Source organism: Natronococcus sp., from assembly GCF_047921035.1.
In the GTDB taxonomy this organism is placed as follows: Archaea; Halobacteriota; Halobacteria; order Halobacteriales; family Natrialbaceae; genus Natronococcus.
Map to the genome: position 1 here is coordinate 1 of NZ_JBLRWX010000019.1, position 41,995 is coordinate 41,995.

Here is a 41,995-nt window from a genome sequence, read left to right on the forward strand (position 1 = left end):
GAATTCATAATCCGAGAACTTACTGCAAGCATAGCGCTCACAGCGAACCGAATTCGTTGCTTCTATCTCTAAAATAGAACTTATTAGATGTCGTGATAGAACACATCTGGTTGTACGGGAAGTGTCATTCGTAGCCAAGGATAATCTACCTCTGAGATTCGAAGAAACGGAACCAAATAGCGCTATATCCTTGTTTTTCTTAGATCTCGCAGTGCACTATCACCCTACATAGCCTTTCCAGAACGTATCGCCATCTCCAAAGATCGTTGAAATCTGCTAGCGATAGTGGGTAATTATATTGAAATCTATCCTATTGATTGAATATTTGTATTTTTCTGGAAAGTCGTGCTATTTGACCATCTAGTGCGAGAATTTGGAATACAGTAAAGCACTTCGCCAACCTAGCTTAGATTGGGGAGATTCCTGATGGAACCCCCCAGGTGAATCATGGCAACGACAACCGCTTCCCAGACCGACGCTGCGTTCGTGGATCATCTCAACGTACCGGCGTTAGCGTTCGCAGGAGCGATCATGGCGGCAGCAGTCATGCTATTGCTCGGATTACTCGCTAACGTCGGTCTATACGAAGGAGCGGCCGCAATGATGATGGAATGGCATATGTTCTTCTCGCTCACGCTCGGTGGGATCATCACCGGGATGGTGGAGGCGGCGATCATAACGTTCGTCGTCCTGTACGTCTTTTCGTGGATGTACAACACTATCGCCGCGAAATCCACCGTCAGCGAATGAGTAACAGATACTCACTATATTTTAGAGTTATTTCCTAATCATGTCTGCTCGCACTACGTTTCCTGCCGCGTAGGATTTGGGGGCTAGCTAACATACTTGGACAGCGTATCTCAGAGTATGGCAACCGATGATTCACTGGTTCGGACGGTCCTGATCGTCATCACTGCGATCCTGCTTCTGCCCTTCCTCACGATGGTAGTGATGATGCCGATTATGGGCGTATGGGGGTGGGGACACATGTGGGACGGTAGTATGTGGAACGGCACGGGAGCTACGTGGATGTGGCTCCTCATGTCAGTGGTGCCTTTGCTCGTGATTCTCGGGATCGGGTACCTCCTGTACAGTTCGATTCGCCAGTCCAGTACTCAACAAAGTGATACCGCACTCGAAGAGTTGAGGACGGCCTATGCCCGTGGCGACATTTCGGATGAAGAGTTCGAGGAACGCCGCGAGCGACTCCAAAGCAAGGTGTAGTCTCTAAGCAAACAATCAGTTCAGAAGCTCATTGATTCTTGAGAGTAGATCCAGTTTCTCAGAATCGAAGTCAGTAAATCATGCACGTGTCACCGTCCCGAATTCGGCTGGCTCAGAACCCCGCACATTTTGGATGGTCCCGTCAGGCCGAAGAGGCTCGATATAGAATAAGTACCTATTTTGGCCATTAGAGGCGATCCTACGCCATTTTTCTCAAGCCATGGGCCCTGACGGATTCGAACCATCGACCACTCGGTTATGAGCCGAGCGCTCTAACCAGACTGAGCTAAGGGCCCTCGAGTCGAACGAACCCGGTCGCAATAGTTAACGCTTGCTGTCTGTTTTGCCCGCGAAAAAGCGGCGGTTCGACTACGCGGTCAGCGCCTCGAGTTCGTCCTCGCTCAGCTCGGCTTCGAGCTCTTCGTCGCTGTGGGACTCGAGGACGTCCGCCCGCTCCTCGGCGTCGAGCTCGTCGACGGATTCGAAGTGGTGGCACATAGCACTCGGGGCTGGGATCGCAGAGCCAATAAAGGCTGGTTCAGGCGTTCCGACGGCTGCTAGCCGCGGGTTTCGAAATAACAATTGCCGGTTCTCGAGGCGCTACTCGTCGTAGTCCGCGAGCGTCTGCTCGGTCGTGCCCGCGCGGTGGCGCGTCGCCAGCCCTGCGAGGTGGGGCGTTTCGGGGACGATCAGCTCCTCGCAGGCCGTACTACAGGCACCCGTGCTCCCGGGGAGACAGAAGATCGGCGTGTCGACGGCGATCCCCGCGGTCGCCCGCGAAGCCATCGCTCGAGTGCCGACCTCGTCCCAGGACAGCGACCGAAAGAGTTCGCCGAAGCCCGGCAGTTCGCGCTCGAACAGCGAAGCAGTCGCCTCGGGAGAGACATCGTCCGCCGTGACGCCGGTGCCGCCGGTCGTGCAGACAACGTCGATATCCTGCCGGGCGACGAGTCCCCGAACCGCGGTGCGGATCGCGGAGTAGTCGTCCCGAACCAGCACGCGCTCTCGGACCTCGTGGCCCTCGGCCTCGAAACACTCCTGAATCGTGTCACCGCCCGGGTCGTCGGGGTCGGCGTCGGCCTCGGCGGCGCGGGAGCTCGAGACCGTGACGATCCCGACGTACAGCGGGTCGATGACGTCGTGGCCGTGGTCGTCGGTGCTCCGTCGGTCTGCTCGGTCGGTCGTCATACGCCTACCTCCATACCGGAGGGCGATAACTCCTGTCCCCGAAGCGGCGAGCTCATCGGGACGATCCCCCCGGGCCGTTGGCACTCGAGACCGTCACCGTCTCACCCATCGCGGTGGGGGCGGGGTTCTCGTAGCCGGTCCAGTCGCCGTCCATCTCGGCGTCGGTCAGCAGGCAGTCGTCGAGCCGGGACTCGAGTGCGTCCCAGTTGACGCTGCGGCCGATGAGCGCCAGTCGGATCTCCCGGTCGCCGTGCTCGTCGTCCCACGCGAGGTCGGGCTGGCCCTGGCGGTACGTCTCCTGACGTTGCTCGGAGAAGCTGGCGATCCAGCGGCCGGTGACCTCGAGCGTGGTTTCGGAGCCGGCAGTGCTCATCGTGATCGCCTGGTCTTCGCGGCCGGCGATCCACGTGAGTCCCTTCGCGCGAACGAGCCCGTCGGGGAGTGACCGCAGTAGCTCGGCGAATCGCTCGGGGTGGAACGGCCGACGGCGGTGGTAGCCCTCGACCTCGATCCCGTACCGTTCTGGGGGGTGGGCGTGGTCGTGGATGTCCCCGTCGCCGTGATCGTGTTCGCCTTCGGTGTCGTGATCGTGAGCGTGCTCCTCGTCGTAATCGTCGTGATCGTGCTCGCTCGCGGCGGCGTCGGCCTCGATCTGGCGCTTCCAGCCCGCCGAATCCCGGACCGTCTCGAGTTCGAAGCGCTCGCTTCCGAGCAATACGTCGGGCTCGAGGTCGCCGTACTCGGTCGTCATGATCTCGGCACGCGGCTGGAGCGCCTCGAGCAGGGCGAGGACCCGCTCGCGTTCTTCGTCGTCGACGAGGTCGCACTTGTTGACCACGAGCAGGTCGCAAAACTCCACCTGCTCGAGGACCAGATCCGAAAGAGGACGCGTTCCCTCCTCGCCGACTCCCTGCTGGACCGGCACGTCATCACCGTCGGCGAACCGATCGTGGAACCGCCTGGCGTCGACGACGGTGACGACGGCCTCGAGGTCGTAGGGACCGCCCGCTGGACCGCGAACGAACTGTCGGGCGATCGGTTCGGGTTCGCCGACGCCCGACGCCTCGACCACGAGGTGGTCGAACTCGTGTTCCTTCCAGAGTCGAATCACGGCCCTCGAGAGCTCGCCCCCGAGGCTACAGCAGATACAGCCGTTCTCGAGGGCGACGACCTCGTCGCCGGTCTCGAGGTCGGTGCGCGCTTCCACGAGATCGGCGTCGACGTTGACCTCGCCGACGTCGTTGACCAGGACGGCGATCTCGCTGTCCGCGGTCTCGAGCAGCCTCGAGAGCAGCGTCGTCTTCCCGGCGCCGAGCTCGCCACAGAGGATGGTAACCGGAACGGCCATTACTCGTTGGCGAGCGCGAGCTCACGTCGTTCTTCCGGTTCGAACGGATCGGCGTAGGTCGACCAGTCGTCGTCCATCTCCGAATCGGTGAGCACGCAGTCGTCGAGTCGCTCGATCAGCGTCTCGTCGTCGAACTCTCGACCGATGAAACGGAGGTTCCGGCCTTGTCGACACCCATCGCGACGTCCTCTCGGCCGGCGCTCCAGAAAAAGCCCTTCGCGCGGATCAGCTCGTCAGGTAGCTCCGAGAGCAGCTGGGCGATGCGCTCGGGATGGAACGGCCGATCGCGCTCGTAGACGAACGAAGTGACGCCGTGTTCCTCCTGGGGGTCGTGGTGGTGGTCGTGCTGGAGCTCGCGTTTCCAGTCCGCCGAGTTCGAGGCGACCCGAAAATCGAATCGACCCGTTCCGAGGAGTTCGTCGGGATCGACCTCGCCGAACTCCGTGCGAATGCGCTTTGCGCGCGGCTGGAGCCGCTCGAGGACGGTCTCGATCTCCTCGAGCGCGTCGTCAGGGACGAGATCGCACTTGTTGAGCAGGAGGACGTCGCAGAACTCGATCTGATCCAGTAGGACGCTCTCGGGAACCCGTCCCGACTCGCCGGCGGGCGTCTCGGTCGCCAGCGCCGCTCCGGAATCGAACGACTCCCAGAAACTGTGGGCGTTCGCGACCGTCACCATCGTGTCGAGTTCGTACGTGTCGGTCGGGTCGAACTCGGCCTCCTCGAACCCCATGGCAAACGTCTGAGCGACCGGGATCGGCTCCGAGATCCCCGAGGATTCGACCAGCAGGTAGTCGAACTCCCGCTCGTCGGCCAACCTGCCGACCTCGTCGAGCATGTCCCCGCGGAGCCGACAGCAGATACAGCCGTTGGACATCTCGATGACCTCCTCCTCGCCGCCCAGGTCCGACTGCTGGGTAACGTGCTCGGCGTCGACGTTGACGTCGCCCATATCGTTGACGACGACGGCGACGTCGAGGCCGTGATCCGCGGTTAGTACGTGGTTGAGTACGGTCGTCTTGCCGGCTCCGAGGCTGCCGCTCAGCACGGTCACCGGGATGCGTTCTTTGCTCATAGACGGATTGTGAATACGGACTGAGGTCTTGTTAATGTTAGTTATTATATTTCGGTGCGGTGTAGAATAACAAATTCTATTAATTTGGTTATCTACTTTAGTATATACCAGTCGTCAGTCTCTCGATGCCCGAGGAACTGCTCGAGCGACTCGACGCCCACGCGTCGGCCCACGAGTACTCGGGTCGAAGCGAGGTCGTCCGGGAGAGCACGCGGTCGTTACTCGAGGAGTTCAAAGACGACCGATTCGAGGAGGTACCCCTCGTGGGAACCGTCACCGTGCGTTACGATTTCGGAACGCCGAGTATCGAGCGCCGCGTCGCGGAACTTCGCCACGAGTTCGACGACGCGGTTGTGGCGAACGACCACAGCCACGTCGCCGACTACTGTCTCGATCTGTTCGTGCTCGAGGCCGAAATCGACGCGATTTCCTCGTTCGTCGAGAAACTGCGGGCGATCGAAGACGTCGAACGCGTCGACTACTCGCTCGTCCCGCTGAACGGACACGATCGTTCGGCCGACGGGTGAGGTCGGACGGGAAGAGCGCGGATTCGGCGAACGCGAGCGGTCAACGTGGTTCGGTCGCCGACGAAGAGGTGTTTCGGCTTCGGTTTCTTTTCCCGCTGGCGCGTGGGTTCATGTAGGAAACCGAGGAACCGAACCTATGTCACCGTCCAACCCCCCATCCGCCGACGCCGATCCCGAGCCTCCCGGCCCCTCCTCCGCGATCGGGACCTACAACACCCGGGACGACGAGACCGTCATCTACGACGAGAACCGCTCCGAGGCGTGGATCAGTTCGACGTACGCCCTTTCGCTCGGCGAACTCGAATGAGGACGCGTATTCGGCGCTGTAGTGGCGTCTCCGCCCGTCGATCGGTACCGTGGGCCGATGCGGACTCAGAGCCGGACTTCGTTCATGGCGAACGCGACCGCCCCGCTCTCGGCGTAGTACGTACAGCTTCGACAGTACCCCTCGAGGAGGAGCCTGGCGCTCGGCTCGTCGTCGTACCGAACCTTGAGCCGACTCTCGAGACGTTCCCGACAACGAGGGCAGCGCCCGCCGAGGTTCCTCGATCCCGTCGGCGGCTCGCTCGCACCCTCGGTTCGACCCCGGGAGAGCGACGGATCCGTCGCGTCGGTCGCGGATCGACGGGATCGAGCCGACGTATCGAGGTTCGGCCCTCCGGTACGGCTCTCGTCCGGTCGACCGTCAGCACTCACGCCGACCCACCTCCCGGGATCGGAGTCGACGAGAACGGGAGTCGGCACTCGAGCAGTCCGGTCGGCGCCGCCCTTCGGCCGTGCTCTCGTCCACACCCGCGGTCGCGTCGTCGAGTCGAATCATCTACTTCTCCTACTCGCTCCGGCCGCTTTAGCCCGCTACCAACGCCGTTGGACCCGACGGGCCGACGGACGTCGGTCGTCGTCGATCGGAGTCCGTCCGGTACCGAGACGGTACCGTCTCCGTCAGCGCCTCACACGTCGAGCGTCACCCGCTTGGTCTCGGTCGTGGTCTGCTCGAAGTAGTCGGTGATCGTGATCGTGACCTCGTGCTCCCGGCCCGCACCGTCGTCGGCCCCGGTGAGGCGGTGGTCTCCGGCGTCCTCTTCCCCCCTGGCCATCGAACTCGCGTCGTCGAGCACCTCGTCGTCGTCCGCGAGGCGCAACTCGAGCTCGAGATCCCAGAGCTCGCCGCCCTCGTCCGAAACGGCCCACTCGACGTCGGCGGCGGGCGTCCCGAGGAAGTCGGTCGCCTCGACCTCGAAGGAGTCGATCGAGGGCGCCGGGGACCGCTCGTCGAGGGTCACCTGCTCGCTCGCGTCGACCGCGTTGTCCTCGCCGTCGGTCGCCCTGATTGTGATCTCGTACTCCTCGCCGGCCCCCTCGATTCGATCGGTGTTTCTGAGCGTATGCGTGCCGCTCTCCTCTCCGCCCTCGAGTTCGGAGGTCGCGCTGTGGAGCACCTCCTCGTCGTCGGCGTAGCGCAGCTCGGAGGTGATCTCCGCCAGGTCGTCGTCCCGGTCGGTAACCGTCCACTGAACCGACGCGTCGACCGAGTTCTGCGAGCTGTTGTCCGACACCTCGAACGCCTCGAGTTCGGGGACGCCGGGCTCGGGATCGGTCTCGACGGAGACGATGTCGCCCGTCGCAGTGTCGTCGTCGTCCGACGCGACGGCGCGAACGTCGTAGGCGGTCTCGGGCTCGAGCCCCGACAGCTCCTCCTCGAACTCGCCGATGCCCGCTCGGTCGGTGCGGTCGGTGTCCGTCCAGGAATCGTCGTCGCCGTCGGCCGCCCGCCACTGGAACCCCGCCTCAAGGGCGTCGGCGTCGGCGACCCCCTCGAGGGAGCCGACACAGTGTACCGAGCCGTGGTCGACGGCGCTCGCGTCGTCGGTGTCGACCGTCAGCGAGTCGATACCGGTCGTGAACGTCACGCTCTCGCCGGTCTCGCTTCCGGATCCCGACTCGACGACGGCCCGGAACTCGTACTCGGTTTCGGACTCGAGCCCGTCGACGGTCGCCTCGAACGTCTCGTCCTCGGCGACGGTCTGCGAATCGGTCTCGGACCAGTCGTCCCCGTCGGCCGGTCGCCACTCGAAGAAGCCGTCGCCCGTCTCGTCGTCCTCGAGCGAGCGGACCGCTCCCGTGAGCGTCGCCCTCGACGCCCGTACCGCCGTCGCCCCTTCCGTGGCCGCGGTCTCGATCGCCTCGAGAGCGCTCGTGGCATCGACCAGTCCGTACCCCTGTTCGGTCTCGTCGACGCCCAGGTCCTCGGCGGTCTCCCGGAGGATCCCGCGGACGCCGCCCGGATCGTCCGGGTCGTCGGTGTTCTCGGCGTGGGGAACGCCGGCTTCGAGCAGCCGCGCCGCGAGCCCCGCGACGTGCGGGACGGCCATCGACGTCCCGTCCATCGTCTCGTAGTCGTCGCCCGGAGTCGTCGACACGATATCGACGCCGGGGGCGACCAGCTCGATCCCGTCCCCGCGGGCGGAGAAGTCCGCGATCTCGTCCCGGGAGTCGGTCGCGCCGACGGCGATGCAGGCGTCGTACGCGGCGGGGTAGTCGACGGTACCCTCGTCGGGGCCGGCGTTGCCGGCGGCCGCGAAGACGAGGGTCCCGTTCTCGTAGGCGTAGGTGATCGCGTCCTCGAGGATCGGTCCCGGCTCGGGCCCGCCTAAACTCAGTGTGAGGACCTCGAGGCCCTCGTCGGCACACCACTCGATGCCCGCGGCGATCTCGGAGTCGCGCCCGCCGCCGTCGCCGTCGAGTACCTTGACGGCGCACAGCTCGGCGTCGGGCGTGACCCCGACGACGCCGACGTCGTTGTCGGCGGCCGCCGCCGTCCCGGCGATGTGGGTGCCGTGGGCGCCGTCGTCCTCCCAGTCGTCGTCGCAGCCGTCCTCGCAGTCGACGAACGAGGCGCCGTCGTCGACCTCGAGGCTCTCGTGGCCCGGGTCGATCCCGGTGTCCAGAACGGCGATACTCGCTTCGCGCCTCGAGTCGGTCTTCGCCGGCAGGGAGTCGACCCCGAGCCGTTCGATCCCCCAGGGGACGACCTGCTCCTCGCCCGGATCGGGCTCGAGCGCGGCGTTCGCTCGCCCGCTCGAGACGGCGGCGGGACCGATCGCGCGTCGTCGGTAGTCGGGAACGACGTACCGCACGTCGCTTCGCGTCTCGTACTCGGCGGCCACGTCGTCGGTACACGTACAGACCGTCGCGCCGCCGACCGAGCCGAACGAGAGCGTTCGGTGGACCGCGACGGCGTCGCTCGAGATCGATCTGGTCGAGGCGTCCGGCGACGTTCCGACGACGTACCGGTGGCAGTCGTCGTCGGCATCGTCTCCCGCGACCGCTCCGATACCGGAGCCGGCGACCAGGGTGCTTACCAGCGTTCTGAGAACGTCTCGACGCGAGAAGTTGGTGTGGATCATCGTTCAGTGTGCAGTGGAGTGGAAACGGAGCCGGTCCCGAGACGCCCCGGGACCGCGACGATACAGACGGCCGCGGTCAGGACCGCGTCGCTCGAGGCCGTCGGCGCCGATGCGGTCGCGGCGAGAGGGGCTCGAGCGCCGGAGGCGGCCATCGATCGGCGGTCGCGAGGCCGACGCGTCGCTCGGTTCGGTAGTCTCATGGACGCTGGTCTCCATCGATCGTTCCCGACGAGCGGACCGTCGGTCGATTCGACGGATCCGCTCGTACGGGCCGATCGTCGTCGTTTCTTCGCCATCCGACCCGATTCGTCGCTATTCGGTGCATTTGGAGCGACCTACAAAGCGGTGGTAGCTGTTTGGATAGCCCCGGCTCGAGGGCGCAGCTATCCCTATCGACCCAGGTCCGAGTAGTCGAGAGTTACCGGTAGACTCCGGCTTCCGAACGATCTCGAGGCACTCGCCCGCCTTCGCTGTAGATCACGTGTCGCGGAGAGACTGGCGCGCGATTGATCGAGCGGTGGACAGTTCGATCTCGTCGAATACGTCGTCGGCCTCGAGTGTCTCGAGAACGGCATCGACCGGTTCGGTGAACGCAAACACGAGGTGAACCCCGCTTTTGAAGCCGTCGCTCGTTCGCTCGCTCTCGAGGACGCCGTACGTTCCCGCTTTGTTGATGTGGCTGTTGACGGTTTCTTGGCGGTTTGGTGGCCGAGCTTCCAGACGGCGCGGTCCAGCGAGTGTGACTCCATCGTTTTGAAGTTGACTGCGACGAAGTCGAACTCGATACTATTCTGCACGGCGCGGTCTTTGACCTTCTCGGCGACCGCTTTCACGGTGAGGCTCTTTCCGGTGCCGCTCGGACCGTAGAGCAAGAGATCCGGGGGACGTTCGCCGTCGAGCGTGTCACGAAACGCCCGGGCCTCGGCCGCCAGTTGTTCGTCTCGGCCGTAGATCCGGTTGTGATCGACGATCGTATTCGAGTCGACGAGTTGTTTATTCTCGAAAACCGTCTTCTGCTCCCCGTCGAAGATGTCGTCGACGATAGAGGGCTCGGAAGCGGAGTCTGATCCATAACTCACTCGCGGGTGGCCGACGACGAGTCGTCGCCCCGAACGGGTTTCTCGACCTCGAGGATCTCGAGTTCGAAGTCGGGAAACGTCTCCTCGGTGCGCAACGACCAGCTACCGCGGACGTCGACGCCGTTCCGACCCGCCTCGGAGACGAGTCGCTGGGCCGACGCGGCGAACGTCGAGCGCGAGCGCACCGCCGCCTCGTTTCGGACGGGGGTCGAGAACGCGTCCACGGAACAGAGGAAGACGACGCCGGGTACGGGCTCCGAGAGCGGACGGGCTTCCTCGAGACGGGGCGCATCCCCGCCGAGTGTCGATGGACGGGCGGGTTCGACGAGAGCCGGGAGCCCGTCCCCACGGTCCGACCCGGCGGTTCGTCGCTCAGTGAACTCCCGGATCGCCGCGGCGATCGCAGTCGGGAGTTCGTCCGCTCCGGCGGCCGGATTCGCGTCGGTGTGTCGGTCTGTCGTCATCGTTGGGCTCTACTCGATAGTAGCGCCGCGGGCGGGAAAACGGGGTAACTGAATGAGTAGCCTCCAGCCTGCGGCGCCATCGACCAGTAGTACGGCACGTACGTCGGTAGTGCGTCGGCGGGTAACGCGTCGGCGACGGTAGCTGCCGTCGCCACTACCGAGTATCCTGTCCGGCTCGACCAACGCGGGTTCGACGGGATCGGCGACCGGTCCTCGACGTCGGGCGGTGGCGGCCGGGCTAGCCACGTCGGTCCCGCCGTTCAACGATCGAAGGCCCTCCTTTCTCGAGCCTGCCGGTGAAATCCACGTCTAGTACAGACTCCGTTCCGACGGAGTTCGGACGGTTCCGGCTCGAGCCAGCGCCCGCGGATCGTCGCTCGCCCGCGGGGAGCGGCGATCCCGTTCTCGCGAAACGGCCGATCGCTGCGAGAGTCCTCGAGCGAGGACCGCCCGCACGACGAAAACGAACAATGGTACCGCACACGAGCCCGCAGTCGAGTCGCCCCGTTCGACTGCTCTACGTCGATCCGGACCGCGAGGCGGCCGCGACGACGGCGAGCGCGCTCGAGGCGAGCGGGCCGATAGACGTGACGACGGCGACGAAGGCGAGCGACGCCCTCGAGCGGCTCGACGACGGCGGGTTCGACTGTCTCGTGACCGACACCGACCTCCCCGGACGGGACGGCGTCGAACTGCTCGAGGCCGTCCGCGAGCGTCGGCCCGACCTCCCCGTCGTCTTGCTCGTCCGCACGCCAGGCGACGCGACCGTCGACCGGGCACGGGCAGCGGGCGCGACCGACGTCCTTCGAAAGGAGGACGCGACGCGAGGGCGGTGGCTCGCGTCGCGTATCGCGTCGCTGGTCGACGAGCGGGATCTCGGGATCACACCGGGTGACGACGGCGACGACGAGGGACCACTCCCGGCGGCAGGCGGGAGCTGCCTGTTCGACGACCGACTGCGCGTGATCGAGGTCAGCGAGCTGTTCGCGGACCTGTACGGCCACGATCCGGACGCGCTGCTCGGGGAATCATGGTCCGACTTGTTTCCGGCCGACCGGGGCCCGCAGACGGCCGAGACCGTCCGTGAGGCTATCGATCGTCGCGGATCGACGGTCGACGACGCGCTCGGCGTACGGACGGACGGCCGCGCGATACCCGTGCAGCGATCGGTGACCGCGACCGAGCCGGGAACCTACCTGTGTAGTGTGCTGGATCTCAGCGGAACCGACAGGGGAGGCGTTCCGATCGAGCGGGAGGCGCGCCGACAGCGTGCGCTCGCGGAGCTCTCGAGGACACTCCGCGAGGAGTCCGATTCGAACGCGTTCTTCGAGCGCGTCCCGACCGCGGTCGCGGACGCGCTCGGCGCCGACTGCTGTGGCCTGTTCGAATCGCGTCCCGACACCGTTGTCCTCCGAGCCGGCGTAGGCTGGCGGGACGGTGTCGACCGACTCCTCGATCGGTCGACGATCGCATCGCACCCGAGCCGAACGCGTCGATCCGGCGACGCCGTCACCGTTCTCGATCGGGGTATCGACGACCGTTCCGCCCGGTCACCGTTGTTGAGCGAACACGCGATCGAGGACGGTCTCGAGGCACCCGTCGGAACGACCGCCGCCAACCGACCGTGGGGGTTCCTCGGGGTCTACACGGCGGTGCATCGGGACTTCTCAGCCGCCGAGATGGCATTCGTCCGGGGCGTGACGTCGCTGCTCGGCGCCCGCCTCGAGCGCGATCGGGCGGACGCGGCGCGGACGACCGTCGTCGCGCTCCCGACCGAGGTTCGTCGCGGCGAGTCGCCTCGGGACGTTACCCGCCGAACCGTCGATGCGCTCGTCGGAATTCCCGGTGTCTCGGCCGCGACGGGCTACCTGTACGACGAGCGCGAGGACGCACTCGAGCGCTCCGGACGCGCCGGAACGTTCGACGAGGGCGACGGTCAGCCGGCGGCGACACTCGAGGGGGGACCGGCCTGGGAGGCGTTCGTCGACCGCGAGCGGGCGTTCGTCCGCGAGGTCACGCCGGAGCCCAGCGGGGCGGTATCGGAGCCTGCGCTCGCTCGCGGCGTCGTTCTCCCGCTGGGAGCACACGGGATCCTCGTCGCGGCGATCGACGGCACCGGCGACGTTCTCGAGGCGCTCGCGATCGCCGCGTCGATCGCCCGGACGGCGCTAGAACGACGCGAGATCGACAGACGACTGGCGACCCGCGACGACGCGATCGACGCACAGGCGGGACGCCTCGAGCGACTCGGAGCCAGCACCGCCCTCGAGCGTCGGATCGACGGCGCGGTCGCCACTGCCGCCTCGCGGGCGGACCTCGAAGCGGCGGTGTGCGATCGACTGGTCGATCACGAACGGATCGCGTTCGCCTGGATCGGCGCGTACGACGCCGCCGGCGAGACGATCGAACCCCGGTCGTGGGCCGGCGTCGAGCGGAGCTACCTCAACAGCGTCTCGATCGACGTGACCGCCCCGCTCGACGAACAGGAGCCGATGGCCGCCACGGTCCGAACGGGAACGCCGCAGCGACGCGAGCGGCTCCTGGCCGGCGACCGTCCGGAGCGGTGGCGGCGCGAGGCGACCAGACGAGGGTACCGGTCGGCTCTGAGCGTCCCGATCGGCTACGCGGAGCTCCGGTACGGCGGGCTGGCGGTCTACGGCGCCCGTCACGGCGCGTTCGGGACCGAGGAGCGACGCGCCCTCGAGGCGATCGGAAAACGGATCGGCCACGCGATTCACGCCCTCGAGGTCGCTCGCTCGCTGCTGGAGACGACCGACGTCGTCGAGCTGGAGTTCCGGTTTCAGGACGCCGATCTTTCGTTCGTCCGGCTGGCCGCCGAAGCCGACGGTCGGGTCGAACTCGAGAGCGTCGTCGGTCGGGGCGACGGCTTGATTCGCGGACTGTTCACGGTCGAGGGAACGTCCGTCGAGCGCGTCCTCGAACTCGCGAGCCGGGCGCCGGAGGTGACCGAGACGTCGCTCGTCACCGAGCGAGACGACGCGCGGCTATTCGCGTGTACGTTCACCCGGGACAGCATCGTCTCGCAGCTGCTCGAGTACGGCGCCGCCGTCCGGTCGATGGAGGGCGATCCCGACGGCATCAGCGTCGTCGCCGAACTGCCGGGCGACGCTGACGTCCGACGGGTCGTCGACGCGATTTCGGCTTCGTTTCCCGGTGCGAAGCTTCTCCGTCGCCGTCACGCGGATCGGCGCCCCCGAACGCGGTTCGAGTTCCTGGCGGAGGTCGAGCGCCGGCTCACCGACCGACAGTGGGAGGTGTTGCGAACCGCGTACGCGAGCGGCTACTACGAGACGCCCCGCGAGAGCAGCGGAGCGGAGGTCGCCGCCGTACTGGGCATCGCTCAGCCGACGTTCAATCACCACCTCCACGCCGCGCAGCGAAAGCTCCTGACGGTGCTGTTCGCCGACGACTGACCGGCTCTCCGAGGGCTCACTGATGGCGACGACGGATGGGAGACGGCGACCGACGACGGTACCGAAGGGCGTCGGTTGGGGAACGTCCGACTACATAGGCCGCTCGTTCTTTGCCGTTCGGGGCGTTCGAGTAGTCGGCGATCGAACGAGCGGACACTCCCGACCGTCCCGCTCCGAGCCACCGACCGAGGCGGCCCGTCGGCCCACCGATCGAACCGAGAGAGAGAGCAATGACATCACACATCAAACTGTACGGATCGAAGAGCGACCGATTCGAGGAAATCAAACACCGAATGGAGGAACAGCTCGGCTACGAGCCGTCGAACCCGGAGGTCGTCGGGCTGATGATGGCGACCTACGAGACAGACGGCGCGGACGAACTGCAAGTGAGCAGGCACAGTCCCCGGATGTAGCGAGCCGGATTTTTCGGTCGCGGTTCGATCGCGGAGTTCCAGCTATCGGAGCCGCCAGAACGCCTTCTCACCCTCCCACTCCGGCGGCTCGAGCAGCCAGTAGAGCTCCGCCCGATCGCGCTCGAGGTGGTAGGCCATCGCTCCGTCGTACTGCTCGCCGTCGGCTCCGAACGCCTCCGAAGTCTCGGCGCCGACCGCCGGCGACGAGACCGCCCGTCCGCGCGGGAGTTCGTAGGCGAACTCGCCGCGTTGGACCTCCTCGTCCGCGCTCGCTTGTCGTCGCTTCCGTCGGCACCCGAATCCGTCTCCGTGCAGGTCCCCGTACAGCCCGCGAACGCGAGGAGGCTTCCTCCGGCGAGGCCGACGAACGTCCGTCGTTTCCGCGGCGGTACAGCAACCCGACGCGGATAGCCCGACACACCTCCACGGCGACATCCATCTCGAGTACGACGGCGCGGTCGTCGACTTCGACGATCCGCAGCACCTCGAGCGGGACGGCTGCTTCCACTTCCACGGGTACGGCGAGGACGACGACGGAACGACCGTCTCGGTGACCGTAAACGGTGAACCAATCGATCCGGAGCGGTACGTCCTCGAGGGCGGAGACGACGTTCGCATCGTCGCCGAAACGAACGAGGAGGAGCCGTGACGGTGACACCAACCCTCCTCAATCGGAGATCCTCCACTCGAGTTACCAAACAGTACTGGAATGTGCAGAGGATTTGTCTATTGGTGTACAGTTATGCGCCACGGCGACCTTATAGAGACACATGACAACAAAGCTTCCCTCGGCCGTCGACGATCCGCTCTTCAGGGATGTCGTGGAAACCGGCGCCGACGGGCTCGTCGTCCTCGACACCGACGGCACGATCGTCTTTACGAGTTCGCACGTGCCCGAACTGCTCGGCTACGACGCCGAGGAACTCCTCGAGGGATCGATCGACCGTCTCTTTCCGGACGGCGGGGCGAGCCCGCTCGAGCGGATCCTCGAACCAGCGCCGCCGACCGAGACCGGACGGGCCCGCGACCGTATCGACTGCGAACTCGTCCACAGCACCGGTCGCCCGATTCCGGTAGAGTTGGCCGCAGCGACGGTCAACATCGACGGGGAGCGCTACCTCACGGTCGTCGTTCGGACGGACTCCGAACCGGCTCCGACCCGACGACCGAGCCGCGACCGCCCGCCGACGAGGATCGAGATCGACGGCCGCCGCTCGGACTCCGGATCCGAAGCACGAACGGAGCGCGACGTCGACGAGAGCCGGCTCGAGGCGCTCTACGACGCGAGTCGGAAACTCCACGCGGCCACGACGAGGGGCGACGTCGGGCGGATCGCCGTCGAGCTCCTCCAGACGGTACTCGGTCGGTCCTACGCCGCGGTGTGGCGGTTCGACGCCGACGAGGAGGTGCTCGAACCGCTGGCCGCCAGCAGGTCGGTGCGATCGTCGGCCGTCGACGACGGCGCCGCAGCCGACATCGCGCCGATCCCGCCGGGGACGATCGAGATGGACGTCTTCCGCGAGGGCGATGCCAGGCTCGTCGAGACCTACCACGCCGTCGACCGATCCGCACATCCGGAGATCAGACTCGAGGAGCGACTCGTCGTCCCGCTGGGCGAAACGGGGCTCCTGACCGTCGGCTCGACCGACGGCGAGACGATCGACGACTCGCTTCGAAACCTGGTCGGGATCCTGGCGTCGACGATCCAGGCCGCGTTCGACCGCCTCGACGCCGAGGACGCGATCCGGCACCGGTCGGCGGCGATGGAGGCGGCGACCGACGGGATGGGGATCTCGGACGAGTCCGGCGAACTTCGCTACGTAAACCCCGCGCTCGCCGACCTGCACGGCTACGACGTCGACGAACTCGTCGGCTCGTCCTGGCGAACGCTGTTTCCCGACGAGGAAGTCGAGCGGTTCGAGCGGGACGCCATTCCCGCCGTACTGGAGGCGGGCCACTGGCGCGGCGAGGCCGTCGGACGGCGCGCTGACGGCACCCGCTTCCACCAGGAGCACTCCCTTACCGCGCTCGAGGACGGGATCGTCTGCGTCGTGCGCGACGTCACCGATCGGAAATCCTGGGAGCGACGGCTCGAGTCGCTCAACGACGTCGCCCGCGAGCTGATGTGTGCCGAGACCGCGACGGATATCGCCCGAACGGGCGCCGAGGCCGTCGAGACCGTCCTCGAGTTCGAGATCGCCTGCGTCCGACTCTTCGAACCGGAGACGAACCAGCTCGAGTGCGTCGCGATGACCGACGGCGCCGGGGAGCTGCTGGAGGTGCGAACCGCCTACGATCTCGAGGCGACGCTGGCCGGGCGCGCGTTCAGGAACCGGGAGCCGGTGCGGAACGTAATCGACGAGCAGGAACGGACCGATCCGGGACTGTTCGAACACTCGAGTATCCACGTCCCGATCGGGGCCCACGGCGTTCTCACGGTGCTCGCAGGGGTAGACGAGAGCCTCGACGGCAGCGACCTGCACCTCACGGAGATGCTGGCGATGGGGATCGGCGCGGCGCTAACCCGGGCCGAGCGGACCCAGCTCCTGCGCACCCAGGAGCGGGAACTCCGCCAGCAGCGCGACCAGCTCGAGACGCTGAACCGGATCAACGCGGTCAACAACGACCTCGTCACCGGGCTGGTGGCGGCGACGACCCGCGAGGAACTGGATCGAATGATCTGCGAGCAGCTGGTCGCGTCGGACCTCTACCGGAGCGCCTGGATCGGCCGCGTCGAGGGAGTCGACGATCGGATCGGATCGCCCGTCGCCGCCGGCGTCGAAGACGGCTACCTCGAGACCGTGACGAAGACCCGACTCGGCTCGATCGCCGGGGGCACCGTCGAGCGGGCGATCGAGACCAGTGACGTTCACGTCGTCCGGCAGTATCAGATCACGGAGAGCCGCGGGGTCGACGACGAGCCCGCCAGGGACGTCGAGGCGATCGCCGCGGTGCCGTTGCTGTACGGAGAGCAGCCCGTCGGGGTGCTCGTCCTCAACAGCGTCCGCGACGACGTCTTCACCGAGGACGCCATCGCGGGGTTCGAGTCCCTCGGGAGGATCGTCGGTTTCGCCAAGAACGCCCTCAAGAGCCGGGAGCTGCTGCTTGCCGACTCGATCATCGAACTCGAGTTCTCGCTGCGCGACCCGACCGTCTTCTACGTCCGGCTCACGGCCGAGCACGACTGTCGCTGCGAGTTCCGGCGCGCGATCCCCCTCGAGAACGGTCGCGTAATGCTCTACCACCGAGTTTCGGGCGTCGAGCCGGCGACCGTCCTCGAGGCCGCCGAAGCGGCGCCCGAGATCGAAAGCGCCCGCGCGGTCTCGGAGCGCCACGACGGGTTCGTCCTCCAGACGGTCACCGAGAACTCGATGATCCAGCTCGCGCTCGAGTCCGGGACGGCGGTCCGCTCGGCAGTCGCCGAGGACGGCGAGGGGACGGTCGTCATCGAGGCCCCACAGAGCGCCGACGTCCGCGACGTCGTCGCGACGTTCGACGGGGAGTTCGACGGCCTCGAGCTCGTCGCCAAACGCGAACGCGAGCGCTCGGTGACGACCGCCGACAGCTTCCGGGAATCCGTCGGCGATCAGCTGACCGACAAGCAGCGCGCAGCCCTCGAGTCGGCGTACTTCGCCGGCTACTACGACTGGCCCCGGAAGATCACGGCCGAGGAGCTGGCCGAGTCGATCGGCATCTCCTCCTCGACGCTCCACCAGCACCTCCGGCGAGGGAACTGGTGTCTGCTGTCGGCGTTCTTCGGCACCGGCGAGGACGACGACCCGGACGCGGAGGCGCCACGCTCGAGGTGAGCGTTCACTCGGAGCTGTCGCTCCTCTCGAGTAACGTTCGGAGAACAGCAGGACTGGACCGCTTCGCATCCCAGTTAGCCCGAAAGTTTCGAAGAAATTCGTCGGACGCCGAAGCCAGGACTCGAACAGGTGCGAGACGTTCCGGGGTGCTCACCTCACTTCGTTCGGTTGCGCTTCCGGGCTGCGACTCGCGTCCTCGAGTCCTGCTTGTTTCGCTTATTTTCTCGCTGGATACGCTCAGAGCTACCGCTCCTCGCGTGTGATTGCTCGAAAATCAGCAGGGCTGGAACGCTTCGCGTCCCAGTCAGCCCGAAAATTTCGAAGAAATTTGTCGGACGCCGAAGCCAGGACTCGAACCTGGGACAACCTCGTTAACAGCGAGGTGCTCTACCATCTGAGCTACTTCGGCTCATCATCAGGTAATCGGGTAGGTTTGATAGGGCTTTCGTTTTCCCCTCCCGGAGTTCGACACGCTTTCACGCACCGCTCGAGTACCCCGACGTGATGAGCGAGGACGAGGCCGACCGCGACGGCGGGCCGGACGGAGCGAACGACGACCTCGAGTCGGTACTCTCTCGAGTACGAGACCGAATCGATCCGGATCCCGACGAGCGAGCGCGGCTGCGCGCAGTTGCGGAGACGCTCGCCGAACGAGCCGAGGACGCGGCGACCGAACTGGCTTCCGGCGCGGACGTGCTGCAGGTCGGCTCGTCGGCACGGGAGACGTGGATCAGCGGCGACCGCGACATCGACGTCTTCGTCCGCTTCCCGCCGGAACTCGACCGCGAGACCCTCGAGGAGTACGGCCTCGAGGTGGGCCACGAGACGGTGACCGACGGTCACGAGGAGTACGCCGAACACCCCTACGTCAAAGGCGAGGTCGAGGGGTTCGACGTCGACGTCGTCCCGTGCTTTCGCCTCGAGTCGGCGACCGAGATCCGCTCGGCGGTCGATCGAACCCCGTTTCACAACCGCTACCTCGAGGAGCGCCTCGACGAGGAGCTGGCGGCCGACGTGCGCCTCGCCAAGCAGTTCCTGAAGGGGATCGGCGCCTACGGAAGCGACCTTCGGACCAGCGGGTTCAGCGGCTACCTCACCGAGTTGCTCGTCGTCGAGTACGGCGGCTTCCGACCGCTGCTCGAGACCGCGGCCGACTGGCAGCCCCCGGTCGAACTCGATCCCGAGGACCACGGCCGCGAGTCGTTTTCGGATCCGCTAATCGTCATCGACCCAACCGACCCCGAGCGCAACGTCGCTGCCGTCTGCTCCGCCGAAAACGTCGCCCGGCTCCAACACTACGCCCGCGAGTTCCTCGCCGCGCCATCGGTCGATCTCTTCGAGCCCCGCGAGCCCGAGGCGCTGACGGCCGCGGCGCTTCGCGACCGGCTCGCGGATCGGGAGACGACCGCCGTCGCGGTCCGGTTCGAGGCGCCCGACCTCGTCGACGATCAGCTCTACCCACAACTTCAGAAGTCCCTCGAGGGGATCGTCGGCGGGCTCGACGACCACGGATTCGACGTCCTCAGAGCACAGACGTTCGCCGACGAGACGGCCGCCGTCTTCGCCGAACTGGCCGTCGCCGAACGGCCGGCGGTCGAACGCCACCTCGGGCCGCCGGTCCACGTCCGCGATCACGCCGAGGGGTTCTACGACGCCTACGCCGACGACCCGGATGTCTACGGGCCGTTCATCGACGGCGACCGCTACGTCGCGGAGCGAAAACGGGACTGCACGACCGCTCGAGCGTACCTCGAGAGCGACCGCCTGTTCGACGTCGGACTCGGCGCGCACGTCGAGACGGCCCTCGAGGAGGGGTACGACGTACTCGTCGAGGAGGAAACGGCGGCCCTGCTCCCCGAGTTCGACCGGCAGCTCGGCGCGTACTTCGACCCGCGGCCCTGAGAAGTCGATACCGCTCGAGCGCTTAGTCCAGCTCCAGCTCGAGGTCGTGGGCGTCGGCGACCCGCTCGAACAGTTCGACCGCCTCTTGGCTCCGATCGCCGTCCGGTTCGATCGGCTCCCGGCCGTCGAACGTCTCGTGAACGAGGGCGACGCTATCGGCCAGCACGTCGAGGCTGTACCCGCCCTCGAGGACGAACGCCAGCGCCGCGTCTGTCCGGTCGGCGACGCCGCGGAGCCGATCGGTCAGCAGGGCGTAGGCCTCCGTCGAGAGCCTGATCCGCGAGATCGGATCGTGTCGGTGGGCGTCGAACCCGGCGCTGACCAGCAGAAGGTCGGGATCGTACGCCTCGAGCGCGCTCGAGACGGGACCCTCGACGGCGTCGAGGTAGTCCCGGTCGTCCGTGCCGGCGGGCATCGGGACGTTCATCGTCGTTCCCTCACCGTCGCCCTCCCCCGTCTCCTCGACCTGCCCGGTACCGGGATACAGCCCCTCTTCGTGGATCGACGCGAAGAAGACGTCCTCGCGGTCGTAGAAGATGTCCTGCGTGCCGTTGCCGTGGTGGACGTCCCAGTCGACGATCGCGACCCGATCGACGTCCCGCGTCTCGAGTGCGTACTGGGCGGCGACGGCGACGTTGTTGGCGAAACAGAACCCCATCGCGTCGTCGTAGACGGCGTGGTGACCCGGCGGCCGGCCGATCGAGAACGGCGTCTTCCGGCCGTCGGCGCCGTCCAGCGCCGCCTCCGCAGCCCAGCAGGCGAGCCCGGCGCTGTGTCTCACCGCGTCCCAGGTCTCCTCGACAGCGGTCGTGTCCGGATCCCAGTTACCCCCGCCATCGGCACAGAACTCCCTGACCGACTCGAGGTAGTCCCGTTCGTGGACCCCGTCCATCACGTCGATACCGACGGGATCGCCCTCGACGTACTCGACGCCGTGTTTGCGCTTCAGCCGTTCGCGGATCGCGCGCAGCCGGTCCGGTGCCTCGGGGTGGCGCGCGCCGGGATCGTGTGCGAGACAGACCTCGCTGTAACCAAACTGCATCTCACTCGAACAGCGAGAAGTACGTCTCGATGTCATCGTCGGTGATCGTTCGCCGGTCGGCGTGGCGAGCGAGAACCGCCGCGGCCTGGGCGACGTTGTCGGCGTAATCCTCGAGGATGTCCGCCAGCGCGATCCGGGCGTCCATCGAGACCCGGTACCGGGTGTCGATCTCGAGGCGCGCGATGCGGTCGACGGGTGCGACCGGCAGCTCGAGGTCGTCCTTGTCGACGACGGTCTCGACCTCGAAGTCCTGGGCCATCAGCGTCTTGCGCCCGTCGGCGTTCGCCCGCTCGGCAGCCTCGGTCGCGAGTTCGCTCCCGCGCTCCTGGATGCGCTTTGCGAGCTCCGCCGATGCGTCGGCGCTCACCCGAAGTTCACCCGCGTTCCGCCGGATGATCGTATCGACCGGCGCGAACGGGAGTTCGACGTTCATATCATGATAGCCGGAGTTAACTCCCTTAACGCTTTTCCTCGTGATTCGGCGTTTTTCGCCGGCTCAGAACACGTCGCTCGCCTCGAGTCGACCGTCCCGGACGACGCCGCGGGCGGTGATCTCCTCGCCGAGCCCGACGCTGGCGTCCGTGGCGACGCTCATGGTCGTCTCGCCGTCGTCGAGCACGACCGGATCTCCGGCCTGGACGACGACGCCGGTGAACTCGATCTCCTCGCCGGGTTCAGGCTCCTCCGAGCCCGTCTCGTCGTCGTCGTCGGCCGCCGATTCGTCCGCCGTGGTCGACGCTCCGTCGCCACCCTCCGCGAACGACGACAGGCCCGCGTTCCCGTCGCCGTCCGTGCCGTCGTCGTCCCCTTCTGTGCTCGTTCCGGCCTCCGAATCCAGCACCGTCACCGTCGACTGCCAGCCCGCGCTCGCCTCGAGGTCGTCCTGCCAGCCGTCCTGGATCTCGACGTCGGCCAGCGCGACCTCGTCACCCGGGCCGAGGTCGGTGTCGGCCTTCGAGCCCCAGAGCGCGACTCGGATATCGCCGGTCGCGTCCTGTACTCGAACGTTTCGAACCTGGCCCTCCGAGCCGTCGTCGCGGTCGAAGGTGCGTTTGGGGTCCGCCGAGCGAACGACGCCCGCGATGTCGACCGTCTGGCCGATCTCGACGTCCTCGATCGGCACGCTCTCGGGAACGTACTCCACGTCGGCGTCGACGGCCTCGAGCGCGCCCCGGTTGCCGACGTGAAGCTCGAGCGAGCCGTCCCGCTCGCGGACGTAGCCGTCGACGACCTCGACGGTGTCGCCGGCCTCGAACTCCGTCACCTGCTCGGCGCGTTCGTCCCACATCGTCACCCGGATGCGACCGGTCGAGTCGCCGACGACGAGGTTCGCAACTTTTCCCTCCGAACCGTCGTCGCGGTCGAAGGTGCGCACGGTGTCGGTGTCGAGGACGACGCCGACGAGGTTCACACTCGAGAGGCCGAGCGACAGCGCCTCCACGGTGTGGGTATCCGAGACCTGGACGTCGATGTCGGTGTCGGGATCGGGTTCGACCTCGTCGACGCTGACCTCGACGCCCGAGAAGCCCTCCTTCGGGCGACCCTTGATCCGTAACACCTGGCCCTCCTCGAGTTCCTCGAGGGTCGCCTCGGCGTGTTCGTCCCAGAACGCCGCCCGGATCGAGCCCGTCTCGTCGGCGACCTCGACGTTGACGACGCGGCCGTCCTCGTCCTCGCCGTCGCGCTCGAAGGTTCGCAGCTCGCCGATGTCGATCACCTTCGCGACGAACTTCGCCTCCTCCATCCCGGGCTCGACGTCGGCGACGCCGCCGACCTCGCTCTCGCCGATCTCGTGGGCGATGAGCATCGCCGCCGTCTCCTCGTCGGCGAGCCCGCCCATCTGCTCGACTTTCTCCTCGACGGCCTCGCGAAACTCCTCGAGAGAAACGTCCGCCTCGAGGTCCTCGTACACGCCCTCGATGTCGCTCATTCTATGTTCGTGCATGAGTAGCCCGCGCATAAGAATTGCTCATTCGACGGCTCCGGGGGAACGAGGCCCACGCCGGCTGCGATCGGGGCTGTCTCGAGGGAGATCCGGCCAGGGAGTGCATACGACCGTTGGCCCCGCCTTCGGTGATAAACCTGCGCCGGCTCGCCTGTCACTCACACGCCAGGAACCGCCGTCCAGCGTCCGACTTTCGAAAGGGCTTTAATGTCGACGGCGGTACGTAGAGATGAGTCCTGATAGGGTAGTGGACTATCCTCTTGGCTTGCGGAGCCAGGGACCGGAGTTCAAATCTCCGTCAGGACGTTTCTGTCGACACCAAACCGCGAGCGAAGCGAGCGGCTGGTGTCGACGAAACTCCGATACGGAGATTTGAGCAGGGAAGTCGCAGCGCGAGCGGAGGGAGCGACCGTCTTCCCGTGTTCAAATCTCCGTCAGGACGCTCACTTATCGCGGGCGCTTCACGTTGTTCAGCGCCCGCTCTTGCGTTCGGTCCTGACGTGCCCAACGCTCGTTTCACTCGCGCTGGACTCCGTCAGGACGCGTTCTATTGAACGTCCTCGAGCGATCGCTCCGAGTACCGACGAGGGCGAAAAACGACTCGAGTCCGCTCGAGCCGACGGCCCGCCTCCTCTCGGGGCACAAAGCTCATTCCGGGACGGCGGCGAGTCGAACCGAATGCGACCGAGACGAGACGTCATTCTGGGAATCGGGGTTGCCGGCACCGCGGCGCTTTCGGGCTGTCTCGGGAGTACCGACACCGAGCCCGGCAGCGACGACGACTACGCGTGGTCGACGCCCGGCGCCGACCTCGGGAACTCGAGGACCGTCACCGACGGCGCGCCGACCGTCGTCGACGGTACGGTCTACGTTCAGGAAGTGAGTACGCTGACTGCCCGCGACCTCGAGACCGGCGAGGTGGAGTGGGGCCACGAGTTCGAGTCCCCGATCGGCACCGGGTCGGTGACGCTCTCGGAGACGGACGACGGCCGAATCTACGCCGCCGGCGGCAACGCCGTCCACGCGCTCGAGGCCGAAACCGGCGACCACCTCTGGGAGCAAGAGCTGCTCGGGGCTCCGCGGTACGCGCTCGCGAAGTACGCCGACTCCCTGTACGTGGCGACGCGGGGCGGCGAGCTGTACAACGTTACTCGGTGGGGCGCCGTCGAGTGGCGGCGAACGGTGGCGCGTCGACCTCGAGCGGGGCGGCTCCGGTCCGCCGATCGTCGTCGGCGACACGGTCTACGTCGGGGACGACCGCCTCCGCGCGATCGACATCGACGGCGGGGTCGGGTTCCGCTCGCTCCGCGTCGGCGAGCAACGGTTCGAACGCGAGACCGACGGCAACGTCGGCTTCGTCACCGCGGCCGACGGGCGGCTGTTCGCGACCACCGACGCCGGCTGGGAGGACGACGGCTCGACGGCGCTGCTGGTCCTCTCGTGAGAGCGGAGCGTCCCGGAGCGTGCCTGCACGGAACGTACCCGCGCTCGTCGCGAATCCTCGCTCGAGTTGCGATTCGAACGACAAGGTATTCATGAGCGACCGACACTCGAGAGCCGACGACAGCGGGAGAGGCGAGGAGGAGCCGGTGCCCGTTAGCCGACGGCAGCTACTCGGCGCCACGGCGGGTGCGGCCGCGGGAGCGACGGGACTGGGCGCCGCGTCGAGGCCGGCCGCCGCGAGCGAACTCACCGGTTGTGACGACTGGCTCGAGGCGCCCGCCGACTACCCGGAGATCGACCTCACCGAGGCGGAGCCGACCGCCGAGAACCTCGAGGATGTTGGCGAGGAGTTCGTCGTCTTCGTCCACGGCTGGCTCGGCCGCGAGACGAGCACGGACCAGGCCTACACCCTCCGGGAGGCCCTCGAGCAAAACGGCTCCGACCAACCCGTCGTCGCGGCGACCTGGGAGGCAGACACCCGCAACTACTGGCGCGCCGAGAACACCACCGAGACGGTCGGCGAGCGCCTGGCCGGCTGGCTCGAGGACGAGGCCGACGGCGCGACGGTCCACCTGGTCGGCCACTCGCTTGGCGGTCGCGCGTGCCTCGAGACGCTGGCCGCCCTCGAGAGCCGCGTCGAAACCGTCTCGCTGCTCGGCACTGCGGCCGACGACGACTCGGTCTGTACGGCCGGCGCGTACGGCTGTGGGGTCGAACGCGGGGCAGAGGCGGTGTACAACTACCACTCCGGGAACGACGCCAGCGTCTGCTACGGCTACGATCTGCAGTCGTTCTCGAGCGGCCTGGGCTGTGCCGGCAGCGACTGCGGCGGCGGCTGGTTCCGCGACGGGTGCTCGCTACCCGAGAACTACGTCGACGTGGACGTCACCGACGACGTCGGCGACCACTGCGCCTACGCGAAACCCGACGTCGGCTGCGCGGACCGGATCGCCGACGCGCTCGAGTGAGGGCTCGAGGGACCTGGAGCCGGGGTCCGATCGGCCGGATCGACAGGCGGAGAACCCACGGGACGGGCTCGAGGGAACCGGGCACTCCACATGCGGTGGCGCGCGCTGGCGGCCGACCGAGCACCAGCGAGGGCGGTCGGCAACGCTGTGCGAGGGATGAGCGAGCGCAGCGAGCGAATCGGTTGGGGAGGGCGTGGCCATCCCCTGTGTTCGCGCGAGCAGGACACGCTCCCGGAGTAAACACCCCGAAAGCCCCTGACCCGCTCGAGGGCTAGGGCTCGCTTCGCGTTTTTCGAAGGACTTCCCTCGCCGTGCTCGGTCCAGTGCTTGCTTCTCCTTACTCCTCGAGCCTCGGGAGTTCGCCGGTCCGTTCCTTGCGGATCAGATCGCGGACGAACAGCCGGATCTGGCGCTCGAGTTCGTCCCGATCCTCGTAGGCGTAAATACGGGCCTCCCACCGGTCCCGCACCGCGGCGATCATCGCGCTACGGACGCCCGATTCGTGGACGAACGCGACCCGTTCGCGGTGGTGGGACGGGGTTTCGCCGTCGAACAGCGCCTCGAGTACGGAACCAACCTCGATACCGACACCGAGGTTGTCGCCGACGGCGGGAACGACGTAGACGACCGCGTTGCTCGCCTCCGCGAAGGCGATGCTCTGGCTGGCCGCGTCGAGTTCCTCGAGCGGTACGTCGATATCGATCGCCAGGAACGCGTTGACGCCGGCGTCGGTCCGCAGGCGATCCCGAACGTCGAGCAGGAGATCGAGTGCAGCCTCGTCGCGTGCCAGGTCGTGGTCGGATCCGACGAGCGTCCCGAAATCGGCCGAGTCGGGGATCGAATCGGGGTCCGCCTGCTCGAGTGTCCGTTCCACGTCGAACGCCTCGTAGGGTCCCATCAGGTAGACCAGAAACCGCGATCGGGGCAGGTCGCCCAGTTCGTCGATGATTCGATCGCGCATACGGTCACTGCTCGCTGCCAGCATATAAATACAAGTCTATTCAGCAGTTACTGACTCAGCGAACGCTTAAGCAGCCGGGCGAGAAACGAGACGTATGGCCGAGTCCGGACGGACTGGACGGCGAACGGGGGAAGCGTTGCTACCCGAGCACAGCGTCCTCTCGCTCGAGGAGTACCTCGCAATGCAGCGCTCGATCGGTAACGAGACGCGGTTTCGCGTGCTGAACGCGCTGGTCGAGGACGGGGGACAGAGCGCCAGCGAGCTACGGGATCGGCTCGACGTGCAGTCGAACGTGCTTCACTACCACCTCGACGAACTCGTTGCTGTCGGCCTCGTCGAGAACCGGAAACGCAAGGAGCCGGACACGGACGGCCTCTACTCGTACTACCGAGCGACGTCGCTGGGCGAGGGAATCCTGCAGCACGGTGTCCGCGAACTGATCGCTCGAGAGTGGGATTCCCTCGAGGAGTACGGACAACAGACGTAGCTGACGCGTTCCTCGAGACGGCCACATAGCTGTCTCGAGAATCGGCTCGAGGGAGGTGTGAACGGCGTCGTCACTCGAGGACGAAAACTGGGTGAGAGGAGTAAGCCCCCTTCTGTTCGGTCCGGCATTCGGCTAAGCGTCCGCGCCGTCCGCGAAATCGCGGGGCGTTCGGGCTACCACGGCGCGGACTTGCACCGGTGAGGGTTCGCCGTTCCATCGATCCTCGGCCGTCTGTGTGTGGTCGACCGCGCCAGTCGACGTGAATCGCGCGGTCCGTGGATTCGAACCACGTGTGTGCGACCACACGCCCTCTGCAGGTTAACTTCCCTTCCTCGCGGTCGGGGTCGCACGCATCATCGGTCGGGCCGAGACGTGTCGTTTCTGTTCCAGAGCCAACGGTCTCCCGCTCCGGACTTGCGTCCGGTCACCCGCCCGAACGGGTGGGGGGACTTTCCTCGCGGGCGTTGGGCACCTCGGAGAGGTGGCCAACGTTGGTGCGTGGACCGACTCGGAGAGCCGATCCACGTCATGGTGATCCCGCCGTCGCCGGCGGGGTCATCGCGGCAGCCGGACTCTCTCTCCCAGCGTGGAGTAGGGACGGCAGTCGAATAAGTCCCGCGGTCGGCCCCCGAGCCGGGCCTCGAGCCGAATGGAAGCGTTTTAGGACGTCAATTCCCATGTACATTCGTATGTCCCAGCGACAGGGCGTTGACCTTTCCTACGAGGACGGCGTGCGCGCCGTCGAACTCGCGCGCGAATCCGTCGAATCCTACGTGCAACACGGACAGCGAGAGCAACCGGGCAGCATGCGGGAGGCCTTCTACGAGCGAACGGGGGCGTTCGTTCGACTCGAGTCGACCCGCGGGCGGGGGAGCCTGCGGGGCTGTGCCGGGGGGTACCGCTCGGGCGACCAGCTCGGCCACGTCATCGTCGACGCGGCGATCGAGGCCGCGAGCGAGGACTCCTGTGGCTCGGAAGTGAGCCCCTCGGAGCTGCCGAACCTTACCGTCTCGGTCTGTACAGTCAAGAACGTCGTCCTCACCGACGACCCGCTTGCCGACCTCGAGCTGGGCACCCACGGCGTCGCCGTCGACGCCGGCGAGGGCGGCTGGCTCTACCCGACGGTCCCCGTCGAGAACGGCTGGAGCGAACACGAGTACCTCGATCGTACCTGTCGGAAGGCACGGCTCGCGCCGGGCGCCTGGCAGAACGACGACGTCGTCGTCACCCTGTTCGAAGGGCAGGTCTTCCGCGAACGGGAGGCCGACGGCAGCATCGAAGAACTGTAACCGCCGCGAGCAACCTCTTCTCTTCGCGTCCGCGACCGATCAGTCGTCGAACCCGACCACCGACGCGTCCTCGAGACAGCGCTCGCTGGCGGCCTCGAGGTCGAACTCCCGAACCACCTCGCCGTCGCGGATCAGCGGCTCGAGCAAGGACTCGCCGTCGGCGGGCCCGTCCCGGTCGGCCAGCGCGACGTGGTGGCCGCCGTCGGCGGTCCGATACACGTCCTTGACACCCGAGAGCTTCCCCCGCTTGGAGATCGGTTCGTCCTCGTCGCCGATCGCGACGATATCGAGGCTGAAGTCGATCGAGTCGGCCTCGGTGATGTGGCTGCCGACGCCGAAGCCGTCGGCGACGTCTCGCAGCTCGCGGATGTTCTCGGGACCGAGCCCCCCGCTACAGAAGATGTCGACGTCCTCGTACCCTCGAGCGTCGAGTTCCCAGCGCACCTCGCGGATGATGTGTCTGAAATCGCCCCGGCGGGAGCCGGTGGTATCGATCCGGACCCCGTCGAGGTCCTCGCCGAGGGTCTCCGCGGCCAGCAGGCTCTCGCTTTTCTCGTCCCAGAAGGTATCCGCGAGCGCGATTCGAGGCGTCTCGTCGGGGACGGCCTCGTCGAACGCCCGCCAGGCATCGGCCTGGTTTCCCTCGCCGAAACAGAACATGAGCGCGTGGGGCATCGTGCCGCCCGCCTCCCGACCGAGGATCTCGCCCGCGGCGACGTGGGAGAAGCCATCTAGCCCCGCCAGCAGGGCGGCCCGCTCGACCGTCGCCGTGATCGCGGGATGAACGTGGCGAGCACCGAAGGAGAGCACCGTCGCGTCGGGCGCCGCGAGCCGGGCTTCGAGCGCGGCCGTCGCGAACCCGCTGGGCTGAGACAGAAAGCCCAGCAGGGAGGTCTCGAGCTCGGCGAACTCGAGGTACGGTCCTTCGACCCGCAGGACGGGACCGCCGTCGAACAGCTGCCCGTCGGGGAGCGCGTCGACGTCGACGTCGCGACCCTCGAACAGCGTGGCGACGTCTTTCACGCCCGTGAAGACCTCGAAGGCGCCGGTCGGGAACTGGTCGGCGGTCACCTCGGCGACCACGCGGGGATTTTTCCCCGCGTGCTCGAGGGTGGTCCGCGTTCGCTCGAAGTAGGCGTCCGTCGCGGTGCCCTCGAGGATCGCCTCCGAGGACACGATTCCGAACGGATTCGTCATACCGTCGGTTTCAGGCGGCGGTCAAATAAGCTACCCGTCTGCCGGCGCGCTCGCCGGCCGATCCGGGCCGGCACCGGGCGAGTCGGGCGCCGCAGTCGTCGGAAGCCTCGGTTCGGAATCGACGCTGCCGGAGGAAGGTCCCCCGCTCGCGTGGACGGCCTCGAGGTCGTCGACCGCGGGCGCGCCGACGATCTCGACCCGATCCCCGTCGACCGCGACGCGATAGGCGCCGGCGAAGGGATCCTCGTCGCCGATTCGGTAGGCCTCGGCGTCGACGCCGTCGACGGCCGCATCTGGGTCGTCGACCGATTCGGCGTCGTTGGCCGCCAGCAGGTCGCGGTAGGCGTCGGCGAACGCCGCGGCGTCGGCCTCGCTCTCCCAGGCGAGCGACCAGACGTGGGCCGTCTCGTTGTCCGCTCTCTCGTACACCCGGAACTCGTCGCCGGCCCAGCCGTCGGTCGCGGGGTGGGAGTAGTTGTACGGCACCGGCTCGGTTCCGCCCTCGTCGATCGGGCGGTCGATCACGCCGTTGGCCCAGAGGCTCCCGAACAGGGTCGCCTCGCCGACCGTCTCGGTTCGGGGCTCGCCGTCGCCGTCAGTCTCGAGGTCCCATTCCCCCGACGAACGGTCCTCGAGGGCGATCTCGATGGGGTCGTGGGGATAGCGCTCCGGGCGGATCAGCTCCGAGGTAGTGGTCGGCCGCTCGTCGTGGGCGCGGTCGACGGCCTCCCAGCCGCCGGTCTCGTGGAGGTGCGAGACGAACGACGGTCCCTCGGCGTAGGGGACGTAGATCGAGAGGAAGAGGCCGACGTTGAACGGCCGTTCGGCGATCTCGGCCGTCGGCTCCGGCGGCTTGGCGAGACAGTCCCACTCCGCCTCGCAGCGCTGCTCGTACAGGTACGGCACGTAGTTCGCCTCGCCCTCGAACACGCCGTTCTCGGCTCGGCGCTCGTCGATCGTCTCGCCGCGGCGCTCGAGGCCGAACCGCTGGTCCTGCAGGGCGTGGACGAGTTCGTGGACTAACGTGCCGCGGTCGACCCGGAACTCGTCGCTGCCGTCGGTGACAAGCACGATCCGATCGCTCGAGTAGTAGCCCTGTACCGCCCCGCCGTACAGCTCGTCGAACGCGCGGTTGACGTCCGTCTCGCCGTCGACGACGAACGCCCCGCGCCAGAGCTCGTTCCGGAACGCGGAGGCGTTCGCGGACTCCCCGCGCTGCTCGCGGTACTCCTCGCGGCTGATCACCTCGAGCTCGACGTCGTGCTCGAAGGGTAGTCCCCGGATGACTTCGATCCGGGCCATCGACCGGTAGGTCGCCGCCTCGAGCTGCGCCTTCGTAAGTCGGTCCTCGCCGTCGAACGCGAAACTGTCGTCGTAGGCGTAGTCGCCGATCTGGCCCAGCTCGCGGTCGTCGTCGAACCGATCCGGCGAGTACGGGAGCGTACAGCCCGAAAGGACGACGAGCGCGACCACGGCCAGCAGTGTCCCGCGACGCATCGGTGGCCCATTCGCCGGGAGGGAGAAAGGTCCGTCGCTCGGAGGAGCGGGTTATCGACTCGAGCGGGCTCGAGCCGCGGTCGCGATTGCGATCGTGATCGCCGCCGCGACGACCGCTGTGGGAGCGCCGAAGCCGGGGATCGAGTCGTCTTCGTCGCTCGTCTCACCGCCATCGTTCGCCTCGGGCCCGACGTCGTCGACCTCGATCGTGTCCTCGCCCTCGGGCGCGGCGCCGTCGTCGACGGCCGGAAGCTCCTCGACCGAGGGAGCGTTGACGATCGTCACCGTCTCGCCGTCGTGATCGACGTAGTAGGCGCCGGGGTACGCCTCGTCGACGACGTACGTGTCCTGCCGGTCGTCGACGGGCTCGGCGTCCTGCAGATCGAGCAGCTCCTGGTAGCCCGCGAGGAACTGCTCGGCCTCGTCGCTCGAGGTCCACTCGGTCTCCCAGACGTAGCCGGCCCGGTCGGCGGCCGCGGCCGGATCGTCGGTGTCGGCGTCGTCGGCGACGTAGGTCACGAGTTCGTCGCCGGCCCAGCCGTCGGTGTAGGGCTGGTCGTAGTCGTAACCGCCCAAGTCCGTCTCGAAGAACGCGTCGGGACCGATCACCGACGGCTCGTTCGAGTCGTGGGCGTCGCCGGCGAACATCGCGACCAGCCCCGCCTCGCCGTAGGATTCGGTCGCGGGCTCGCCGTCGACCTCGAGGGGGCTCCAGCTCTCGTTCGATCGGTCCTCGACGTCGATATCGGCGGGCTCGCGGCCCTCACCCGGGCGGATCACTTCCGAGCTGCTGGCGGGCGGGTCGTCGTAGGCAGCGTCGACGGCGTCCCAGTCCTCGCCCTGCTCGGACAGGTGGTCTACGTAGTCGGGACCGTCGCTGTAGGGCTGGAAGATCGTCGCGTACAGCACCCAGTTCACGTCGGGCGGGTCGCCCGCGGCGTCGGCGGGCTCGAGGCAGTCCCACGCCGCGTCACAGCGCTGTTCGTACGCGGTCTCGACCCGGACGGCGTCGCCCTCGATCAGGCCGTTCTTGGCGTTGTCCTGGTCGACCGTTTCGCGGTCGTAACTCGAGAGGTCGAACTGCTGGTCCTGCAGGGCGTGGAGGAGTTCGTGGCCGAGGACGACCTCGTCGAGTTCGGGCGCCTCGGCGCTGTCGGAGACGAGCACGACCTGGTTCGTCGCGGGCTCGTAGTAGCCGCCCACGGTCCCGCCGTACAGCGCCTCCTGGGCCTCGGTCGCGTCGGTCTCGCGGTCGACCGCGAACAGCGCCTCGGCGTTGACGTTCAGCTGGATCCGCTCGTCACCCTCCACGTCGGCGAAGAGGTCGTCGTTGTCCGCCTCGAACTCCTCGCGGGAGACGACCTCGACGGGGACGTCGTCCTCGAAGGTCAGCCCGCGGATCTCCTCGACGCGGGCCATCGATCGGTAGACGACCGCCTCGAGTTCGTCGTCCTCGACGACCGCGCCGTCGCGCTCGTCGACGGCGAGTTCGTCGTCGTACCAGTAGCCCTCGACGTAGCCGACCGTTCCCTCGGTGGTCGGCTCGTCCGCTCGGTCGGTCTCGGTCGTCTCGCCGATCGGGCCGGCCGAGAGCAGTCCGGGGACCGCGCCGCTGGCCGCGAGCACCAGCAGCGCCGCCACCGCGAGGAGGACGGCGACCGTCCGCGTGCGCCTCGAGTTCATTCCGGGATACCGACCCGTAAGCGAGGACGGATCAAAAGACCGACGGTCGGGCGAACGTTTAGTGGATCGATCGCCTACGCTCGCGTATGCACCTCGAGCCAGCGACCACCGCACTCGTCGTCGTCGACATGCAAAACGGCTTCTGTCACCCCGAGGGCACGCTGCACGCCCCGGGCAGCGAGGACGTGATCGAACCCGTCGCCGACCTCGTCGACCGGGCCCGCGAGGCCGACGTGCAGGTGATCTACACGCGTGACGTTCACCCGCCCGAGCAGTTCGAGGAGGCCTACTACTACGACGAGTTCGAGCAGTGGGGCGAACACGTCGTCGAGGGCTCCTGGGAGGCCGAGATCGTCGACGAACTCGAGGTTCGCGAGGAGGATCACGTCGTCGAGAAACACACCTACGACGCCTTCTACAACACCGAACTCGAGGGGTGGCTGAACGCCCGCGGCATCCGCGACCTCGTCATCTGTGGCACTCTCGCGAACGTCTGCGTGCTCCACACCGGCGGCAGCGCCGGCCTGCGTGATTTCCGCCCGATCATGGTCGAAGACTGCATCGGCTCGATCGAGGACGACCACCTCGAGTACGCCCTGGAACACGCCGCGTGGCTGTTCGGCGAGGTCGTCGAGCGCGACGACCTCGAGTTCGACGCGGCGTAGGTGCGGTCGCTCCGACGATCGTTTTCGACGTCCGCGCCCGCCTCGAGGAGGGAGGCTTTTGGTGTCTCCTTCGAACGATTCGGTATGTGCGTTCCCCGCCGACGTCCCAGTGTGCGAGCGATCGAACGACTCGGAGCGGCGACACCGACCACGGTCACCACCTGCGAGGGAAGCCACGAATGAAGCGCCGCAACCTCCAGTTGCTGTACGCCGGCGGGATCGCGCTCAACACCGTCGCGCTCATCGCCGCGGCCACGACCGGATCGACGCTGTACGCCGCGACGTTCGGGCTCGTGATCGTCTACCTCGGCGTCCGATACTGGATGGTCAGTAAGGACTAAGAACGACCGACGTATAGAACGGCAATCTGTACAGCCGTACTCGTACCCGCTCGAGCGACGACGGAGACGTATGGAGCCGGTTCCCGCCTCCCTCGAGACTGCGATCTACGGCTACTTCCTGTTCGTCGCGGCCGTCGGCTGCTATCTCCACCTCCGGATCCGGGCGAGCGCTCGAGCGCGAGCCGACGAGAGCGCCCGAGACGCCGACCGAACTGACGGGTCGTCGCCCTAGTCGCCCCGGAAGATCCGATAGGATCCCTGTCCGGTCGCGACGGCCTTCGTCTCGCCGTCGGGGGTCGTACTCTCGACCGTGACCTCGCTGACTCCCACGGTCGAGCCCGCGCGGACGACCTCCGCGGTCGCCTCGAGGTCGCCCGTCGCCGGGCGGAGGTAGTTGACATTCAGGTTGATCGTCGCGACGCCCGTCGAGAGCGGGTCCTCGAGCTGGGTCTGGATCGCGAACCCGCCGACGGTGTCGATCAGCGTCGCGGCGATCCCGCCGTGGATGTCGGGACGCTGGTCGGGACCCGCGTTCGGCCGGATGTTGGTGAGCTTCTCGTCGTAGGGGATCGACAGCGTCATCGTCCCGTTGTCGACGTCCTCGACGCTGGTGCCGATCCAGGAGAGGAACTCGTGGTTCTCGTCGATGTAGCGCTGGAGGAACCGGGCGAGGTCGTCGATCTCCGCGGCCGAGTTCGGCGGGTCGTCGGTCATGTCACCTCGTGCACGTGCGACGCTCTTTACGGCTGCGCTTCGCGGGTTCTCCGGGAGCAGGGTGAGCGTTCATCCGGCTCGAGGGCGTCTCGAGGGTATGAACGACTCCTCGAGCGGACGACCCTGCGGTGGTCCGCGTGGCTGACGGCTCCGACGGCGAGAGTGACGGCCCCGAGTACGACACCGACTTCCGCGCGCATCCCGAGGAGTACGAGATCGGTCGCGGCGAGGAGGGCGTCTTGCAACCACCTTTTTTCCGTTCGGGTTCGTTCCCTACGGTCCCTCACCCATCACGCAAAAAATCTGGGCTAAAAAAAGCCGCGACCTCGCGTTGCTCGGCCGCGGTGATGACGAAAACGTGCAGTGGTGATCACCGTGCCTGACGACTCCGACGGTCCCGAGTACGACACGGACTTCCGCGCACATCCCGACGAGTACGAGATCGGTCATAGCGAAGAAGGCGTGTTCAAAGTCGAACCGTACAAGAGCGAACTGCTACCGCTGTGGTCGTACAAAGACGAGGAGAGCGCTCGAGAGTCTGCCGAGTCGATCTACGAACGCTACGAACGGTACCGCGAGGACGGCGACTTTCCGGGGATGGACATGGCCCGGAAGTACCTTCAGATGGGGTACACGCGGGCGATGCGCTACGCGAAGTATCCCGGCGGGACGAAGTACGGTGACGACGGGGAGGAACTCGAGCCCGAGCAGTGGGCCGACGAGGAGAAACGCGAGGCGGCGCTGGTGTTCGAGGAATACTGGGAGCGCGTTCGGGAAGACGAGGCGTATCGGGAGGCGAAAGATCGACACCGGGACCGTCGCGAGTAGGTTTCTCGGCCGCCGCAGGTTTCTAGTTTAACCCTTCTCGAGGCGTACCCCTACTCTACGATGAGTTCACTAGTACCGCTGTTCATGATGCCCGGTGGGCCCGAACTGCTCATCATCCTCTTCATCGCCGTCCTGCTGTTCGGTTCGACGAAGCTCCCCGGACTCGCTCGCGCCGCGGGCGAGTCAATGGGGGAGTTCGAGAAGGGACGAACCAAGGTCGAACACGAACTCGAGGAGATGCGAACCGCTGCTCGAGAGAGCGCCGATCCCGACGCCGAAGAAGTGGAACGAACCGCCGACTGACCCTCGCTGACGCCGTTTTTACCGATCACCGACTGCAGGGACCGGCTCCGTCACCGGAACTCGCTGATCGCTGGTTGGCAGATCGGGACACTTTGCGTTCCGAGAACGGCGAAAGCCGTCGGTTCCGCCTCGCATCTCCGCGAACGTCCGCGGAGCCGGGCTCGCTCGCTACGGGCCCGGACGAACGGAGACGTCGACGCCGTCGCCGACACTGAGTTCTACTTCCGGGCAGATCAGCTTCGCCCCGAAGTCGGCGTCGCGAGCGCAGAACAGCGACAACCCCGTGATCGGCTCGCCGTTCGCGAGGACGACCACGTCGTCCCAGTCGATCGTCCGTCCCTCGAGGACGCCGAGGCGGTCGCCGTTCAGGGAGACGGCTCCCGTAGCGGACCCCTCGAGCCCGAGCAGGCCGCCACCGTCGTAGTGAGGGAGCCCGCCGTCGAGAACGGCTCCGGAGTCCGCACCGACGCCGACGAACCTCGAGCCGGGATCGGGGTGGGTCGGCGCGTCCAGTACGGCGTAGGTCTCGCCCGTCGCGACGACCCGACCGGTGCCGTTCCAGGCGAGGGGTTCGATCTCGACACCGGGCTCGAGCGGAAGCGAGCCCGACGCCCGGTACGGGTTCTGCTCCGACTCCCGGAAGCCGACGTGGAGGTGGTTGTCGACCCAGGGTGCGAAGAAGCCGGCGCGAACCAGGGTGCCAAGCGACTCCCCCGCCGCGACACGGTCCCCGCTCGAGACGGTCGGCTCGACGTGGAGGATACGGGCGGTCAGCCCCTCGAGTTCGGCGGGGCCGTCGCAGTCGATCACGATCAGGTAGTCGTGCTCGGGGGCGTACGGCTTCGGCGGCGCGCGGACGGTGCGGGTCTCGCGGACGACGCCGGAGACCGGGCTGGGTGCGGCGGTCGTCCGGCCGTCGCGGAGGGTCCCGGGGTACAGATCGACCGCACAGCCGCCGTCGTGGGCGCGGTACGGCGAGTTGTACAGCGAGAACCGCCGGTAGCGGGCGAGCAGCGCGTCGGGGAGGGTGACGGCCATCTCTCGCCTGCGAGTCGGCAGCGGGAGCGTTTAGACCCATCGACCCGAACGTCGGGACATGCGCGTGTTCCGGGGCCGAGCGGGGACGATCGAAGCCGACCGCGAGGCGAGCGAGCGCCTCCTCGAGGTCGCCGCGGACGGCGAGCGCGCCGTCCGGGTCTGGACGCCCCATCGGCAGGTCGCCTTCGGCCGGCGGGATAGCCGCCTCGAGGGGTACGATCGGGCCCGCGAGGCCGCTCGCGAGCGGGGATTTCCCCCGGTCGAGCGCAGCGTAGGCGGACGGGCCGTCGCCTACGACGGCGAGACGACGCTGGCGTTCGCCCGGGCCGAGCCGATCGACGATTTTCGTCGGGGCACCGACGAGCGCTACGAGCGACTGACGAGCGACGTGGCCCGCGCGCTGGAGGAGGTCGGCGTCGACCTCGAGCGCGGCGAACCCGACGCCTCGTTCTGTCCGGGCGCGCACTCCCTGTCGACGGCCGAGCAGGACGGTCTTCGGAAGATCGCCGGCATCGCCCAGCGGGTCCGTCAGGACGCGGCGCTGGTCTCGGGGATCCTCGTCGTCGACGGCCGCGAGGAGCTGGCGGCAGTTCTCGAGGGGGTCTACGGCGCGCTCGGAGTGGCGTTCGATCCCGCCAGTGTCGGCAGCATCGCTCGCGTCAGCGGCGAGGACGACCCGACGCCGATCGCGCGGGCGATCGAGGACGAGCTGATCGGCGACCGCGATCCGACGATCGTCGAGGTGACGGCGTGATCGCGCCTCGAGGACGCACTCGAGCGCCGATCCCCGCTCCGTCTCGGCCGCGGCTCGCCCCGCCTAAGGATCGCAGGCCTCGGGGTCGAACGCTCCCCCGATCGCCATCGAGTGGTCGTCGTAGTAGGCATAGAGGTTCTGTGGGGCCGTATAGCTGCCGCCGTAGTGGCCGACGGGGCCCGTCGTCTCGATCGCGTTGTTCTCCCGGTCAGTCGTAAACTGGAGGTTCTCGCGCTCGTAGATCGGGTCGCCGTCGAGCCAGTAGCGGACGACACCGTCAGGGTTGGGGGAGCCGCCGCTGACCGTGTTGACGCGGACGTAGTACTCGAACTCGTACCATCGGCCGGGGACGATCTGGGGGGTCGCGAGCGCGTTCGGTTCGCCGTCGACGATGTAGCTCTGTTCGCCGTACTCGCCCTGTCCCTCGCCCATGTGGTACGTGTTCGAGAGGAGGTGGTAGGGACCCTCGGGGTCGGCGTCACGGGTGGTGACGTACATCCGGTTGCTCCAGCCGTTGGTGCCGTCGGGCGTACCGCCGCCCGCGCTTCCGGGTCCGCGCGCGATAGCGCAGTTCCAGAGCCGGCAGTTGGCCAGCCGTCGCCCCGGCATCGACCACCCGGTATTGAGCGCGAAGTCGACGCGGCCGTTGAGTTCGATTACTCCGTCTTCGAAGTCGTAGTGAGTGCTTACGCCCCAGTTGTCTCCCTCCCTGATCCGCATCTGGAGGGCCCGATCGCCGGAGGACGTCGGACTGGAAACGAGGGCCAGGTTGTCGGCGTCGCCGTTCGAGACCCGGTAGAGATCGGTCCAGTCCTCGACCGCGTCGTAGTCGAGGTGGAGTATCTCCTCGGGGTCGCTACAGGCCGCCGCAGCGCGGTCGACGCCGAGGCTCGCGAGACCAAGCAGTCCGCCGGTACCCAGCATCCCGCCCGCACGGAGCGTCCGCCGGCGGGAGATGCGGGGGCCGGCCGCCCCGTCGGTGGAGTCGTGTTCGTCGCGTCGGTCGCTCGCGGGCTTGTCGGGCTCTGAGCTGTTCGTCGTCATTCCGGCTACAGCTGACAGATCACTCGTCAAAGTATCGAACCGGCTACCAGTCGACTCGAGAGATTACGGGTTGTCTGACGGGTCGTATCGCCTCGAAAACGGAGTTTAGGGAGACGACAGGCGGTCCGGCGACGATTCGACGGGACGTCTACATCGAGCGACATCGGCCGCACGTCGTCGGACGGTAGTTTTCGCGATCTCGCAGGAATCACAAGCACCCGCTACTCGAGGACGTGGACCGTTCTTCCGTCGAAACAGTCGGGAGAGGAGCCGATCGGCTGCGACGCGGGGCCGGCAACGCTTTTCCGGTTAGCGGTGGGGAATGCGGGTATGACGCGACTCGCGGAGGAACCGAGATGAACGACGAGCCGAACCCGACGACCACTCCGGAGTGGGAGGAGTTAGTCGCAGACGCCGACGGGATCGCCGCGGAGTACCGCGAGAACGGCTGGGACGCCGTCGTCCTCGAGCCGATCGACGTGACGCCGGTCGAGCGGGCCGATCGCGCGGGGCTCGACGTCACGATCGCGGAGTCGGCGTACGACCGCGTCGCGGACCTCGTCGGGAGCGACGACGTCTCGTTCGGGGACGCGGAGGTGTACTACCGGCCCTCGGAGGGCAAGGATCGGCGGTTCGCGCTGGTCGTCGAGCGCGACGAGCACAGCGAGAGCGCTGTCTTCGTACCGGTAACCTACGCGCTCTCGGCGTCGCGGGCGGTCTTCGAGCGCGCGCTTCGCGAGGAAGACCTCCAGCTTCACATCCGTCCCGAGGCCGCCGACGAGTGGATCGTCTTCTCCCACGACGATCCGTCGCTGTTCCTCGAGGAAGCAGACGTTCGCGAGTGGACCGACGGGTAGACCGTTACTCCTCGTCGGTCTCCCGGTCGCGAAGCTCCTCGCTGGCCTCGCGTACTTCTCGCATGACGCTCGAGATCCGCTCCTCGGCCTCGAGTTCCTCGTCGACCGAGAGGTCGACGCCCTCGACCTCGAGGAGGAACTTCGCGACCTCGGTCGACTCGTACATCACGTCGTCTAACTCCTCGGCGGTGAAGAAGTCACACATCGCGCCGTAGAGGAACGTCGCCCCCGCCATGCGGACCTTCTCCTCGAAGGAGGCTCGAGCCTGGTTGACCGCCTGGGGCGTGTAGGTATCGGTCATGAAGGGGACGAGTTCGGGGAGGTTCTCGCCGATCTTGGTCATCTCGACGCCGGTCTCGGTCCGGAAGTCCGAACAGAGCCGCGCGATGGCCCACTCGCGGGCCGTAATGTAGGTTCGGTCGCGCAGGAACTCGTTGACCCGCTCGTACTGGGCGCCGTCCATCTTCTTGAAGCGGGCGTACTTCTGGACGTCGTCCGGGACGTCGCGCTCCTGGGGCTCCGGATCGGGGACGTTCGGCATCGGGCCGTCGCCGGCGGAACCGCCGGTATCACCCGCGTCTCCGGCGTCGGCTGGATCCCGGTCGTCGCCATCGGATTCGTCGATCCGAGCGTCCTCGGCCTCGAGCCCGGCGTCCGCACCGTCGTCGTTCATGGCCGCGTATTGCCAGCTACTCGGGATAAGCGTTGTTCTCGAGCGAGCGTAAACTCCGCTCGCATCCTCGAGAGTTCTATCGAATTTAAGTTCGTGAGGAATGTTCGATACGGTATGTCACAGACTCCGGTCGTCGCCAAGGCGGTACGAACCCCCCAGGGGAAAGAAGACGGCGTCTTCGCGGACCTCCGCAGCGAGGACCTTTCGGTCGCACTGATCGACGAAATTCTCGCCGAAACCGGCCTCTCCGGCGAGGATATCGACGACCTGATGTGGGGGTGCGCCCAGCAGCGCGGCGAGCAGGGCAACAACCTGGCCCGCGTCATCGCCCTCCTCTCGGAGCTGGGTGAGGACGTCCCCGGGACAACGATCAACCGCTGGTGTGCCTCCTCGATGCAGGCCGTGATCTCGGCGTCGGACGCGATCGCAGCGGGCAACCGCGACGCGATCATCGCGGGCGGCGTCGAGAACATGTCCCGCGTGCCGATGGGCGAGAACACCCACAACGTCCACCCGCGGATGGCCGAGTACTACAACATCGGCGAGCTCCAGATGGGGATGACCGCCGAGAAGGTCGCCGAGGAGTACGGCGTCAGCCGCGAGGAGCAAGACGAGTACGCCGCCCGAAGCCAGCAGCGGGCCGGGGAGGCGACCGAGGAGGGCCGCTTCGACGACGAGATCGTCCCGATCGAAACTGACGACGGCACCGTCGACGAGGACGAGGGAATTCGGCCGGGCACGACGGCGGAGAAACTCGCCGAACTGCCCACGGTGTTCAAATCCGACGGCACCGTTACGCCGGGCAACGCCTCCCAGATCTCCGACGGCGCCTCCGCCCTGCTGATCACGAGCGAGTCGTTCGCCGAGGAACACGACCTCGAGATCCTCGCTGAGGTCGGCATGAACAACGTCGCCGGCGTCGACCCGACCGTGATGGGGATCGGTCCGGTGCCGGCGACCGAGGGGCTGCTCGAGCGCAACGGGCGCGACATCGAGGAGTACGACCTCGTCGAACTCAACGAGGCGTTCGCCAGCCAGTCGATCTACTCCCGCGACGAACTCGGAATCGACCCCGAGACGTTCAACGTCAACGGCGGCGCGATCGCGATCGGGCACCCGCTGGGGGCTTCCGGCGCGCGCCTGCCGGTGACGCTGATCCACGAGCTCAGAAAGCGCGGCGGCGGCAGCGGCCTGGCGACGCTGTGTGTCGGCTTCGGACAGGGTGCGGCGATCGAGTTCGAGGTCAACTGAGACACGGTTCGGGCCTTTTCGGGCCGTTGGGGTCGAACGGTTTCGGATCGTATTCAGCAGGCGATTTAACAACGCTCGAGCCCGTATCGAGCCCAATGAGCACCATCCTGCTAGCGGCGATCGTCGGGATCCCGCTCGTCTGGCATCTCGCGATCACCGCGTTCGTCTACTACGACGCCGGGAAGGTCGGGCTCGAGCCGCCGACGAAGTGGGCAGGATTGACGCTTCTGATTCCGATCTTCGGCTTTTTCATCTACCTCTTCGAGCGCAGCGAACTCGACTACGATCCCGAGGAGGACCCCTACAAGGGTCAGAACTACAACATCCACCCCTCGCGAGCGGACGACGCGCCGCTGCCCTCGCGGGGCGACGACCGGAAGGGGCCGGACGATCTCGGAGGACCGAACGGATCGGACTCCGAGAGGGAGCGGTAGTCGCCGCCGTCAGAACGCGAGCGTCTTGACGACGACGGGAACGCTGTCGTGGCCCGCGATCGGCGTGCCGACGTCGAGGTAGTCGCCGTCCCCGGCGATCAGTTCGTCGAGCACGACGAGGGGACGATCGCTGCGGCGCTCGAGGAGCTGTCCCAGCGCCTTCGCGCAGTTCTGGCGAACGACGACGACGGCGGGGAGCGAGGGCGGCAACGGCTCGATCCCCCCTGCGAGCGCGTCCGCAACCGATCCCAGCCGCTCGTACTCGAGCGGACCCACGTCCTCGATCGCGAGGGCGACGGCGTCGACCGCCGAGAGATCGTGTAGCTCCCAGAGCCGAGCGACCGTCGACTCGAGGCGCACGCGGAGGGCCGAGCCTCCCAGATCGGCGAGCGTCCCGGCCGCAGCCACCGGAACGTTCCGGAGCGGCAGCAGGTCGGATTCGAGCGAGATCGTCCGCCCGCTGAGCGTCGTCGACTCCGTACCGGCGCCGACGACGGTCGCCCGCAGGTCCTCCGCGGACTCGAGAACGGGCCAGGATCGCACCCGCTCGTGCTCGCGGAGCGCGGCCGCGAGTAGCCCCCCGAGGTCGCCGTGGGCGAACGGGTCGGCCGGCGGCGAGCCGACGAGTCGGCCGACCCCGCCGCTGAAAACGACGCCGTCGAGGGAGACGGGCTCGGCCGACAGCTCGCCGATCGACAGCTCACGCGTGAG

The 41,995-nt window shown here is 67.0% G+C and carries 40 protein-coding genes, 3 tRNA genes, 1 other RNA gene and 3 pseudogenes; 23 read left to right on the top strand and 24 right to left on the bottom strand.

Going from position 1 to position 41,995, the window contains the following annotated elements:
* Positions 1-447: 447 nt before the first annotated feature.
* Positions 448-750: a hypothetical protein gene (locus ACNA7R_RS05890; RefSeq protein WP_416282631.1), complete on the top strand. Its 303-nt coding sequence runs from the start codon at positions 448-450 to the stop codon at positions 748-750.
* Positions 751-867: 117 nt separating this feature from the next.
* Positions 868-1,224 carry an SHOCT domain-containing protein gene (locus ACNA7R_RS05895; RefSeq protein ID WP_416282632.1) on the top strand — a complete coding sequence of 119 codons (357 nt, stop codon included), beginning with the start codon at positions 868-870 and terminating at the stop codon, positions 1,222-1,224.
* A 221-nt stretch (positions 1,225-1,445) separates the two neighbouring features.
* On the opposite strand, the gene ACNA7R_RS05900 is transcribed toward ACNA7R_RS05895, so the two are convergent.
* The 5 genes and pseudogenes from ACNA7R_RS05900 to ACNA7R_RS05920 all read right to left on the bottom strand — a co-directional run bounded on the left by ACNA7R_RS05900 (position 1,446) and on the right by ACNA7R_RS05920 (position 4,835).
* Positions 1,446-1,520 (bottom strand) — tRNA-Ile (locus ACNA7R_RS05900).
* 73 nt (positions 1,521-1,593) lie between these two features.
* The gene (locus tag ACNA7R_RS05905; RefSeq protein WP_015319602.1) at positions 1,594-1,722 is read right to left on the bottom strand and encodes a hypothetical protein; all 129 of its coding nucleotides are present in this window, start codon (positions 1,720-1,722) and stop codon (positions 1,594-1,596) included.
* Positions 1,723-1,824: 102 nt separating this feature from the next.
* The gene (locus ACNA7R_RS05910; protein WP_416282634.1) at positions 1,825-2,412 is read right to left on the bottom strand and encodes a MogA/MoaB family molybdenum cofactor biosynthesis protein; all 588 of its coding nucleotides are present in this window, start codon (positions 2,410-2,412) and stop codon (positions 1,825-1,827) included.
* A 52-nt stretch (positions 2,413-2,464) separates the two neighbouring features.
* A complete protein-coding gene (locus tag ACNA7R_RS05915; protein ID WP_416282635.1) occupies positions 2,465-3,760 on the bottom strand; it encodes a CobW family GTP-binding protein in 1,296 nt (431 codons plus the stop codon).
* Positions 3,760-4,835: pseudogene (locus tag ACNA7R_RS05920) on the bottom strand (CobW family GTP-binding protein). The gene ACNA7R_RS05915 and the pseudogene ACNA7R_RS05920 overlap by 1 nt, the downstream one beginning before the upstream one ends.
* A 125-nt stretch (positions 4,836-4,960) precedes the next feature.
* On the opposite strand from ACNA7R_RS05920, the gene ACNA7R_RS05925 reads away from it, so the two are divergent.
* Together ACNA7R_RS05925 and ACNA7R_RS05930 are read left to right on the top strand one after the other, a co-directional pair.
* Positions 4,961-5,362: a CopG family ribbon-helix-helix protein gene (locus tag ACNA7R_RS05925; RefSeq protein ID WP_416282636.1), complete on the top strand. Its 402-nt coding sequence runs from the start codon at positions 4,961-4,963 to the stop codon at positions 5,360-5,362.
* Between the two features lie 136 nt (positions 5,363-5,498).
* Positions 5,499-5,669 (top strand): hypothetical protein, encoded by a 171-nt coding sequence (locus tag ACNA7R_RS05930; RefSeq protein ID WP_416282637.1) that lies wholly within the window; start codon positions 5,499-5,501, stop codon positions 5,667-5,669.
* A 65-nt stretch (positions 5,670-5,734) separates the two neighbouring features.
* Here the strand turns inward: ACNA7R_RS05930 and ACNA7R_RS05935 are convergent, their stop codons facing one another.
* The 4 genes and pseudogenes from ACNA7R_RS05935 to ACNA7R_RS05950 all read right to left on the bottom strand — a co-directional run bounded on the left by ACNA7R_RS05935 (position 5,735) and on the right by ACNA7R_RS05950 (position 10,312).
* A complete protein-coding gene (locus tag ACNA7R_RS05935) occupies positions 5,735-6,058 on the bottom strand; it encodes a hypothetical protein (RefSeq protein ID WP_416282638.1) in 324 nt (107 codons plus the stop codon).
* 254 nt (positions 6,059-6,312) lie between these two features.
* Complete coding sequence (locus ACNA7R_RS05940) at positions 6,313-8,769, bottom strand: S8 family serine peptidase (RefSeq protein WP_416282639.1); 2,457 nt, start codon at positions 8,767-8,769, stop codon at positions 6,313-6,315.
* Positions 8,770-9,246: 477 nt separating this feature from the next.
* Positions 9,247-9,848, bottom strand: a pseudogene (locus tag ACNA7R_RS05945) (AAA family ATPase).
* Positions 9,845-10,312, bottom strand: coding sequence for a hypothetical protein (locus ACNA7R_RS05950; protein WP_416282640.1), 468 nt, complete (start codon positions 10,310-10,312; stop codon positions 9,845-9,847). The pseudogene ACNA7R_RS05945 and the gene ACNA7R_RS05950 overlap by 4 nt, the downstream one beginning before the upstream one ends.
* Before the next feature lie 470 nt (positions 10,313-10,782).
* Here ACNA7R_RS05950 and ACNA7R_RS05955 point away from each other — a divergent pair, with 470 nt between their 5' ends.
* Together ACNA7R_RS05955 and ACNA7R_RS05960 are read left to right on the top strand one after the other, a co-directional pair.
* Entirely contained in the window at positions 10,783-13,746 is a 2,964-nt protein-coding gene (locus ACNA7R_RS05955; RefSeq protein ID WP_416282641.1) for a bacterio-opsin activator domain-containing protein, read from the top strand.
* Positions 13,747-13,976: 230 nt separating this feature from the next.
* Positions 13,977-14,159 (top strand): hypothetical protein, encoded by a 183-nt coding sequence (locus ACNA7R_RS05960; protein ID WP_416282642.1) that lies wholly within the window; start codon positions 13,977-13,979, stop codon positions 14,157-14,159.
* 42 nt (positions 14,160-14,201) lie between these two features.
* On the opposite strand, the gene ACNA7R_RS05965 is transcribed toward ACNA7R_RS05960, so the two are convergent.
* The gene (locus ACNA7R_RS05965) at positions 14,202-14,594 is read right to left on the bottom strand and encodes a hypothetical protein (RefSeq protein WP_416282643.1); all 393 of its coding nucleotides are present in this window, start codon (positions 14,592-14,594) and stop codon (positions 14,202-14,204) included.
* Between the two features lie 335 nt (positions 14,595-14,929).
* Between ACNA7R_RS05965 and ACNA7R_RS05970 the strand changes: the two genes are divergently transcribed.
* The gene (locus tag ACNA7R_RS05970) at positions 14,930-17,968 is read left to right on the top strand and encodes a bacterio-opsin activator domain-containing protein (RefSeq protein WP_416282644.1); all 3,039 of its coding nucleotides are present in this window, start codon (positions 14,930-14,932) and stop codon (positions 17,966-17,968) included.
* A 336-nt stretch (positions 17,969-18,304) separates the two neighbouring features.
* On the opposite strand, the gene ACNA7R_RS05975 is transcribed toward ACNA7R_RS05970, so the two are convergent.
* A tRNA-Asn gene (locus tag ACNA7R_RS05975) sits at positions 18,305-18,377 on the bottom strand.
* A 95-nt stretch (positions 18,378-18,472) separates the two neighbouring features.
* Between ACNA7R_RS05975 and cca the strand changes: the two genes are divergently transcribed.
* Positions 18,473-19,870: a CCA tRNA nucleotidyltransferase gene (gene cca, locus ACNA7R_RS05980; RefSeq protein ID WP_416282645.1), complete on the top strand. Its 1,398-nt coding sequence runs from the start codon at positions 18,473-18,475 to the stop codon at positions 19,868-19,870.
* A gap of 22 nt (positions 19,871-19,892) precedes the next feature.
* Here cca and ACNA7R_RS05985 read toward each other — a convergent pair whose 3' ends face one another.
* The 3 genes from ACNA7R_RS05985 to ACNA7R_RS05995 form a co-directional block, all read right to left on the bottom strand.
* Positions 19,893-20,912: a histone deacetylase family protein gene (locus tag ACNA7R_RS05985; protein ID WP_416282646.1), complete on the bottom strand. Its 1,020-nt coding sequence runs from the start codon at positions 20,910-20,912 to the stop codon at positions 19,893-19,895.
* 1 nt (position 20,913) lies between these two features.
* Positions 20,914-21,345 carry a histone gene (locus ACNA7R_RS05990; protein ID WP_416282647.1) on the bottom strand — a complete coding sequence of 144 codons (432 nt, stop codon included), beginning with the start codon at positions 21,343-21,345 and terminating at the stop codon, positions 20,914-20,916.
* Positions 21,346-21,408: 63 nt separating this feature from the next.
* Positions 21,409-22,842, bottom strand: coding sequence for a single-stranded DNA binding protein (locus ACNA7R_RS05995; protein WP_416282648.1), 1,434 nt, complete (start codon positions 22,840-22,842; stop codon positions 21,409-21,411).
* Positions 22,843-23,090: 248 nt separating this feature from the next.
* On the opposite strand from ACNA7R_RS05995, the gene ACNA7R_RS06000 reads away from it, so the two are divergent.
* The 4 genes and pseudogenes from ACNA7R_RS06000 (at position 23,091) to ACNA7R_RS06015 (ending at position 25,268) form a co-directional block, all read left to right on the top strand.
* A tRNA-Arg gene (locus ACNA7R_RS06000) sits at positions 23,091-23,163 on the top strand.
* Between the two features lie 372 nt (positions 23,164-23,535).
* A pseudogene (locus ACNA7R_RS06005) lies at positions 23,536-24,015 on the top strand (PQQ-binding-like beta-propeller repeat protein); the annotation flags it as partial.
* 64 nt (positions 24,016-24,079) lie between these two features.
* A complete protein-coding gene (locus ACNA7R_RS06010; RefSeq protein ID WP_416282670.1) occupies positions 24,080-24,301 on the top strand; it encodes a hypothetical protein in 222 nt (73 codons plus the stop codon).
* 91 nt (positions 24,302-24,392) lie between these two features.
* On the top strand, positions 24,393-25,268 hold the full coding sequence (locus ACNA7R_RS06015) for an esterase/lipase family protein (RefSeq protein ID WP_416282649.1): 876 nt from the start codon (positions 24,393-24,395) through the stop codon (positions 25,266-25,268).
* Positions 25,269-25,605: 337 nt separating this feature from the next.
* Here ACNA7R_RS06015 and ACNA7R_RS06020 read toward each other — a convergent pair whose 3' ends face one another.
* Complete coding sequence (locus ACNA7R_RS06020) at positions 25,606-26,229, bottom strand: hypothetical protein (RefSeq protein WP_416282650.1); 624 nt, start codon at positions 26,227-26,229, stop codon at positions 25,606-25,608.
* Between the two features lie 94 nt (positions 26,230-26,323).
* Between ACNA7R_RS06020 and ACNA7R_RS06025 the strand changes: the two genes are divergently transcribed.
* Positions 26,324-26,716 (top strand): winged helix-turn-helix domain-containing protein, encoded by a 393-nt coding sequence (locus tag ACNA7R_RS06025; protein ID WP_416282651.1) that lies wholly within the window; start codon positions 26,324-26,326, stop codon positions 26,714-26,716.
* 89 nt (positions 26,717-26,805) lie between these two features.
* On the opposite strand, the gene rnpB is transcribed toward ACNA7R_RS06025, so the two are convergent.
* An RNA gene (rnpB, locus tag ACNA7R_RS06030) (RNase P RNA component) lies at positions 26,806-27,299 on the bottom strand.
* A gap of 106 nt (positions 27,300-27,405) precedes the next feature.
* On the opposite strand from rnpB, the gene ACNA7R_RS06035 reads away from it, so the two are divergent.
* Positions 27,406-28,005: a TIGR00296 family protein gene (locus tag ACNA7R_RS06035; protein WP_416282652.1), complete on the top strand. Its 600-nt coding sequence runs from the start codon at positions 27,406-27,408 to the stop codon at positions 28,003-28,005.
* Positions 28,006-28,044: 39 nt separating this feature from the next.
* Here the strand turns inward: ACNA7R_RS06035 and ACNA7R_RS06040 are convergent, their stop codons facing one another.
* From ACNA7R_RS06040 to ACNA7R_RS06050, 3 genes are read right to left on the bottom strand one after another with little or no spacing between them, the layout of a single operon-like run.
* The gene (locus ACNA7R_RS06040; protein WP_416282654.1) at positions 28,045-29,202 is read right to left on the bottom strand and encodes a nicotinate phosphoribosyltransferase; all 1,158 of its coding nucleotides are present in this window, start codon (positions 29,200-29,202) and stop codon (positions 28,045-28,047) included.
* A gap of 30 nt (positions 29,203-29,232) precedes the next feature.
* Positions 29,233-30,699, bottom strand: coding sequence for an Hvo_1808 family surface protein (locus tag ACNA7R_RS06045; protein ID WP_416282655.1), 1,467 nt, complete (start codon positions 30,697-30,699; stop codon positions 29,233-29,235).
* A gap of 51 nt (positions 30,700-30,750) precedes the next feature.
* Positions 30,751-32,382 carry an Hvo_1808 family surface protein gene (locus ACNA7R_RS06050; RefSeq protein ID WP_416282656.1) on the bottom strand — a complete coding sequence of 544 codons (1,632 nt, stop codon included), beginning with the start codon at positions 32,380-32,382 and terminating at the stop codon, positions 30,751-30,753.
* A gap of 86 nt (positions 32,383-32,468) precedes the next feature.
* On the opposite strand from ACNA7R_RS06050, the gene ACNA7R_RS06055 reads away from it, so the two are divergent.
* The 3 genes from ACNA7R_RS06055 (at position 32,469) to ACNA7R_RS06065 (ending at position 33,620) form a co-directional block, all read left to right on the top strand.
* Positions 32,469-33,047 (top strand): cysteine hydrolase family protein, encoded by a 579-nt coding sequence (locus ACNA7R_RS06055; RefSeq protein WP_416282657.1) that lies wholly within the window; start codon positions 32,469-32,471, stop codon positions 33,045-33,047.
* Between the two features lie 179 nt (positions 33,048-33,226).
* Positions 33,227-33,388, top strand: coding sequence for a hypothetical protein (locus ACNA7R_RS06060; protein WP_416282658.1), 162 nt, complete (start codon positions 33,227-33,229; stop codon positions 33,386-33,388).
* Between the two features lie 70 nt (positions 33,389-33,458).
* A complete protein-coding gene (locus ACNA7R_RS06065) occupies positions 33,459-33,620 on the top strand; it encodes a hypothetical protein (protein WP_416282659.1) in 162 nt (53 codons plus the stop codon).
* Here ACNA7R_RS06065 and ACNA7R_RS06070 read toward each other — a convergent pair.
* Positions 33,617-34,102 (bottom strand): PaaI family thioesterase, encoded by a 486-nt coding sequence (locus ACNA7R_RS06070; protein ID WP_416282660.1) that lies wholly within the window; start codon positions 34,100-34,102, stop codon positions 33,617-33,619. The two genes, ACNA7R_RS06065 and ACNA7R_RS06070, sit on opposite strands and share 4 nt — an antisense overlap.
* Positions 34,103-34,471: 369 nt before the next feature.
* Here ACNA7R_RS06070 and ACNA7R_RS06075 point away from each other — a divergent pair, with 369 nt between their 5' ends.
* Together ACNA7R_RS06075 and ACNA7R_RS06080 are read left to right on the top strand one after the other, a co-directional pair.
* Positions 34,472-34,930, top strand: a complete 459-nt coding sequence (locus ACNA7R_RS06075) for a DUF4385 domain-containing protein (RefSeq protein WP_416282671.1) — start codon at positions 34,472-34,474, stop codon at positions 34,928-34,930.
* Between the two features lie 60 nt (positions 34,931-34,990).
* Positions 34,991-35,233, top strand: a complete 243-nt coding sequence (locus ACNA7R_RS06080; protein WP_416282661.1) for a Sec-independent protein translocase subunit TatA/TatB — start codon at positions 34,991-34,993, stop codon at positions 35,231-35,233.
* Between the two features lie 168 nt (positions 35,234-35,401).
* Here ACNA7R_RS06080 and ACNA7R_RS06085 read toward each other — a convergent pair whose 3' ends face one another.
* On the bottom strand, positions 35,402-36,271 hold the full coding sequence (locus tag ACNA7R_RS06085) for a hypothetical protein (RefSeq protein WP_416282662.1): 870 nt from the start codon (positions 36,269-36,271) through the stop codon (positions 35,402-35,404).
* 58 nt (positions 36,272-36,329) lie between these two features.
* Here ACNA7R_RS06085 and ACNA7R_RS06090 point away from each other — a divergent pair, with 58 nt between their 5' ends.
* Entirely contained in the window at positions 36,330-37,025 is a 696-nt protein-coding gene (locus ACNA7R_RS06090; protein WP_416282663.1) for a biotin/lipoate A/B protein ligase family protein, read from the top strand.
* Positions 37,026-37,088: 63 nt separating this feature from the next.
* On the opposite strand, the gene ACNA7R_RS06095 is transcribed toward ACNA7R_RS06090, so the two are convergent.
* Positions 37,089-38,069: a hypothetical protein gene (locus ACNA7R_RS06095; RefSeq protein WP_416282664.1), complete on the bottom strand. Its 981-nt coding sequence runs from the start codon at positions 38,067-38,069 to the stop codon at positions 37,089-37,091.
* Between the two features lie 356 nt (positions 38,070-38,425).
* Here ACNA7R_RS06095 and ACNA7R_RS06100 point away from each other — a divergent pair, with 356 nt between their 5' ends.
* A complete protein-coding gene (locus tag ACNA7R_RS06100) occupies positions 38,426-38,926 on the top strand; it encodes a hypothetical protein (protein ID WP_416282665.1) in 501 nt (166 codons plus the stop codon).
* A 4-nt stretch (positions 38,927-38,930) separates the two neighbouring features.
* Here the strand turns inward: ACNA7R_RS06100 and ACNA7R_RS06105 are convergent, their stop codons facing one another.
* Positions 38,931-39,599, bottom strand: coding sequence for a DUF5806 family protein (locus ACNA7R_RS06105; RefSeq protein WP_416282666.1), 669 nt, complete (start codon positions 39,597-39,599; stop codon positions 38,931-38,933).
* Positions 39,600-39,713: 114 nt separating this feature from the next.
* On the opposite strand from ACNA7R_RS06105, the gene ACNA7R_RS06110 reads away from it, so the two are divergent.
* Both ACNA7R_RS06110 and ACNA7R_RS06115 read left to right on the top strand, forming a co-directional pair.
* On the top strand, positions 39,714-40,850 hold the full coding sequence (locus tag ACNA7R_RS06110; protein ID WP_416282667.1) for a thiolase family protein: 1,137 nt from the start codon (positions 39,714-39,716) through the stop codon (positions 40,848-40,850).
* Between the two features lie 95 nt (positions 40,851-40,945).
* Positions 40,946-41,284 carry a hypothetical protein gene (locus ACNA7R_RS06115; protein WP_416282668.1) on the top strand — a complete coding sequence of 113 codons (339 nt, stop codon included), beginning with the start codon at positions 40,946-40,948 and terminating at the stop codon, positions 41,282-41,284.
* A 9-nt stretch (positions 41,285-41,293) separates the two neighbouring features.
* On the opposite strand, the gene ACNA7R_RS06120 is transcribed toward ACNA7R_RS06115, so the two are convergent.
* Positions 41,294-41,995: ethanolamine ammonia-lyase reactivating factor EutA (locus ACNA7R_RS06120; protein ID WP_416282669.1), on the bottom strand; the 702-nt coding region annotated here is incomplete at its 5' end.

Excerpts from the sequence above, each read along its gene's own strand:
- ACNA7R_RS05930 (WP_416282637.1), top strand. The coding sequence starts at position 5,499 with ATGTCACCGTCCAACCCCCCATCCGCCGACGCCGATCCCGAGCCTCCC.
- ACNA7R_RS05895 (WP_416282632.1), top strand. The coding sequence starts at position 868 with ATGGCAACCGATGATTCACTGGTTCGGACGGTCCTGATCGTCATCACT.
- ACNA7R_RS06015 (WP_416282649.1), top strand. The coding sequence starts at position 24,393 with ATGAGCGACCGACACTCGAGAGCCGACGACAGCGGGAGAGGCGAGGAG.
- ACNA7R_RS05950 (WP_416282640.1), bottom strand. The coding sequence starts at position 10,312 with ATGACGACAGACCGACACACCGACGCGAATCCGGCCGCCGGAGCGGAC.
- ACNA7R_RS05960 (WP_416282642.1), top strand. The coding sequence starts at position 13,977 with ATGACATCACACATCAAACTGTACGGATCGAAGAGCGACCGATTCGAG.
- ACNA7R_RS06095 (WP_416282664.1), bottom strand. The coding sequence starts at position 38,069 with ATGACGACGAACAGCTCAGAGCCCGACAAGCCCGCGAGCGACCGACGC.
- ACNA7R_RS06110 (WP_416282667.1), top strand. The coding sequence starts at position 39,714 with ATGTCACAGACTCCGGTCGTCGCCAAGGCGGTACGAACCCCCCAGGGG.
- ACNA7R_RS06070 (WP_416282660.1), bottom strand. The coding sequence starts at position 34,102 with ATGACCGACGACCCGCCGAACTCGGCCGCGGAGATCGACGACCTCGCC.
- ACNA7R_RS06060 (WP_416282658.1), top strand. The coding sequence starts at position 33,227 with ATGAAGCGCCGCAACCTCCAGTTGCTGTACGCCGGCGGGATCGCGCTC.
- ACNA7R_RS05940 (WP_416282639.1), bottom strand. The coding sequence starts at position 8,769 with ATGATCCACACCAACTTCTCGCGTCGAGACGTTCTCAGAACGCTGGTA.
- ACNA7R_RS05890 (WP_416282631.1), top strand. The coding sequence starts at position 448 with ATGGCAACGACAACCGCTTCCCAGACCGACGCTGCGTTCGTGGATCAT.
- ACNA7R_RS06045 (WP_416282655.1), bottom strand. The coding sequence starts at position 30,699 with ATGCGTCGCGGGACACTGCTGGCCGTGGTCGCGCTCGTCGTCCTTTCG.
- ACNA7R_RS05990 (WP_416282647.1), bottom strand. The coding sequence starts at position 21,345 with ATGAACGTCGAACTCCCGTTCGCGCCGGTCGATACGATCATCCGGCGG.
- ACNA7R_RS05905 (WP_015319602.1), bottom strand. The coding sequence starts at position 1,722 with ATGTGCCACCACTTCGAATCCGTCGACGAGCTCGACGCCGAGGAGCGG.
- ACNA7R_RS05955 (WP_416282641.1), top strand. The coding sequence starts at position 10,783 with ATGGTACCGCACACGAGCCCGCAGTCGAGTCGCCCCGTTCGACTGCTC.
- ACNA7R_RS06085 (WP_416282662.1), bottom strand. The coding sequence starts at position 36,271 with ATGGCCGTCACCCTCCCCGACGCGCTGCTCGCCCGCTACCGGCGGTTC.
- ACNA7R_RS06105 (WP_416282666.1), bottom strand. The coding sequence starts at position 39,599 with ATGAACGACGACGGTGCGGACGCCGGGCTCGAGGCCGAGGACGCTCGG.
- ACNA7R_RS05925 (WP_416282636.1), top strand. The coding sequence starts at position 4,961 with ATGCCCGAGGAACTGCTCGAGCGACTCGACGCCCACGCGTCGGCCCAC.
- ACNA7R_RS06080 (WP_416282661.1), top strand. The coding sequence starts at position 34,991 with ATGAGTTCACTAGTACCGCTGTTCATGATGCCCGGTGGGCCCGAACTG.
- ACNA7R_RS06040 (WP_416282654.1), bottom strand. The coding sequence starts at position 29,202 with ATGACGAATCCGTTCGGAATCGTGTCCTCGGAGGCGATCCTCGAGGGC.
- ACNA7R_RS05970 (WP_416282644.1), top strand. The coding sequence starts at position 14,930 with ATGACAACAAAGCTTCCCTCGGCCGTCGACGATCCGCTCTTCAGGGAT.
- ACNA7R_RS05985 (WP_416282646.1), bottom strand. The coding sequence starts at position 20,912 with ATGCAGTTTGGTTACAGCGAGGTCTGTCTCGCACACGATCCCGGCGCG.
- ACNA7R_RS06035 (WP_416282652.1), top strand. The coding sequence starts at position 27,406 with ATGTCCCAGCGACAGGGCGTTGACCTTTCCTACGAGGACGGCGTGCGC.
- ACNA7R_RS06090 (WP_416282663.1), top strand. The coding sequence starts at position 36,330 with ATGCGCGTGTTCCGGGGCCGAGCGGGGACGATCGAAGCCGACCGCGAG.
- cca (WP_416282645.1), top strand. The coding sequence starts at position 18,473 with ATGAGCGAGGACGAGGCCGACCGCGACGGCGGGCCGGACGGAGCGAAC.
- ACNA7R_RS06055 (WP_416282657.1), top strand. The coding sequence starts at position 32,469 with ATGCACCTCGAGCCAGCGACCACCGCACTCGTCGTCGTCGACATGCAA.
- ACNA7R_RS06065 (WP_416282659.1), top strand. The coding sequence starts at position 33,459 with ATGGAGCCGGTTCCCGCCTCCCTCGAGACTGCGATCTACGGCTACTTC.
- ACNA7R_RS06020 (WP_416282650.1), bottom strand. The coding sequence starts at position 26,229 with ATGCGCGATCGAATCATCGACGAACTGGGCGACCTGCCCCGATCGCGG.
- ACNA7R_RS06025 (WP_416282651.1), top strand. The coding sequence starts at position 26,324 with ATGGCCGAGTCCGGACGGACTGGACGGCGAACGGGGGAAGCGTTGCTA.
- ACNA7R_RS05910 (WP_416282634.1), bottom strand. The coding sequence starts at position 2,412 with ATGACGACCGACCGAGCAGACCGACGGAGCACCGACGACCACGGCCAC.
- ACNA7R_RS05995 (WP_416282648.1), bottom strand. The coding sequence starts at position 22,842 with ATGAGCGACATCGAGGGCGTGTACGAGGACCTCGAGGCGGACGTTTCT.
- ACNA7R_RS06100 (WP_416282665.1), top strand. The coding sequence starts at position 38,426 with ATGAACGACGAGCCGAACCCGACGACCACTCCGGAGTGGGAGGAGTTA.
- ACNA7R_RS05915 (WP_416282635.1), bottom strand. The coding sequence starts at position 3,760 with ATGGCCGTTCCGGTTACCATCCTCTGTGGCGAGCTCGGCGCCGGGAAG.
- ACNA7R_RS06115 (WP_416282668.1), top strand. The coding sequence starts at position 40,946 with ATGAGCACCATCCTGCTAGCGGCGATCGTCGGGATCCCGCTCGTCTGG.
- ACNA7R_RS06050 (WP_416282656.1), bottom strand. The coding sequence starts at position 32,382 with ATGAACTCGAGGCGCACGCGGACGGTCGCCGTCCTCCTCGCGGTGGCG.
- ACNA7R_RS05965 (WP_416282643.1), bottom strand. The coding sequence starts at position 14,594 with ATGTCGCCGTGGAGGTGTGTCGGGCTATCCGCGTCGGGTTGCTGTACC.